The sequence below is a fragment of the Bacillus sp. z60-11 genome (assembly GCF_046464135.1).
Taxonomy (GTDB): Bacteria; Bacillota; Bacilli; order Bacillales; family Bacillaceae; genus Bacillus; species Bacillus sonorensis_A.
Map to the genome: position 1 here is coordinate 288,358 of NZ_JBIYSN010000004.1, position 57,290 is coordinate 345,647.

Consider the following 57,290-nt stretch of genomic DNA (forward strand, 5'->3'; position numbering starts at 1 on the left):
GTCTGTTTCTCGTGAAGGACGCCGCTGATTTGAAGCGGGTCGATCTTGACCCGGATGAGACGCCGTATGTCGGCCACCGCGGCTACGGTGACTATCATACGGGATATACGCTGGAATGTTCGCGGATGGCGAGCTCGATCAGCATGTACAGCGCGCTGATGGCGTTTGGAATTGAAGGCTATCAAAAACTGATCGGCCAGTTTCTTGAGGTCAACCTCCATTTTCGCGAACAGCTCGCACGCCGCATTCCGGAGGCGGAGATCATGAATCCGGACAACTGCGGCATGTCGACACTGTTCCGGATTTATCCGGAAGGCGCCCCGAGACGTGCCGAAGAGATTGCTGGAGAGTGCACCGTAGAAGAGCTGAAAAGAAACAATGCACTGAATGAAAAACTATTTGAAAAGCTCGGAGCAAAGCGGGAGAAAATGTTTTTTGGCGACACGAAAAAACATTTGCTGGTGGGAACCCGGGAAGGGCTTGAGGTTCCCCTTTCAGTCAGCAAGTTTTTCGTCATTTCTCCTTATACAAAACTTGAGCATGTTCCGGAAATTATTGATTACTTAAAAGAAAATGTTGCGGAAGTCTGCCGGGAGTATGGCTCCCTCGCGGCGTATTAACAAAAGGGGATATAACGATGAAAAAACTAATGGAACACATTTCAGCCAAAATCATGATCGGCGTCGCGCTGGTGCTGATTATTACGATTGCAAGTTTTTCCGCAGTTTTTACGGTCATTAGCAACGATTTGTCAGAACAGCTAAAAGAGCAGTTTCAAAACCGTCTGTATACCGATATTCACCTTGCCGAAAACCAAATCAGCCGTATCGATGGAAATGTGCTTGATATCGATTCAACTGACAGCCCGCTTTACAAGGAGACGAAACATGCGGTGAATCAGCTGAAAAAGAAAAACAAGCTGGAAAATCTTTATATCCTCTCCAATCAAGGAGGCAAGGAGCGGATTGTCGTTTTATCAGATACAGCAGATGATTTCGGGACCTCATACGCCTTTTCAGATGAAATGAAGGACGCTTTGGCAAACAATAAAGAGACGATCAGCGATGTTTATGAGGATCAATACGGCATTCATCAGTCGATTTTTCTGCCGCTGACAGACAGCTCAGGGGAACAGACGGGGATTTTGGGCATTGATTTGGACGCCTCGGTCATTCCGGCTACAGCAGCAAAAGCTAAATGGTACACGCTCGGAATCGCGGCATTTGTCATGCTGATCGGCATGCTCATGGCTTATTTCCTCGGCACTTATATCGCAAAACCGATCAGGCAGCTGATGAAGGCTTCAGAAAAGATCGCCGACGGTGATCTATCAGCGCAAATCTCTGTCAAAAGCCGTGATGAAGCAGGCAAATTGGCTGAATCATTTCAGCGGATGAATGAAAATCTGAAACAATTGATCGGCCAGATTTCCGCCTCATCGCAAGAAGTGTCCAACACCAGCCTTCAGCTGAAAAACGTATCGTCCGAATCAAGCGAAAGCGCCCAGCAGGTGGCTGAGTCGATGAACAGCATGAGCGAAGGGATCAACGAGGTCGTCTCATCTGTGACAGATTGCCATACATCGGCCGCTGAAATCGACCGGCAGATCGCAAACGTCACGGAAAAGGTCAACGAGATGAAGGAGGTTGCAGAAGGCGTCAGCAAGGATTCCAAGACGGGGCAGGAGCTTGTGGAAGAAACATTGCATCAGACCCAAACGATTAAAAACGTGATGGAAGAGTCCAAAAATGCGGCGAAGGATATGCAGAGTCATACAGAGGAAATCGAAAAAGTGATCGGAATGATTTCTTCAATTGCCGAACAGACGAATTTGCTGGCGCTGAACGCTTCAATCGAAGCTGCCCGCGTCGGTGAGGAAGGTCAAGGTTTTGCCGTTGTCGCCGGGGAAGTCAGAAAGCTGTCCGAACGCTCGGCGGAAGCCGCTTTATCCGTTTCCCAGCTTGTTGCGGGCACCCAGGAAAGCAGCCGTCTTGTAATGGAACGCATTCAAGAGGGCGGTGAAGCGGTCGATAGAGGGCAGATTTTAATGAATGGCACATATGAGAATTTTTCCGGCATTTTTAAAGGGATATCGCAATTTGCTGAACGAACGGATCAATTGCTGAAATCCTTATTAAAAGTGGAAGAATCTTATCAAAGCATTTCTTCCGCCATGGAGCAGATATCAGCCGTAACGGAAGAGCAGGCGGCAGGCTCGGAAGAAGTGGCGGCCGCAGCTGAACAACAGAGCGCCGGCATGCAGGAAATCGCCTCGGCGATTCAGCAGCTGTCATCTTTGTCCGAAGAATTGCGTCAAGAGGCGTCCAAGTTTAAATTAGAGGAATAAAAAAAGACAGCCTGATCAACGGAGGTCAGGCTGTTCTAACCTTGGTATTCGACTATATAAAGACGAAAGGAAAACACAAAACCGCAAGATATCAGTGATTTCACTGTATTATGCAAGGGGTTTTCGAAGGGTTTTTAGAATTAAATCGATTTTTTGGTGCCAAATTTGGTATCACCGACATTCCTTAGTTCAATAGAAAATCCCCCTTATTTGTTTTAAAAGGAAATGTTCGTTTTAAAACAAATGGGGGGTTATTATGGCTTTATTTATTTCATTATTTGCTGCTTTTATGATTATAGGAACACTAATAGGTGTATTAATGCTAATCCCAAGTAAAACAAGAAAAGCTGGACTTCGACTGGCTCTTTTTTGTATTATTACTTTACTTTCAATAGCACTAATTAATAAATTTTTTCTAAAGTACGAAAATGAACCAGTTGCCACCATTACTCCAGAAGAATATAAAAAAATAAAAGAAGGCATGACTTATGATGAAGTCAAAAAAATTGTTGGGGGCAAAGCAAAATCTGAAGAAAAAATTGGTGACTCATCAACAGATTATGATTTCGACGGAGAGGATGGCTTAGAAAGTCATGCAGCTGTATTCCTTCATTTTGTTGCTGATAAATTAAGTGTCAAAAGTGAATATGGGTTAATTACTAAAAGTGATCAATCAGAATTAAATGCCTCATCTTCTGAGAATGAGACAAGCGATATCAGAAATAAAATTGAAGGTTTGGTCAATGAACATTTAAAGAACGTTTCTATTGAAGACGTTGAAGTCAATCAAGACTTGGGAAATGATAAAAAAGATCAATACATTGCATTAGTTCACTAATCATTTCCGTAAAGTGGTAAACTCTATGCTGATTGTAACCATTAGTATTAGAGGAGAATGCCATGAAAACCTTGGATGTTCAGGCGTTGCACCATGCAATTGACAAAACGCTGGAACAATTAAAACAACAATCAGATGAAATTGCCAATGTCAAAAAAAGTGTGGATGGAATCACGTCCCTTGACGATGCTTTAAAAGGAAAAGGCGGCGATGCCATTCGTAACTTTTATGAAGAATGTCACACCCCTTTCTTGAAGTTCTATGAATCTTTTATTGACGAATACCAGTCAGCACTGAAAAAAATCAAAAATGCATCGGAATCCCTTGAACCGAATCACAACGGATATATTTCGCAAGCCTTTCTTGAACACGAATTGGAACAAGGCTTGAACGCGGCCGATCGAACAACGAAACACTTGGTATCCAAAGCAAATGCCACGATGGCAAAAGTCAGCCATATTGTCGATCTGCCGGATTTAAACGACAACGATTTTCATGAACAAAATCGAAAAGCAATGAAAGAAATCAATCAGACGATTGAAAAGCTGCACACCTTTGACAGGGAGCAGACAAACGCCCTCAAAACCGCTGAAAACGACCTTGAAACGATGCAAAAATACATCTCAAGGCTCGAGAAAATGTATACCGGGCCTAAAATTGAAATCACCGGCTATCAAAAAGGATCGATTTTAAAACCGGATGAGATGGATACCCTGAGTGGAAATCAAGAAACAGCGATGGGTGTTATGTTGAAAAAAGTCGGAGACAAAGAAGACACTGAAATGAATACTCTCGCCGACCCTGACCGAACAAAAAAATTGGCGACACAAAAAGTTTCTAAGAAAGTGTATAGTGAAGAGGAGTTAGAAAAGCTAGAAAAGAAATATACTGTTTATAATGACACAGTGTACCGAGCTTATATAGATGGTGATATAATCGTCAAGATAGAACCCGCATACACCCTTCCTGAAAATGTTGAAAAAAGCGAATGGGAAAAATATCTAGAGACTGGTTTGGAATTTGCAGGAGTTTATGATGCAGTAAGAGCCGGATTTGGGTACGACATTGCAACAGGTGAAATCGTTTCAGTCAAAGATCGTTTTTTAGCTGGATTTTATGTCACACCTTTTGGAAAAGCATTTAAATACGGAAAACGCGGTTACAAATTATTCAAAGGTGAGGAATCAGCAAAGAAAATTGCAAAGGTTGAGAAAGGTGCGAAAGCAGCTAAGGATGTTGGAAAAGTTGAGAAGAAAACTTCTAAAACTACGAATGATGTTCTTAAAAACCCTATCGAGAGCAAGTTTAAAGGGACTGGAGACCTTGATAAACTTTATAAGAGTGTGTCTTTAGGAAAAGGAACTACAGGCAGAACAAAACCAAATAATTTAAATGAACAATTAGCTATGAAGGAAGTGCTCTCAAACCCTAATACCGGCAAACTTATACCGTTAAGAAAAGGGATGACAGACTCTCGTTGGCCTAAAGATGAAGGCTGGGTTAAAATGTCTAAGAATGTGAATGGCGTCGAAGTTCATTATTTAAAAAACACTAAAACAGGCCAGTTCGATGATTTTAAATTCAAATAAATGAAGGTGACAATAAATGAAAGTTAAATGCAAGATGAATACAGGCTTAGAATTATCAGAAAAAACTTACGAAATTGGTTACAGCCCTGAAACCATCTTCGATTTAAAAAAAGACGAACAATATAGCGTTTATGGTATTTGTGAATGGAATTCTTCTTTACACTTTTTAATCAAAGGTGAAGAAGACAACTTTCCATCTTGGTATCCCTCGGAATTATTTGAAGTTACGGAGAAACAGTTGCCACTAGAATGGTATTTTAATTTCGATAGGGATAATGATATTTCCGCAGTGTGGGGTTATAAAGAGTTGGTGATGGATGAAAGCCATTTCGATGGTTTAATGGAGCGAGAAAACGATGCGTTAAAAGTATTTTTAGAACGAAAAAAAGAAATAGACGAAGATTTTTGCTAATTAATTAAGTTAAAAGACGCTAAACAGGCGTCTTTCTTTTTTACTCCGACACCACGGCAACCCAGCAAAAACGGAGCTCATATAGTACCTTCAGAACTTTTAAAATCATAAATGAGGGGGATATCAATGGGATATGATCCTTTAATTTCAAATTTGTGCTTCGGAGCCCGCGATAGTTGCAACAACTTTTTCCTTTGTTTACAGGTAGTTGATTTTCTTTTATAATTTTGATTAACATGAATGTCAATGAAAAGAGGTTTTTTTTTGTCACCACGTACAAAGGAACAGAATGAAGAAATTCGAAGACAGCGGAAACAGGACATTTTACGGGCAGCCATCTTGGTTTACGCCGAAAAAGGATACTCAGCTACCGAAATGGGTGATATTGCGGCACAGGCTGGCCTGGCGCGTGGATTGGTGTATCACTATTTTAAGAACAAGCAAGCCTTGTTCCGTGAATTGTATGAGGATATAATGGCCAAGACCCAGCAGACAACGGTGTCACACTTTCAGCAGGATCGGCCACCGTTGGAATTGTTAAGTGAGTATGCACGATTAGTATGCAGGCAGGTTTTGAATGAACCAGCCGTTTCGCAATTTTATATGAGGATTAGTCTGGACATCCATTTATTTTATACTGAAGAACAGCTTTCTTCTTTTGAATGGGTAAGGGCTTTTATTGAACCCATTATTTCTGTAATCAAACAAGGTATTCAACAGGGGACGGTTCGTCAAGGGAATCCGAGCCTTATGGCTATGCAATTCTGGGGGGCTATATCACAAGGTATGAACTACTTGGGACAACTTCAGAAAGAAGGAACAACCGAGCAACCCGTAAAGGATCGGTTAATGACTGTGGTAGAGGAAGTTACAGAAACAGCTCTAGCGACCGTGAAGCCGGAATAAATTTTTTTGATTTTATATTGACATTCAAAAATCAAAAAAGAGGTGTGGATTATTACATTCGTAACGATGACACAAGCGGAGTTTGATGCATTAAGTGACGAGAGGCTCGGGTGGGTATGTGTTGAGTCTACTCTTTTAAGTATTCGTGGGAAGGATGCTGCGGCAAAATCAGCAGCGATTACTAGTTTGAATAGGAGTCAGCAGGCACTGTCCATGTTTAGGGTTTTTTATGATCATGCAAAGGACTCCGCGAACGAGTTTTACTCTTGGGTGTCTTATTTGTTGCAGACACCGGGATACTGGACAAGTGTGACTGGGGCCCTGAACTATTTCAATGATCAAAATCTGCTGAAACTGCTCGAAGATACAAAGCAGACCATTGAGATTAATGGGCATAATGCTCACGCAGAAGGTGACGCCTTCAAAGAACGACAGAGAGATCAGGAACTGTTACATATCATCAATCGATTATACGAACGATTTCAAGAGATCGTTGCCGACAGTCTGATAAAAATTGGTGATTTCATCCGGTCCCATCCACAGGACTTTGTTATTTTGGCAAAATAATTCGAATCAAATGGAACTGGATTTGATTGAACGTACAAAATAACAGACAGCCTGATCTGATCAGATCAGGCTGCCATGTTTATACCGGATTTAAAATTCGATTTAAAAATTGTTTGGTCCGTTCTTCTTTCGGTGCCGAAAAGATTTGTTCCGGCGGTCCCTGCTCGACGATGACGCCGCCGTCGATAAAGACGACTTCATCTGCGACATCCTGGGCGAATTTGATTTCGTGAGTGACAACGACCATTGTCCAGCCTTCATTTGCCAGGTCTTTCATGACCTTCAGCACTTCGCCGACCAGCTCCGGGTCAAGGGCCGATGTGGGCTCATCAAAAAGCATCAGCTCAGGCTTGATGGCCAGCGCCCGGGCGATACCGACGCGCTGCTGCTGTCCGCCTGACAGCTGAAACGGATAGAGATCCATTTTGTCCTCTAGGCCGACTTTTTTCAAAAGCTGTACCGCTTCTTTTTTGACTTCCTCTTTAGCGCGTTTTTGCACCTTTACGGGGCCTTCCATCACATTTTCAAGCACGGTGCGGTGCGGAAACAGGTGATAGGCCTGAAACACCATTCCCGATTTTCTGCGGAGGCGAAGCAAATCGCCAGGCTTATGCTTCTTTGAAAAGTCGATGGTAAAGTCTTCAAAGGAAAGGATGCCGCGGTTTGGAATTTCAAGCGCATTCAGGCAGCGAAGCAGCGTTGTTTTTCCGGACCCGGAAGGCCCTAAAATGGCGATCACTTTTCCTTTTTCGATATTCAAGTCGATCCTTTTTAACACTTCATTTTCGCCGAAGGATTTATTCAGCCCTTTAATCGCAAGCATTGTCTATTCCCTCCTTATTTCGCCACATACCGGTCTAAACGCCGTTCAATCTGCTGCTGAGCAATCGCAAGAACAAAACAGATAATCCAATAAATGAATGCGGCTTCGATATAAATGATTAAAATCTGGTCAAGGTGTGTCGCTCCGATTTCCTGGGCTTTGCGGAATAATTCGGCGACCAAAATCTGCGACGCGAGAGATGTGTCCTTAATTAAGCTGATAAATGTATTGGATAATGGCGGAATCGACACCCGCACGGCCTGCGGCAGAATGATTCTGGAAAGCGCCGTTTTTTGCGTCATTCCGATCGAGTAGGCGGCTTCCCATTGCCCTTTTGGGACGGAAAGGATGGAAGCGCGGATAATTTCCGACGCATAGGCGCCGACATTCAATGAAAAGGCGATAACAGCGCTCGGAAACGGAGCAATCGTCACATTGAAAGCCGGAAATAAGTAAAAGATGATAAACAGCTGAACGAGCAGCGGTGTTCCCCGGATCGCTGAGACGTATATGCCGAAAACCGCCTTTAAGATACGCGATTTTGACATTCTCGCCAGAGCCGTGATCAGCGCGATGATCATGCCGAAAAGAAAAGAGAGAATGGCAAGGGGAATCGAATAATAGATTCCCCTTAGAAAAATCGGCCAAAATGACTCGCGCACAAGATCCCACGGGATGGCTGCGCCGATGGCCAAAGCCTGTATATTATTGAGAAACATCTTCGCCAAACCATTTCTTCGCGATTTTACCCAGTGTGCCATCCTCTTTCATATCGTTCAGCGCGGAGTTGACTTTCTCCGCCAGTTCGCCGCTTCCTTTGCGGAAAGCGAAATACGTCTTTTGCGGATCACCGGTTTCAAAAGCGATTTTCAAGTTTTTGTTTCCTGACGACTTCAAGTAGTTCAGTACGGCAAGTTTATCATTGTAAGTCAGGTCGACGCGGCCCTGCTGGATAAGCTGGAAGGATTGCGCCATTCCTTCAACACCTTCGATATTCGCCCCGGCCTTTTTCGCCAGATCGTTGTAGTTGCTTGTTAACGACTGTGCCGCCGTTTTTCCTTTTACATCTTGTTCAGATTTGATTTCGTTATTGTCCGCTTTCGTGACAACAACCGCTTGGGATGTTGTATATGAATCGGAAAAATCGTATTGGTCTTCACGCCCTTTTTTGCCGACCTGGTTGGCCACCACGTCAAACCGCTTTGAATTGAGGCCGGCGAACATGCTGTCCCATTGCGTTTCTTTAAAATCGACTTTCAGATTGAGACGCTTGGCGACTTCTTTTATAACCTCGACGTCATAACCCGTTAATTTGTCCGTTTTTTTATCATGGAAGGTAAAAGGCTCATATGTTCCTTCTGTACCAACGGTCAATACACCTTTATCTTTGATCGAGGACCAAAGGTTTTGATTTTCGCCTGTCTTCTGATCCTCGGACTTGTCGCCCGACTGCCCGCAAGCGGCTGCCACGGCGATCAACAGCGTCATGAGTGCAGCGAATATTGCTTTTTTCATTGTTAATCCCCACTTTTCTGATTGGATTTAATTGATTTGATTTTACTTAAGGACCTTCCAAAAGTAAAGCATAAAGCTTTTTTATTATGAGTCAAGCGATTCGTTTTTAGTGATCAAGCTTGGGAATGGCTGATATTCCATTTTTTTAAGCGGTATTGAAGGCTTTGTCTGCTGATCCCCAATGTCCGTGCCGCCTGTGACACATTGTAGTTGCATTTTTTGAGCGTTTTCTGAATATAATATTTTTCGGTGTTCTCGATTTGTTCCTTTAAAGGAGCTGACGAGGCGGAAGGCGGCTGCGGGAAAACGTCGAATCCAGATGTGTGGGGGAGCTGCTCTTTTGCCGCCGTTTTTGTCCTGTATTGCAGGGGAAGATGCGTGAGGTCGATGTTTTCCTCATAAGCCATCAAGTTCATCGCACCTTCTATCAAATGTTCAAGCTCCCTGACGTTCCCCGGCCAATCGTAGGAAAGTAAAAACTGGCGCACTTCATCTTCAAGCCCTTTGACTTCCATTTGAAATAAGGCGTTGTATTTATCAATAAAATGCTTTGCAAGCGGCAGGATATCGTCCTTCCGATCTTTGAGCGGAGGGATGAACAGCGTGACGACGCTCAGCCTGTAGTAAAGGTCTTTTCTCAGGCGCTTTTCGCTGACGGCGTCGATCGGATCTTCGTTCATCGTCGCGATAATTCTGACATCGATCGGCGTGTCTTTTGCAGCACCGATTCGTCTGATGGTTTTCTCCTGGATGGCCCGCAAAAGCTTCGCCTGCAAATTCAAGTCCAATGAATTGATTTCATCAAGAAGGAGTGTCCCGCCATCGGCTTGTTCAAATAGGCCGGGGCGGTCGACAGCTCCCGTAAACGCGCCTTTTGCCGTTCCAAATAAAAGACCTTCGACAAGACTTTCGGGAAGGGCCGCGCAGTTTTGCGAGATAAACGGACCTGTCGAACGCTGGCTGCCGTTATGGATGCTTTGAGCAAACAGCTCTTTTCCGGTTCCGGTATCCCCTACAATGAGAATGGAAGAGGAGGTTCGTGTCGCCCGTTTCGCGTGTTCGGCAACTTCCAGGATCTCCGGGCTGACGCCGATCAGGCTGTCAAACGTATATTTTGTATTTTCGGTTTTATTCATGTTTTCCCTGATCAAGCGTTCAAGCTTTGTCACATCTTTAGCAATCTCGACGGCTCCTATGATATGACCGTTTTCCATAACCGGAAACGTATGATTGACGGTTGTAATCTCCTGTCCTTTGTTATTGAAGTATGTCTGCTTGACGTTTTTGATCGTTTTTCCGTATTGAAGCGCCTGTACGAGTGTGCTGTCATGATGGCTGGCAAACGTAAATACATCCAGCAGGTTTTTGCCGAGCACATCTTGAGCATCCATGCCTTCGATTTGCGTCATTTTAGTGTTGTACACGACCGAAGTGCCGTTTTCATCGACAACATGCAGGCCGATATCAATTTCATCACTAATTTTTTTGAAAATGTGCTCCATGAATTGGCTGTCTGTCAGCAAGTCAATTTCCCCCTTTGTCTGTCTCTTATTAATTGTAAGCGAAAACTAGAGAGGTGCAAAATGGTTTTGCATCATCTTTTGCACTTTGGGAGAAAAGGTGCATAAAAATTTGCGGATGAAAAACAGAAAATTCGTGCGGACTGCGGTTTTTTATGTTGGCATGAAATTTGCATGTTAGAAAGGGTGTAAGAAAAAAACGACATCTGGCATGTATGTCCTAACAAACAAGAAGGAGGAATCAGAATGGCGGTTTTATCAAAGTCCGAAGAAATTATGAAGAAAACGGCACATTACGGCGCAAACAACTATCATCCGCTGCCGATCGTGATTTCCGAAGCGGAAGGTGCATGGGTGAAAGATCCTGAAGGAAACCGGTACATGGATATGCTTAGCGCCTATTCCGCTGTCAACCAGGGGCACAGGCATCCGAAAATTATTCAGGCGCTGAAAAATCAAGCCGATAAGATTACGTTGACATCAAGGGCTTTTCACAATGATCAACTCGGTCCTTTCTATGAAAAAGTGGCATCATTGACGAAAAAAGACATGGTTCTGCCGATGAATACAGGCGCAGAAGCGGTTGAGTCAGCGGTCAAAGCGGCGCGGCGCTGGGCTTATGATGTAAAAAAAGGCGTGGCCGACAATCAAGCGGAAATCATCGCGTGTGCAGGCAATTTTCACGGCCGTACGATGCTGGCTGTATCCCTTTCATCTGAAGCGGAATATAAGCGCGGCTTCGGCCCGATGCTTCCCGGTATTAAGCTGATTCCTTACGGAGATGCAGAAGCGTTGAAAAACGCGATTACAGCGAATACAGCCGCTTTCTTATTCGAGCCGATTCAAGGCGAGGCGGGCATCGTCATTCCGCCGGAAGGCTTTTTACAACAGGCGGCGGAGATCTGTAAAGAAAACAATGTGCTGTTTATCGCTGATGAAATCCAGTCCGGACTTGGGCGCACAGGTAAGATGTTCGCCTGCGATTGGGAAGGCATTGTTCCGGACATGTACATTTTAGGAAAAGCGCTCGGCGGCGGAGTGTTTCCGATCTCATGTATCGCGGCGAACCGCGATGTACTCGGCGTCTTTAACCCTGGCTCCCACGGCTCGACCTTCGGCGGAAACCCGCTGGCATGCGCCGTCTCCATCGCCGCGCTTGACGTCCTGGAAGATGAACGTCTTGCTGAACGCTCTTTAGAGCTTGGCGAATATTTTAAAGAAAAGCTGCTGCAAATCGATAATCCAAGCATTAAAGAAGTGCGCGGCAGAGGACTTTTCATCGGAGTGGAGCTGACGGAAGCTGCGCGCCCATATTGCGAACGCTTAAAAGAAGAAGGGCTGCTGTGCAAAGAAACACATGAGACCGTCATTCGGTTTGCGCCTCCATTGGTCATCTCCAAAGAGGACCTCGATTGGGCCATTGAAAAGATTACCCGTGTTTTGTCGAAATAATCAAAACGGCTGAACAATAAGGGATTGTTCAGCCTGTTTTTAGCCATGGGGTGCGAAGTTTGTCGTAAATTGAAATATAAGGAAATTATTCAGAAGATTTAAAAAATAGTCATTTCATCACAAGGGGATTGTAGGATAACAGGGGGGAAATCACACGGAAGGGGTGTAGGCGGTTTGAATCATGAAAACAGAGAACAATATACACTGAAAAGGACGATGAAGTCACGGCACCTGTTTATGATCTCGCTTGGAGGCGTGATCGGGACGGGGTTTTTCCTGGGAACGGGCTATACCATCAATGAAGCGGGGCCGATCGGAGCAATCCTTTCCTACCTGGCCGGCGGAATGATCATGTATTTCACAATGCTCTGCCTTGGTGAACTGGCAGTGGCCATGCCGGTCTCAGGCTCGTTTCAAACATATGCGACGAAGTTTATCGGACCCGCCACAGGATTTGCCGTTGGCTGGATCTACTGGCTCGGCTGGTCGGTCACCTGCGCATTGGAGTTTCTTTCGGCGGGACAGCTCATGAAAAGGTGGTTTCCTGATGTCGACGTCTGGGTCTGGTGTTTGATTTTCGGAGCGCTGCTTTTTTCGCTCAATGCGCTCTCTGCAAAGGCTTTTGGAGAATCCGAATTTTGGCTGTCCGGGATCAAGATCATCGTTATCCTTCTTTTCATCATTCTCGGCGGCGGCGCCATGTTTGGCCTGATCGACATGGAAGGCGGACAGCCTGCGCCGTTTTTCTCCAATTTGATTGGGGATGGCATATTTCCGAACGGTTTCGGCGCCCTATTTATCACGATGATTACGGTCAACTTTGCTTTCCAGGGTACAGAGCTGATCGGAATCGCGGCGGGTGAAAGCGAAGACCCGGAAAAGACGGTGCCCCGCTCGATCAAACAGACGGTATGGCGGACACTGGTCTTTTTCGGTTTGTCTGTCTTTGTGCTAGCGGGTTTGATACCGTGGGAAAAAGCCGGTGTTGTTGAAAGTCCTTTTGTCGTTGTGTTTGAACAGATTGGCATTCCGTATGCAGCCGATTTGATGAACTTTGTCATTTTGATCGCTTTATTATCAGTGGCGAATTCGGGTTTGTACGCTTCGACACGGATGCTGTACTCCTTGGCGAACGAAGGAATGGCGGCTTCAGCTTTAAGGAAGGTCAATAAACGGGGCATTCCGATGAACGCGCTGTTGATCACCCTCGGCTTCGCCGGGCTGTCGCTTATTTCAAGTGTCGTCGCCGCTGAAACGCTGTATATTTGGCTGCTGTCGCTCGCCGGATTAAGCGCGCAAGTCGGCTGGATCACGATTACCATTTCACAGCTGCTGTTTCGAAGACAATATATAAAAGAAGGCGGAAGGGTGGAGGATTTGAAATTTAAAACGCCTTTCTATCCCTTTTTGCCGTTGGCCGGCTTTATTTTAAACAGCGCGGTACTTGTGAGCCTGGCCTTTGATTCAGAGCAGCGAATGGCCTTGTATTGCGGTGCATTGTTTATGGCGGCCTGCTATGTTGTGTATCATTTCTTTGTGAAAAAACGACAGACAAAACAACAGCCGTTAGAAAGAACGGCGCAGCAAAATCGAATGAATGATGAGGTGGTTGTTGATGAATAAACATGTTTCTCTGATTGGAATGCCGATGGATTTGGGACAGGCAAGGCGCGGCGTCGATATGGGGCCGAGCGCGATCCGCTACGCCCATCTCGTTGAGCGCGTGTCTGATTTAGGGTATGATATCAAGGATCTCGGCGATGTGCCGATCAACCGCGATCAGCCTAAGGGTGACAAAGGGCTGAAAAATTTAATTTCTGTGTTGGAAGGCAATCAGCAATTGGCCGGCATCGTCGACAATGTCGTCGAACAGGGCCGCTTTCCCCTCGTTCTCGGCGGAGACCACAGCATCGCCATCGGAACGCTCGCCGGCGTCGCCAAGCATTATAAACAGCTCGGTGTGATCTGGTATGACGCACACGGAGATTTAAACACGCTGGAAACGTCGCCGTCAGGCAATATCCACGGGATGCCGCTGGCGGTGAGCCTTGGTGTGGGAGATGAAAAGCTTGTCAATCTGCACGGGTATGCGCCGAAAATCAAGCCGGAACATGTCGTCATCATCGGCGCACGCTCACTTGATGAAGGAGAGCGGAAATATATCCGGGAAACGGGGATGAAAGTCTACACGATGCATGAAATTGACCGCATGGGGATGACGAAGGTCATTGAAGAAACGATCGAGTACCTGACGGCAAACTGTGACGGCATCCATTTAAGCCTTGACTTGGACGGCCTTGACCCAAGCGATGCTCCGGGAGTGGGCACACCTGTTGTCGGAGGCATCAGCTACAGGGAAAGCCATTTGGCGATGGAAATGCTTCATGATGCGGACATCATCACGTCGGCTGAGTTTGTCGAAGTCAATCCGATCTTGGATTATAAAAATCAAACCGGTGAAGCGGCCGTCGAATTGATCGAATCGCTGCTGGGAAAAAAGCTGTTGTAAAAAATGCAAAAGGGAGGGCATCTATTCGGATGCGCTTCTTTTTTTAACTGCTTAACCCGCCCCGTAATATCAAAACAAAGCCAAAAATTCCTTTACAGGCTTCGGCAGAAAGCTGTCGGCCCGCCAGACAACGGACGGCGTCAAAATAAACGGGTTGTCTTTAATCTCCAGCGTCTGAACGTGTTTGGCAAAATGCTCGGGAAGCATGGATAAAGGCAAAATCGTCGCTCCGAATCCCGACGTGACAAGGCTGAGCAGTGTCGTTGAATCATGGCATTCGCAGACGACAGTCGGCTCTACACCGGATCTTTGAAAGGTTTGTACGACCTCATCATAAATCCCTTTGCCGTGCGTCGGTCTGAGTAAAATGAGCGGCAGGCCGGAAATGTCGTTCAGCTCGGCTTCCCTCGTTAGTCCGTACGATTGATTGACGGGGAGAACCAGCTTGCAGGGAATATCGGGGAGGCTTTTTGTTTCGATATTTTTGCTGTGAAAAGGCGTTGTCGTAATCGCCGCATCAATCTGCCGGCTTTCCAGCAGTTCTCTCAGGCGCATCGGTTCGCCCTCCCAAATGTTAAACATTAAATGCGGATACATCTCTCTGATCTCTGAGACTTTGGACAAAAGGAGTGCCGCACAGTAAATTGTTGAGCCGACGGAAAGCGTTCCATTGACTTCTTCGTGCAACTCCCGCACCTCCAGGATGGAATCCTCAAGTTTATGCAAAATCTCCTTCGCCCGCTTTAGAAACACCTCTCCTTCATACGTCAGCGTCAAGCTCTTCTTTTTGTTGCGGTCAAACAACACAACCCCCAACTCCTCTTCCATTTGCTTGAGCTGTCTGCTTAAAGGCGGCTGTGCAATATGAAGCTTCTTTGCAGCCGTTGTGATTTTTCCTTCCTTGGCAATCGTGACAAAGTATTTTAATTGACGGATATCCATGACGGTCCTCCCCTTTATATACCTTAAAAGTATTATATGTAGATTTTATAGATATTTTCAATATGGAAAATAGAGGCGTATCATTTTAAATGAAGGCACCACAGAGGAAGAAAGGAGGATGCATATGAAGATCATCGTCGGTATCACGGGCGCGACCGGCGCCATTTTTGGCGTGCGGATGCTGGAGTGGCTGAAAAAAGCCGACATCGAGACACATCTTGTCATCTCACCATGGGCAGGGGCCACAATCCAGCATGAAACAGGATACACCATAAAAGATTTGGAAATGCTTGCGTCTTTTACATACTCGCATAAAGACCAGGCAGCCCGTATTTCAAGCGGTTCCTTTCAAACAGACGGTATGATAGTAGCGCCGTGCAGCATGAAAACATTGGCGGCGATCCGCACCGGTCTGGCGGATAATCTTCTGACCCGTTCGGCGGACGTGATGCTGAAGGAACGGAAAAAGCTCATCCTTTTAACGAGGGAAACCCCGCTGAATCAAATTCACCTTGAAAACATGCTTGAACTATCGCGAATCGGCGCGGTCATTCTTCCGCCCATGCCGGCTTTTTATAACCATCCCCAAAACTTGACCGAAATGGTCGACCATATCGTATTCCGGACGCTGGACCAATTTGGCATCCATCTGTCCGATGCGAAGCGCTGGGAAGGGATGAAACAGGCAAAATAAAAGGAGGACATCAAAATGGCATTTCAAGACTTTAGGGACTTTTTAAACACATTGAAAAAAGAAGGGCAGCTTCTTGAAGTTCAGGAAGAGGTGAAGCCGGAACCCGATTTGGGAGCCGCTGCACGCGCCGCCAACAACCTCGGAGACAAATCACCCGCTCTTTTATTCAACAACATTTACGGCTATAACAACGCGCAAATCGCGCTGAATGTCATCGGCTCCTGGCCGAACCACGCGTTAATGCTCGGCCTTCCGAAAGACACACCTGTCAAAGAACAATTTTTCGAATTTGCCCGCCGCTATGACCAGTTTCCTGTGAAGGTTCAACGCGAAGAAACGGCGCCGTTTCATGAGAATGAAATCACGGAGGATATCAACCTGTTTGAGATCCTGCCGCTTTTCCGCATCAATCAGGGCGACGGCGGTTTTTATTTGGACAAAGCTTGCGTCATTTCCAGAGATGTCGAGGATCCGGAACACTTCGGCAAGCAAAATGTCGGCATGTACAGACTGCAAGTAAAAGGAAAAGACCGTCTCGGCATTCAGCCCGTCCCGCAGCATGACATTGCGATCCACCTGCGTCAGGCGGAAGAACGCGGCGAAAACCTGCCGGTCACGATCGCGCTCGGCTGTGAACCAGTCATTGCGACGGCGGCGTCCACACCGCTCTTATACGATCAATCAGAATACGAAATGGCAGGAGCCTTGCAAGGTGAACCTTATAAAATCGTTCAATCAAAACTGTCCGACCTCGATATTCCATGGGGAGCGGAAGTGGTTCTCGAAGGTGAAATCCTGGCGGGTGAACGCGAGTATGAAGGTCCGTTCGGCGAGTTTACGGGACACTATTCCGGCGGCCGCAGCATGCCGATCATCAAAATCAAACGCGTCTGCCATCGCAACAACCCGATTTTTGAACACCTTTATTTAGGCATGCCTTGGACAGAAGTCGACTACATGGTCGGCATTAATACATGTGTGCCGCTTTACCAGCAGCTAAAAGAGGCATATCCGAATGAAATTGTCGCGGTAAACGCGATGTATACGCACGGCTTGATCGCCATTGTATCAACGAAAAGCCGCTACGGCGGTTTCGCTAAAGCGGTCGGCATGCGCGCGCTGACGACCCCCCACGGCCTTGGCTACTGCAAAATGGTGATCGTTGTTGACGAAGACGTCGATCCGTTTAACCTCCCGCAAGTGATGTGGGCAATATCAACGAAAATGCATCCAAAACACGATGCAGTCATCATCCCGGATTTATCTGTTCTGGCGCTTGATCCAGGTTCTGAACCAGCGGGTATCACCCACAAAATGATCTTGGACGCCACAACACCTGTTGCACCGGAAACAAGAGGGCATTATTCGCAGCCGCTCGATTCCCCTGTTAACACGCAGGAATGGGAAAAGAAATTAATGGATTTATTAAATCGATAAGATAGGAGAGTGTTTCTATATGCATACATGTCCGCGCTGCAATTTAAAAAAAGCGGAAACCGTCAGCAAGTCTCCCGTCGAAGGAGCATGGGAAGTTTATCAATGCCAGCATTGTTTTTTCACATGGAGATCGTCAGAACCCGAAATGATCACCAATCCTGAAAAATACAATCCGGCCTTTAAAATCGACCCTTCTGAAGTCGAAACAGCCGTACACGTGCCGGCGATTCCAGACCGGAAAATCTAAAGGGGGACACCCGCGGCATGGCTCAAATATCACAGGAACTCTTTCAGCTCTTAAACGGAGAGAAACTCGCCGGAAAGCGGCACGAGGCGATGATGCTTCAGACTGTCACAGAAGACGGCTGGCCGCATACGGCAATGATCAGCGCCGGGGAAATCCTCGCCCTGAACGATACCGAAATCCGCCTTGCCCTCTGGCAAGGGACAACCACAACGGCCAACATCATCCGCACGGGCCGGGCGCTCTTCGTCGCATGCTGGCAAGGAAAAGCCCATTATATGCGGCTGTCTTTAACAAAACTGCCCGAATTAAAAGACGCCAAGCACCCGAGAACACGCTTTGCCGGCACCGTCGAAGCGGCCCGGGAAGACATTGCTAAATATGCTGATATCATCTCCGGCGTCCAGATAAAGCTTAAGGATGAAGAGGCGGTTTTACGGCGATGGGAAGAGACAATAGAGGAATTAAGGAAATGAAGAAAAGGACCATGGTTCGCCATGGTCCTTTCAATTATTTTTGCAGCATTTTATTCGTCACTTTGTAAGCCAAGATACAGGAAATGGTGATGAATGCGATTGCGATCAAAACGATCACGAGCTTTTCAGTAACGGTGTACAACGGCATGGGAAGGACAGCCGCACAGACGGCAAACAGGCTGCCGAAATAAATAAACAGGATCAGCGGCTTTTTGTACTTTTTCCAAATGACTTGGTTGATCCCATTTCTTTCGGGATCTGCCGGATGTTTGCGATCCTCATCTTTCATCAGCTTATTTAGCAGCACATAAATGAGAAATGCGAATAAAGTGGCCGAGAAAATATTAAAGCAGAGCATAAACAGCTTTTCCCCCAAGCCCATCTCCGGATTCACAGCCATGCTGAGGACGGAGCCGCATACGAAAAACAAGTAGACGATCAAGATGGCTTTGTTTCTTGGTTTTTGTAAAAACTTGGACATTTAGATTTCTCCAATCGTGAATGATTTAAACGCTGAAAATGACATGCAGCAGAAAAGAAAACATACAAAAGATGATGATGCTTAAAATGCCTCTGCCCGCAAGATAAAGGGCGAAATCCAGTTTTCTCAGGAACCAGTTGTATCTTAATAGGCGTTTGTAAACAAAGTAACCGGTGCCGACAAGAAGGATGACGAATGAATTGTGATTTTATGGGAATCAGGTTTTAAAAAGATCATTTTTTCATATTCAATGATCATGTGACTCGCTATGATTAAAAAACACAAACTATAAGCGAAATGAGCGGTCAACATACCGGCGATGAAATATTCGGTATATTCAACAAAAGTTTCAGGTGACATCATAACTCCTTTATGAATTGCGGACTCCGGATTTTTTTAACAAAATTTTTTTCTGATAAAATAAAGAATGAATGGCGGAATGAAAAAAACAACAGAAATTGCTGCAATGGCAGCGGGTATTTCCGAAAATGCTTCTTTCGTTATTAAAAGCCATAACGTCATGATTGTTAAGAAGATCCCGAAAGACGGAAAGAGTATAATAGCCACTAACATACTTTTATTTGCAATATCTTTTACCACCTAAAAGCCCTCCTGTTCATTCTTCCGCAGGAATTCTGTCCACACAAGACTCGTCCAGCATTTGATTGGCCGCTTGATAAGCCGCAAAAAAGCTGCCCGAGATTACCGCAACCAAAATCGCGAACACGCCGGATTTCCATGCAAAAGAGAGTCCGGTCATGGAAAATACGGATGTTCCCGCAATCAGGATGTCGGCGAAATAGTAAGAGAGCGTGAACGGCTTTCTGTATTTCTTCCAAAAGATTTTCGCGACGATGTTGCATCTAGGCTCGCGTTGATTTTTCTTATGTAACAACACATAAAGGATAAATGCGACAAAAGATACTGAAACGAACATAAAGCCGGTGACAGCAATCTTTTCTTTCCAGTTCATTGAAGGTCTGACAAGGCCGGTCAAAAGAATGATTGTTGCATGAAGAGAATAGATTGAGAGAATGATTTTATTTCTGCCTTGCAAAAATGACCGCTCCTTTTTTCGTCAAAAGCCTGATGTGCCGTCTGATGTCTTGATTCGCTTTGATAAAGAAGTATTTGTGGATGAATTTGACCCCCATCATCGAAAATAAACAAGCCATAAGCAGATAGACGGTACTCATCAACAAATAGACGGCAGACTCGGAAACACGCCAAACGGCATGACTGATCATAAAACCGGATGCCGGAACGGACGCCAGGAACATCCCCGTCCAAGCTGCCGCCTGTCTGTTGCATCGTTTACGATCAGAGAATACAACCAAGTAGTAGCGGATGACAAGGAAGATGACGGCGGCATATATGAACAGAGACAAAATGACCAGCGGCAAATGAAAACCGATGGCAGCAAACATCATCTTTTGCGAGACGATTAACTGGCAATATGATATGCCGCTGAAAGAAACGCCCATAAAGAGAACATACCGAAGGTGATGATGATATCCGGTCATGCTTTTGGCATTCATGATGATCAGCCATATATTGATCAGGATGACGACAGGTATGGCGGCGAGAGTGAAAAACTGGACTTCGTCCGCCAGTAAAGGGAATATGCATAACACATCCAGCATCAACACGATAAAACAGGCCATTCCCCATTTTGTTTCCAGGCTGATGGAAGCCGTCAAATGAGATTGAATATGATAAGGTAAATCTTTGTATGTAGGCGTTTCTTTTAATCTAGGTAAAGCTGTTGTTCCTCCGCTGTTATGTTTCATCGTTTTATCCCTCTGAACGATTCCGCGTGCATTTTTTCAGCCAGACTTTTTTTCTGTAAATATATAGTAGGAGTGGAAGAGCGAAAAAAAATATGCTGACAACGGTAATAACCAAGGGAATTTCTGAAGGAGCTTGTTCTCCTAACGCCCATATTGTCATGATGACAAAAAAGATACCAACTACAGGGAATAAAATCATGAAGATGATCATCGCTTCATTTATTTTTTTGTACAGAACATTTTTTTCGTGTTTCATCAAAAAGCTCCTTTTTCTTGGTCAAACGATACTTATCTCTGAAAAAGCAAAGGAAAACAATTGTGGCTAGCTTCGATCTGTTTTTTTTCGTAAATCAATCATGTTTGTGTTCCGGCGATTGCTCCGTTTCAAGACTTTCGGTCGAGGGCTGTATGTTCCCTTTTTGAAACGTCTATCGATCAAGTCTTGGTTGGCTTTGATAAAAAAGAATTTATGAATGAATTTAACTCCCATAAAAGAAAAAAAGAAAGTAAATGCCAAAAAGGTATAACTCATAAAATAGGTAGCTCCGCCTTCAAAAAAATGCAGGAAGAAAAACGCCGCAATGTAAGCGACTATTCCAAATAAACACAAGCAGTTTACCAAAGTCGTACTGTCTGTCTTTTTTTTATCGTTTGGGAAAACGATAAGGTAATGTAGAACCATACTTAAAATCACAATCATATAAACGAATGAAGACGTGATGATAAATATCAGGTCATAACCGAGCAAAACGTAAACGAGTTCTTGTGATAATACAAAATAACAAAAAGAACATACAGCGCCAGCTGCCCCTATATATATGGTGAAATGCAAATCATTCCGATCGCTCTGTTTTAAAAACAGGACAATGACTGTCCATATGTTAATACCGATCATAAAAGGTAATGATATAGCCGTGAAAAATGTTTCCCCAATCGCTATGATCAGCACGCCGCACATTAAATCAGTAAATAAAATCATCCACAGCATGTTTAACTTAGCATCTTTATCACAGCTTTCAGATGCTAAATGGGTTATGATGCGGGAAGGTAAATTCCTGTATTTCGGATTTCCCTTTAATTTCAGCAAGGTGTTCACCTGCCTTTTATCAATTGATGTGAAAGAACAGAGAATACCATTTCGGCTGATGAAAGCTATAAAATAACGTCAGGTAATTTCTGCTCTGAATTTGAAAATTAGCATAAGAGAAAGCATCCCGAGTGAGATGCTTCGTGTATTCAATCATTAATCGCTTCAGCCAGAACTTGCTGAAACTCGATTTCTTCTTCGTCTTGGTAGCCTTCGAAAATTACTTTCTCAATGTCTGAATGGTTAAAAGCAAAGGTGTAGTCGGGATTAATGTAGCCTTCAGGGTAGAAAACGCCGATATAGTCAAACATTTTTGGATCCTCGCTGACAACGATCTGTTTTCTTCCGTAGATCATTAATTTTTTTGATCCACCTTTAAGTAAGACGATTGAGCCGGAGGGCAGTAAGTTATTTTCGGCCATGGCTGTATTTCCCCTTTCTTAAATGTTTGTCGATGATGTCTTGGTTGGCTCTAATAAAAAAGTATTGATGAAAGAATTTGACTCCAAAATAAATAAAAAAACAAGCAAGGAACAAGTAAATATAACTCATAAACAGGGTAACGATAGAATCAGAAAAGCGAAAGATGAACTGGGCGATAATATAACCTAATCCTGGTCCTATGGTTAGCAAGTAGGTTCCCCAAGCTGGACTGCCTGTCCGTTTTTTTTGGAAATTTGGAAAAACAATAAGGTAGTATCGAATAAATCCTAGAATGATCATGATACAGGCTAATAAAGAAATCATGAAAAATAAAAGGTTAAAGCCTAATGCTGAAAAGGCATATTTCTGTGAAAGTACAAAATAACAAAATGATAGTACGGCACCAGTTCCACCTTTATACAGAGTGAAGTGCAAATTATTACGATAACTTGGCTTCAAAAACATGACAATGACTGTCCATATGTTAATACCTAGCATAAAAGGCAGTGCTATCATCATGAACATTTTTTCACCATTTGCTATTAATGGTCCACCGCATATGATATCTAAAAACAAAATAACGAATCCAAGCATCGTCAGTTTATCGTCTTTTGAGCTGGAAGCCGTAAGATGGGTTTGAATGTCAGAAGGTAATTTACCGTATTTAGTATTCTCCTTTAATTTGAGCAAGGTTTCTTCACCAGCCTTTTTCTTATTTAAACCACCCTGCTACTGTTTTTAAACCAGATTCTACAGAATCTTTTGCCATATCGGTTATGCTTTTTTTGTCCTTACCCCATTTAACTCCGCCTAGAAGTTCAGATATACCGATTGTAGCCATAAGTGATACACCAGCAGCCGCTATAACAGGGGCTCCACCCGCAATTAATAACGCACTGGCTACAGCACCTACCCCTAGTGTCGCGGCACCTATTCCCACGTCAACAGTAGCATCGCCAACCGTTTTTTCAATAGGAGCATCATCATTGATATTATGAATAAGGTCTTCGCCAGTTGTAATGGCAACGCCTGCCCAGCCGAGCTTGCTTTTCATAGCGCTTTTGAAAGCAGATGAGGGACGAGTTAATTTTGCAATTTCAGGGTTGTTACCAGCCTTCACCTGGGATTTTATCCATGATTCATCATAACTTTTCCCTTTTAGTCCTATGGCTTCTCCGTTTTTCACTTTATAACGTCTTAATTCTGTTCCATCTTTTTTGAATTTTACTTTTCTCTCAATCTTTACTCCATCTTTCTTAACATGCTTCACACTCTTCCCAAAATCCGTCGCAGCAGTAGTCGTCCCATACAAACTTCCTGCACTAGCTACAGGATACGTCAAATCGACTTCAAACGGAAATTCTTCTTTTGCCGCGTCATCAATTTTGCCTTCTTCGTCTTTTTCTCTAAAGCGCCCAAGCATCTTTTCCATCGGTGTTTCGCCGGTGTCTTGCACTCCGCCTTGCAAGCCGCCGGAAGCCTGATTGATTGTTGAGTCGTTTGGCGCTTCGAGGATCGATCCGCTTTTATATTGAGAGATTTCAATCTTCGGCCCCGTATACATCTTCTCCAGCTGCTCGATGTACTGCTTCATCGTGTCCAGGTCTTCACGCGCGTTTTTCAGCGCGTTTGTCTGTTCGCGGTCGAAGGTGTGGAGCTTTTCGATCGTCTCGCTGATTTGTCGTTGGGCTTTTTTGGCGTTTTCGTTGACGGCGGAGTCGTCGAGATCGGGCAGGTCGACGATGTTTTTGACGGTTAGCATTGTCATATTGGCTTTTGCCGTGAGTCTGGCTGTCAGCGATTCGGCTTGGCTGACACCGTCATGGAGTTCGTGTTCGAGAAAGCTTTGCGAGATAAAGCCGTTTTCGGTTGGCTCCAAGGATTGGAGGGCGCTTTTCGTCTTTTCTAAAATTCCTTTATAGTCGGAGATAAAAGATTCATAAAAAAGAAGAAAAGTGGTGTGACACTCTTCATAGAAGGAACGGATCGCTTCGCCTCCCGCGCCTTTTAAGGCGTCGTCAAGGGATGTGATGCCTTTGACGCTTTGTTTGACTTTGGCAATGTCGCTTTCCTGGTTTTTTAATTCAGTCAGCGTCTTGTCAAGGCCGTTTTGAAATGCCTGAACATCTAGTGTTTTCAATCCGTATCCCTTCCTTCTACTTCGTTTTAATGGATGATGCCAGCTTTTTGTCTGTATCTTTCATCGTCTCTACCGCTGATTCGGTTTGGATGATTTGTTTGGAGAGAGCCGAAGCGTAGGCTTTTGTCAGCTTTTTTAAATCTTTGTTCATGCCTTCGATTTTTTTGACGACATCGAGATGGTTTTTGCCGCCGATGTCTGTCGGTACGCTCGACTTGATTCCCTGTGCGGAATGCTTCAGCTGTGAGAGTGTGTGCTTGACTTCACCGGAATTGACTTTGATTTCTTGGCTCATGCTTCCAACTCCTTTTAATGTCGCGATTGTTTTCCTTCTTTTTCCAGCTTCTCAATTTTCTTTTTTAATGAGCTGATATCTTGACCGAGTGAATGTATTTCATCGTTTAAAGAGTTGATGCGCTCGTTTAATTTTTTAAACACCTCATTCAATTGCTTGCCGTAAATATCATTGTAGGCTGATTTCATATCGCTTCTGACGCTTTTAAAAGAATCGGCAAGGCTGCCCTGCCATGTCGTCGAAGACAGACCGGGCTTTTTGATGCTGCTTTTCGAATCGGAGAATTCTTCTTTTATATTTGTTAATTCAGATTTGCAATGTTTCAGCTCTTTCAGCTGTTCTTTTTTGATGACAAGTGTACCCTGCATACCATACAGGACTGTTTTTTCCCAGATGATCATGGTCTGCCACCTCCCGGCGATTTGATTCAAATGGCCTGTTGGAAATCGTCCGATAAAGGACCTTATTAATGTTACAACATGGTATAAATGAGTTGAATAGGAAAAATGTACCGCGAACAAGGGATGAAACCCGCTGGAAATATGGGTCTATTCCTTATCCTGACTGCGATTTTGGACTTTTTCCCATTTTTGAATAAGGTTAAAAGACTTAGTTCCTGAGACCTTGTTTTTTATCATATTTATTTTCCGTTTCGCAAATTTTAAGGTTATTTTAAGAAAAAGGTGATCTTTCAAGAGGCTCAACAAGGTTTTTCGCGGAAAATGTCAAATAGATTAGATATTTCGTATGAACAAGGGGGGATATTTGTCTGTTTGTGATGAAAAAAGGGGACAGGCGGGATTCTGTCAAAAGTCTCAGTTGGATTCCTAACCAATTCGCTGTCATATACATGCTCAACGGATTTGAAACTGTCTAGTTCTCTGGACAACAGGGGGATGAAGATGAAAAAGCTGCTGGTTGTTTATGCGGTCATGCTTTGTTTGTTTTTTCTTTACGTATACGATTATTCCAAGAGCGACCAAGCCGGTTCCACCGCGCGGGAAAGCGGTCCTTTAACAGGAAGTCTCTCGGAAAAGTATGTGATGGTGACGTTTCAGTCAGGCATTGAATATTGGAAAAGCGGTTTGAAAGGCTTTGAGGATGCTGCACAGCTTTTCAACGTCTCTGTCGAATACCGGGGGGCGGCCCGTTACGATGTTCATGAGCAGACAACTGTGCTCGAACAGGTGATCGCGAAGAAGCCGGCGGGGATCGCCGTTTCCGCGATCGATCCCGAGGCTTTGAACCCCGTTATTAATAAAGCCTGTGAGCAGGGCATTCCGATCGTTTTGTTTGATTCGGACGCTCCTTTCAGCAAAGCGCCGACATATATCGGCACGAATAACAGGGAAGCGGGCGCTGCCGCGGCTGAACAAATGGCCGGGCTCTTGAACGAAAAAGGCGAAACCGCCGTCATCACCCAGCCGCGCCAATATAATCAGCAGGAGAGGACGAAAGGTTTTAACAAAACGATCGAACAACGATATCCGCACATGAAAGTGTCCGCCGTTTTGGACGGAAAAGGGGATGAATTGACTTCGAAAAAAGAGGCGGAAAAGATTTTGCAAAAAAAACCGAACATCAAAGGGATTTTCACGACCGAAGCGAATGGAGCGAGCGGGGTGGCGCAGGCCGTAAAAGCGGCGGGCCTCGAAGGAAAAGTCCAGGTCATCGGCTTTGATAAAGATAAAAAAACGCTGGACGGCATTAAAGACGGAACGATTGCCGCCACCCTCGGGCAGGATACATGGCAGATGGGCTACTGGTCGCTTCATATGCTGTTTTTCTTAAGCCGCCATTTAAAAAGGGCGGATTCACTCCCGGCATCGATCGACACCGGGATCACCATCATCACGAAAAAAAATGTGGAAGATTACTATGCGAATGATTAAAAACGCGATCAACAATATGCCGATCCGCTATAAACTGATCAGTCTTCTCTTGTTAATCAGCATGCTGCCGACGATCGGCCTCGGCATTTTGTCGGCCTGGGCGGTGGAAAGTATTTTTGAAAAGCAGATGATCGATCATACATTGCAGCTGATCGGTGAAGTGAATAAAACGACTGAAGTGTATGTCAGCCACATGCAGAATCTTACATATTTAATTTCGACGAACGAAGAAATGGAAGCGTTTTTTGACCATCAAAAAGGCGACGGGGAAGCGGATTATAAACGGCGAAAGTTTTTGCAGGGGCTGACCTCCTTATATTCTGAAGCCGCGGGAATTCTCGTCGTCAATGACGAGGGTGAGATGATCACAAATGAGATGTATAAACGGACAGAGACGGATTTGACAAAGGAGTCCTGGTATCAGGCGGCTGTGAAAAATGAAGGCATTTTTAAGATGATTGGAAAGCCTGTGAACCGGAATGTCAGAAGCCATGTCAACTACAGAGAAGATGAAGTCGTCTCAGCCGTCAGAGCTGTAATTGATCCTGAGACGCAGCATGTCAAAGGCGTCGTGTTAATCGACTTGAAGCTGCGCGTTCTGGCGGAAGCGACGAAAAACATCCGTTTGGGGAAAACGGGCTATTTGCTGATCATGGATGAAAACGGCGGTAACATTTATTCGCCTGAGGCTTCAAAGCTGTTTTTGCCGAAACAATGGTTTCAGCACCAAAGCTCAGGTCATTTTTCAAAGCGGATCAAAGGGGAGGATTACCAGCTTATTTATGAAACATCCGCTTTTACCAATTGGACGACAGTCGGGGTCTTCAAAAAGAGCGAACCGGTATTTGAAGTGAAGGAAATCCACTTGTATGTGCTCTTGTTCTTGTTGGCTGCCGGATTTTTGGGACTGACGGCTTCCTATTATTTATCCTATTCGATGTCCCGGCCGATTTTAAAGCTGACTTCTTTTATGCAGAAAGCCGAAGGCGGAGACTTTTCGACGCTTTATCAAGAGAACCGGCAGGATGAAATCGGCCTTTTAGGTAAGAGCTTCAACCGTTTGATGCTCAGGATCAAAGAGCTGATGTTTGTGACGGAAAAGCAGGAGCGGCAAAAAAGGGAAGCGGAGCTCAGGGTTTTACAGGCGCAAATCAATCCGCATTTTCTGTACAATACGTTGGATACGATCAATTGGATGGCGAGGAAAAAAGGGGCGGAGGAGGTTACCGATTTGGTGCAGGCCCTATCAAAGCTGTTTCGCATATCGCTGAGCAAGGGCCGGGACATCATTCCTTTAGCGGATGAATTCGAACACGTCGAAAACTATTTAAAAATTCAAAAAGCGAGATACCGCGATAAACTGAATTATTCGATTGAAAGACTTGAGTTTGCAGGCGATCGGCTGATTTTGAAGCTGGTGCTTCAGCCCATCGTTGAAAACGCGATTTACCATGGGATCAAAGAAAAGCGCGGACCTGGGCATATCCGGATCATTGGAAAGGAAGAAGACGGCCGTCTGACGATAAAGGTCGAAGATGACGGAGCCGGAATGGATGAACACACATTAAACAAAATCAATGAACAATTTAAAAAGCGGGAAAATGCGACCGGCTACGGCATGATCAATGTCCATGAACGGATCGCCCTCACCTTTGGAGAGCCTTTCGGTTTAACGGTTGAAAGCCGGAAAGGGGCGGGCACCTCTGTTTTGATTCGGCTGCCGATTTTGATTAAAGGAGGGAAAGGACTTGAGTGAACAATGGCGGGTGCTGATTGCCGATGATGAACCGTGGATTCGGGAGGGTATACGGGATGCTGTGCAATGGGAGCGATATGATATGAATGTGTCGGCCGAAGCGGAAAACGGGGAGGAGGCGTTTGAGCTTGCCCTGCAGTACAAAATTGATCTATTGATTGTCGATTTGAACATGCCGATCATAAACGGATTGACGCTGATGAAAAAGCTGCGCCGGGAGCTGCCGCTGTGCCGGTTTGTCATTGTAACGGGCTATGACCAATTCGCATATGCCCAGGAAGCGATCAGGCTGAATGTCGATGATTATCTGTTAAAGCCTGTCGATCCCGGGCATTTGGAAAAGGTGTTGGAAACGATCATGAGCTCGCTTGCAGCAGAAAAAAAGAGACGGCATGAGCAAAAGCTCGCTGAGGAGCATATTCAAAAAAACCTTGATCTGCTTAAGGAGCATTTTTTCAACGACTGGGTTCAGGATCAAGTCGAAGAAGAAGAGATATCCCGGCAGCTCGAATGTCTCAAGCTTCCAGCCCGTTTACCGGAGATGCTCGGTGTTGTCGGCACCGGACATTTACAGATCACTCCAGCAGCTCTTGTGAAAGAAAAAGTCGAGCAATTTTTTAAAGAAGAAGCGGTGAAGGCCGTTTTTTCCAGTGATGACCGCCTTGTCGCCATTTGTGTTTGGCGCCTGATCACAGAAGAAGAACGGCGGACGCTTGAAGCGTTCATTCAATCTGAGCTTGAGGTCAGTGCAGCCGCCTGTTTTATCAGTCTTGCACAAGCCTGGCATTCGCTGCCGCAAGCCTACAAGGCTTGCAGACAAAAGGTTTCCCAATCTTTCAATCTCTCCCCGGTCGTGGCGCGGGCGAAAGAATATATGCAGAAGCACTTCGCGGAAAGGGAGTTTTCTTTAATGGAGACAGCTAAAGCCTTGCAAGTTTCCTCCGTTTACCTGAGCCGGACGATGAAGCGGGAGCTGGGCATGACATTTGTCCAGCTTTTGACGGAGATGCGCATGCAAAAAGCGGCTTACCTTTTGCGGACAACCTCTCTGGCGATCCATGACATTGCCGAACAGACAGGCTATGATACACAGCACTATTTCAGCACCGTGTTTAAAAAAACAATGGGACAGTCGCCGAATCAGTACCGGCGGATGTCGGGAATGGAACAAACAAGGGGGAATTTGTAATGTAAGCGCTTTAAAAAAGTCTGTTTTTTATAAAAATAGTTAATTAATTCAAAAGACGAAGGGCAGAAAGTCATGATACAGTTGGCTTGATTCATGATGGGAGAAATCAAAAAGGGGGATTTCAGACATGAAAAAGTGGCTTGTGATCATGGCGGTGATCTTTTGTTTTATGTTGTCGGCCTGCTCCGGCAATCAGGCAAGCGGAGGAGGAGAGAAGGGCTTTGTCGGAATTTCGATGCCGACAAAGTCATCGGAACGCTGGGTTTATGATGGGAAGTACATGGTGAAGGAATTTGAAAAGCTCGGGTATAAAACAGATCTGCAATACGCTGAAGACGTTGTTGAGAACCAGGTATCGCAAATTGAAAACATGATTACAAAAGGCGTCAATGTCCTTGTGATCGCTTCAATTGACGGCGAAGCGCTGACAGACGTCCTTGAAAAAGCGAATAAACAGGATATCAAAGTCATTTCTTATGACAGGCTTCTGATGAACAGCAAGTATGTCGACTACTATGCGACATTCGATAATCGCAAGGTCGGCGAGCTTCAAGGGAAATATATTGAAGAAAAGCTCGGCTTAAAGGACGGAAAAGGGCCGTTTAACATTGAACTGTTCGCCGGCTCGCCGGACGACAACAACGCGCATTTCTTCTTTGAAGGCGCGATGTCCGTCTTGAAGCCTTATATCGATTCAGGGAAGCTGAAGGTATTGAGCGGCCAAACCTCATTTGAGCAAGGAGCAACACTGCGCTGGGACGGAGCGACCGCGCAAGCGCGCATGGACAATCTGCTGAGCGCCCATTACACAAAAGCGAAGCTGGATGCGGTGCTTTCACCTTATGACGGGATCAGCATCGGAATCATTTCTTCATTAAAAGGAGCCGGCTACGGAACCGATGAAAAACCGCTGCCGATCATCACTGGACAGGATGCCGAGCTTGCTTCCGTCAAATCGATTATCAAAGGACAGCAGACATCGACCATCTTTAAGGATACGAGAGAGCTGGCGAAAAAAGCCGTTGAGATGGCGACATCGGTCTTAAAAGGTGAAAAAGCGGAAGTCAATGACACCAAGACTTATGACAACGGAGAAAAAGTCGTCCCATCTTACTTGCTTGACCCTGTCGTCGTCGATAAAGAGAACTACAAAGAGGTGCTGGTTGAAAGCGGTTACTATAAAGAATCGGAATTAGGGAAGTGATGTCATGTCCGATTGCATATTGGAGATGAGAGGGATCACAAAGGAATTTCCCGGCGTCAAAGCGCTGAACAACGTCCATCTCCGCGTCAAAGCGGGGGAAATCCATGCGCTTTGCGGAGAGAACGGTGCGGGCAAATCGACGCTGATGAAGGTGTTGAGCGGCGTCTACCCGCATGGCACGTATGCGGGGGATATTTTGTACCAAGGGAACGTCTGTCGGTTTAAAAATATTAAACAAAGCGAGGAAGCGGGGATCGTCATTATCCATCAGGAGCTGGCGCTCGTCCCCCAGCTTTCCATTGCCGAGAATCTCTTTTTGGGAAATGAACAGGCGCAAAAAGGCGTCATCGATTGGCGAAAGACAAAGCTTGAAACACTTGAACTGATGAAAAAGGTCGGTTTGGCAGAGCCGGCCGATACACTCGTTTCACAAATAGGGGTCGGAAAACAGCAGCTCGTCGAAATTGCCAAAGCGCTGGCGAAAAAGGTGCGGCTGCTCATATTGGATGAGCCGACGGCCGCGTTAAATGAGGATGACAGCGAAAATCTGCTCAACCTTTTATTGGAGCTGAAAAAACAAGGGATTACTTCAATTATGATTTCTCATAAGTTAAATGAAATTACAAAGATCGCGGATTCAATCACTGTGCTGCGCGACGGGCAGACGATCGAAACGCTTGATGTCCAAGGCGGAGAACTGACCGAAAACAGAATCATCAAAGGCATGGTCGGCCGCGAGCTGCAGAACCGCTATCCTGAAAGACACGCTGAGATCGGCGAAGTCATATTTGAAGTGAAAGAATGGAATGTTCACCATCCCCTGAGGCCTGACCGGAAAGTGGTCAGCGATGCCAATCTGTCTGTCAGAAAAGGGGAGATCGCAGGAATCGCGGGATTGATGGGGTCAGGCAGAACAGAGCTTGCGATGAGCATTTTCGGCAAGTCGTACGGAAAAAACATATCCGGCACACTTATTAAAGATGGACGACAACTAAACATCCGCCATGCCGGGGATGCGATTCAAAACGGCATCGTCTATGTCACAGAGGACCGGAAAGGCAACGGCTTGATTTTGATGGACAACATTAAAGGAAACATCACGCTGTCCAAGTTGAACAAGGTGGCGAGCGGATTGGTGATGGATGAACGGCGCGAGAAACATGAAGCAGAACGCTTCCGCCGGAAATTAAACATCAAGACGCCGGACATTTATCAGACAACCGGCAATTTAAGCGGGGGGAACCAGCAAAAGGTGATGCTGAGCAAGTGGATTTTTGCAGAGCCCGATATTTTAATCCTTGATGAACCGACGCGCGGCATTGATGTCGGCGCCAAATACGAAATCTACGGGATCATCAATCAGCTCGCTGAGGAAGGAAAAGCGGTGATCATCATATCATCGGAGCTTCCTGAACTGCTGGGAATGTGTGACAGAATTTATACGATGTGCGAAGGCGAACTGACCGCCGAGTTTTCAAAGGAAGACGCCAGTCAGGAGACGCTGATGAAATATATGACAAACCGGATCAAGAAAGGGGGAGAAGCGTATGCAGACACCGGTGCAAACGGATAAAGGCCAGACGGAGAAAGGGTATGCGCAGATCTTTCGCGACATGTACAAGCAGAACATCCGCAAATACAGCATGGTCATTGCGCTCGTGTTTATCATGCTGCTTTTTCAAATCCTGACGGACGGGATTTTGCTCAGGCCGTTAAACATTACAAATCTGATCTTGCAAAACAGCTATATCCTCATTTTGGCGATTGGCATGATGCTCGTCATCGTAACAGGACATATTGATTTATCCGTCGGATCGGTGGCCGCCTTTGTCGGAGCGGTATCGGCGATGATGATCGTCGAAAACGATATGCCGATGTTTGCAGCGGTTGTGCTGTCGCTCTTGTTGGGAGCGGCGATCGGCGCCTGGCAGGGGTTTTGGGTCGCGTATGTAAAGATTCCGGCTTTCATCGTTACATTGGCGGGAATGCTGCTTTTCAGAGGATTGACGATGATCGTGCTTGAAGGAAAGTCGATCGCCCCGTTTCCTGTATCCTTTCAAAGAATGGCTTCAGGATTTATCCCGGACTGGCTGAACGGAGGCATGCTCCACATGACGACGATAGTCGCCGGAGCCGGTATTTCGATTCTTTATCTAATCTATCAGGTGCAGCAAAGAAACATGCAGAAGAAATTCCAATTTGATGTGCAGGGAAAAGGAATGTTTGCGGTCAAAATATTTTTTATCATCGCAATTATTAACCTTTTTACCTATATTCTCGCCACTTATGAAGGGATACCGATCATTTTGATCACCATGTTTATCTTAATTGCCGCCTACACGTTTTTGATGAAAAGAACCGTCATCGGCCGCAGAATCTATGCGATCGGCGGAAACGAAAAAGCGGCTGAGCTTTCAGGGATCAAAACAAAGCGGCTGACCTTCATGGTGTTCGTCAATATGGGTGTCCTCGCCGCGCTTTCCGGGCTGATATTTGCCGCCCGATTGAACGCTGCCACGCCGAAAGCGGGCAACCTGTTTGAGCTTGACGCGATCGCGGCGTGCTTCATTGGCGGTGCATCGGCCTACGGCGGAATCGGCACGATCGGCGGGGCGATTATCGGCGGCCTCGTCATGGGAGTCATGAACAACGGCATGTCCCTTCTCGGCCTCGGCATTGACTGGCAGCAGGCCATTAAAGGGCTTGTCCTGCTGATTGCCGTCGCGTTCGACATTTATAATAAAAACAAAGCATCATAATCTTAACGGATCGTTTCGAAGCTTTTTCCATTCGGGAAAAAGCTTTTCTTTTTGGAAAAAGATCGTTTAGAACTATTTTTTAGTCATACTTTCCGCTTTATAATATCAATCATGGCAAAAAATCTTTTCGGCAAACCTTGGCTGAAAGTGTGAAGAGGTGACTATTCATTGGATGTTGGCCAAATGATCAAGCAGGCCCACAGCGGCATTTCCCAGCAACTGCAAAACGTTGAAGAGAAAATCTCCAAGCTGGAACGAGCGCAGCAGAACATTGAGAAAGAACAACGGATCAGCGCTTCGGACATCAATCAAATCCTGAAGCCGGAGCTTGGCGCACATTGGACAGGCCGTCGTGCAGAAGCATTTTTTGATGAGCGGGACAGCGCCCACACCGCGATGTACCATGTCGTCCATGACGATTATGAGAATTATATTGATTCGATTCAATTGCAGATTAGTCGGTTAAAGGCGGAAAAAGCGGGGTTGCTGGTCGAACAAGCGGCTGTCGTAGGCACACAGGAGCTGCTCGAAAAAGGAGGGGCAACCGTCCACCTGATCGAACATAAAGTGGAGCAATTTAAAAAGTGGATATTTTAATAATGAAAGCCTGTTTTTGACTGAACAAAAACAGGCTTTTTTTCAGCTTTGCTGGACGGAATGAGCATCGGCATCCAGCGGATGATTGCTTTTTTTCGGTTCAGGCAGCAGGATGTTCAATATGCTGGCGCCCGCCAAAATGATAATCGAAAGGTAGAAAGCCACGTTGTAGCTACCTGTCTGGCTGTACCAAACACCGGGCAAATAAGATCCAAGCGCAGAACCGATCTGGTGGCTGAGAAACAGCCAGCCGAGAATGAATCCGACCGAATACTGCTTAAAATACTGGGTTGCGAGCATTTGTGTCGGCGCGACGGTCGCAAAGTCAACCAAACCGAACAAGATCGCGAAGCCGAGCAGAAGCAGCGGCTGATGGCTTGACAATAGGATGACAAGGGACAATGCGCGCACGGCATATAAAAAACATAAAATTTTTCTGCTGCTCCAGCGGTCGGCGACAACCCCCGAGATCAAAATGCCGATGATGTTAAATCCGGCGAGCAGGCTGACGGCGGCGCTGGTGACATGGGTTGAAAATCCGTGGTCATGTGAATAAGGAATCAGGTGGGTATCCATTAAACCGGTCGTCGTAAACCCGCAGATCAGAAACGGCAAGATGAGAAACCAAAATTTTCTGCTGAGAAATACGGCTCGGTACGGAATTTTGCCGGGCTGATCAGGTGCATCATCCTTTTTTTCTTCCGCAGGAAATCCGCCGATCGGCTCCGCGTTTTTTTCTGTAGGATGGTTTCTTAAAAACAATAAGACGATCGGAAACACGATTAAAATTAAAAATATCCCTAGGACAATAACGGTGATTTTCCAATTGAACCAGTGAATCAGCATGAGCGATCCTGGCACCAGCAGCATCTGGCCCGCGCCGAACCCGGCCTCCATGATGCCGAAAGCGAGTCCGCGCCTTTCATTAAACCAATTGGTGACGATGACGGTTGAGGCGACATTCGACGCCCCGCCGACTCCGAGGGAAGCGATGACCCCGTACAGAATAAACAGCTGCCACGGCGAAGTCACAAGGTATGTAAAGAAGATGCTTAAGCCGACAAGGAGCGTGCTCAAAGACAGAATGATTCTGGGGCCGAACCGGTCGACTAGCTTGCCGATCACCGGCTGGGAAATCCCGTAGACAATAAAGCTTAATGTGGAAATCAGTGAAGTCGTTCCTCTGTCCAGAGAAAAATCTCTTTCCCACGGTTCAATAAAGGCGCCGAAAGAAAGACGAACCCCTTGGACGGCCAAAAGCGTCAAAAATGTCACAAAAACGATAATCCAAGCGTAGTGTAGTTTCCGTTTCATAAATCCTCCCATTTATTAGGCCAGCTCTCGATCCCAGCGTTCTTCCTGGAGCTTTTGCCCCCATAATACAGCTTCATCTTTGATTTCCGTCAGTCTGAAGCCGAATTTCTCATATAAAGGTCTGGCTTCGGCCATTGTGCTGACCGTCCAAAGATAGATCCGCGCAAATTTTTTTCGCTCGCAATAATCGGTCAGCTCCTGCAGCAGACGCGTGCCGACGCCTTGCTGGCGAAACACGGAGTCGACAAGAAACCATCTGAGCTGCACCGTGTTGCCGGGATGCTTGACAAGCCCGACAGATCCTGCGAATCTTCCGGCGCTTTCTGCAATCCAAATCTTTTCAATCTCAGCGTCAAATGTTTCATGAAGGTAGTCTAAAAATGTCTCGTCCCAGCCGTGTGTCTCGGCATAAAACGCCCGCTGCTTTTCAATCATCAGCTCGATGTCGTCCGACAGATAGTAGTCTCTGATCGAAATCGCCGCTTTTTCCGGAGACAGGTGATCCGACAATATGGATTCGACCGTCTGCATCGCATCGGCCAGCTTGTTTTGATAATGGCCGTCCACATGTTTCAGCATATATTCAATCTGCTGATTCGCTTTCGCCTCCAGCTTTTTGTAAATCGTCTCGCCGAACTCTGTTAAATAAATATAATGGTTGCGGCTGTCTTCCTCGCTTTTCTGTTTGTACACCATATTTTCTTTTTCGAAGCGTTTGAGGATTCTGCTCACATAGCCGCGGTCCAGGCTGAGCGTATCCTGAAGCAGCTTTGCCGTGCAATGAGTGGTGTTTTTGATTTCAAACAGGATCCGGGTTTCCGTTAAGGAAAACGGACTGTCATAAATGTGCTCATCAAGAAAACCGAGCACGTTCGTGTAAAATCGATTGAACTTTCTGAATTTTAAAGTGATAGAATGATTGATTTCCGTCATCTAAGAACCTCTCTCCCTGTAAATCGTTGCTTTAATCAATTTATAATAAAATAGTTGCTTAAGTCAAGTGTATGAAAAGAAAGTGAAAATGTTAATGATTGATTATATTTTACAAATAAAGAAAAACAAATTCAATCATCCCGGAAAATTCATCCAGTAAGCAGGAAAGGCGAATGAAGGGGGAGTATATAATCTAAAAATAGCAATCTCTTCAAAGTGTTTCACTTCGTGCGCCCTTGTCTGTTTCCGCGTCATTTAAAAACGAGGAAGAAAGGATGAAACATGAGATGGTTCAATCATTTCCCCCGATCAGCCCGAAAGTTCCCCGATTATTGCACGGAGCCGATTACAATCCCGATCAGTGGATCCGATATCCGGACGTTTTAAAAGAGGATATTCGCTTAATGAAGCTGGCCCGCTGCAATGTGATGTCAGTCGGCATTTTTTCCTGGGTTTCCCTTGAGCCTGAAGAAGGCCGGTTTACATTTGACTGGCTGGATCAAGTGCTGGATGTTTTCAAAGACAATGGCATTTATGCATTTTTGGCTACGCCGACAGGCGCCAGGCCGGCCTGGATGTCAAAGAAGTATCCGGAAGTGCTGAGAACGGAGAAAAACAGAGTCCGCAACCTTCACGGAAAACGGCACAATCATTGCTATACGTCTCCTGTCTACCGGCGAAAAACGGCGATCATCAATGGCAAGCTTTCCGAACGGTACGCAGATCATCCTGCTGTGATCGGCTGGCACATCTCCAATGAGTACGGAGGAGAGTGCCATTGCGAGTTATGTCAGGAAAGTTTCAGAGAATGGCTTTTGGCGAAATACAAAACGCTTGATCAGCTGAATCACGCATGGTGGACGGCGTTTTGGAGCCATACTTACACAGACTGGGGGCAGATTGAATCACCGGCTCCGCACGGCGAGGATGCCGTACATGGCCTGAACCTGGATTGGAAGCGCTTTGTGACAGACCGGACGGTTGATTTTTGCCGGCATGAAATCGCCCATGTCCGCTCCTTTAACCCTGATCTGCCTGTCACGACGAATTTTATGGGGACGTATGCAGGCTTGAATTATTGGAAATTCGCCGACTTGCTCGATGTCATCTCATGGGATTCCTATCCGGCGTGGCACAACAATTGGCAGGAAGACGCGAAGCTTGGCGCCGATATCGGCTTTGTGCATGATATCAACAGGTCTTTAAAGGGCGGTCGGCCGTTCATGCTGATGGAAAGCACGCCGAGTATGACGAACTGGCAGGATGTCAGCAAATTGAAGCGTCCCGGAATGCATGAGTTGTCGTCATTGCAGGCGGTCGCGCACGGATCGGACACCGTTCAATACTTTCAATGGAGGAAAAGCCGCGGATCAAGCGAAAAGCTCCATGGCGCCGTCGTCGATCATGAAGGAACTGAGCATACGCGCGTTTTTCAGGATGTGAAAAAACTCGGCGACAAGCTCGCCAAACTCGATGAAATCTCAGGAACGACAGTGGAACCGGAGACCGCAATCATTTTCGATTGGGAAAACCGCTGGGCATTGGAGGATGCACAAGGGCCGCGCAATATCGGTCTTCATTATGAACGGACGGTTAAAGCATTTTATGAACCGTTTTGGCAGAAGGGTGTTCCGGTCGATGTGATTCATATGGAGGCGGACTTATCCCGCTATAAGCTGGTGATCGCGCCGATGCTTTACATGCTGAAAGAAGGCGTGGCTGAAAAAATCGAACGGTTTGTGGAAAACGGCGGTACGATTGTCGTGACATATTGGTCAGGCATTGTAGATGAGCATGATCTCGCGTTTCTCGGGGGTTTTCCGGGGGGCTTGAGAAAAACGCTCGGCATCAGGTCTGAAGAAATCGATGCGCTTTACGATGGACAGACGAATCAAATGGTTATGGCGGAAGACAACCGGCTCGGTCTTAGCGGGTGTTATGAAGCCGCTGAGCTTTGCGATTTGATCCATTTGGAAGGAGCTGAAGCGCTCGCTCATTATGCAGAGGATTTTTATGCGGACCGTCCGGCGCTGACCGTCAACTTGTTCGGAGCGGGAAAAGCTTATTATATCGCTTCACGGAATGAAACAGCTTTCCAAGAGGCTTTTTTGTCAAAGCTGATCGAAGATACAAAAGTTGCCAAAGTGCTCGATACAGAGCTGCCAAAAGGCGTGACAGCCCAGCTGCGCACAGACGGCGGGCATGACTACATTTTCCTTCTGAATTTCACGGCACAGCAGCAAAGTGTCGCTCTCCCGGAAGAAACATTTACAGATGTATTGAAAGGAACGAGAAAGAAAGGAGTCCTCAAACTGCCTTCATACGGCACCGCTATTTTAAAACGAAGCCGGCAGGATTGACGCCGGCTTCTTCATGCTCATTTCTGCACCCGGCTCCGCGTTGTGCAGTATGCGGCAAGCAGCAAGAAGACGATGGCCAGCGCGAAAGCCGGCACGCCTTGATGAAAGACATACAAGAACAGCAAATTTGATAACACGGCCAATAGAATAAAAAGAACAGCGCAGAAAGGTAAACGCAAAGTCATCCCCCCATTTCCCCCTCATGTTAACATGTGAGGGGAAATGGGGGGAAGGGTTCTAAGCAGGAACCTCCCACACGCGGGACTTAGTCTTTATTTGGCGCGGTTTTTCAGGTTGCGCGGATCGACCTGATTTTCTTTGTGGGGGACCGCGTCTAATGGTGCAGCGATTTTTTCCCAAGAGACGATTTTGAAGTTTTGATTGACAGCTTCTCCATTTTCGATATTTTCTCCGTCCTGTGCGATAAAGATGCCATAAGGGTATTTTTTGCCGAGGCCGAAGCCGAGGACATCGATTCCATCTGTATCGCTTGTCCCGTCAATTTTTTTGCCGTCGCCAATCGAAAAGGCCCCGACATACTTGTTATGCCCCGCACGGTCATAGATGGCGTACCGGTTATCACCCTGGCTTGAAGCGATCAAATAGCCTTTTCCGTCCGCGCCGTAATAAATGGTCAGCCCTTCAATATCAGCGGTTAAATGGTTTCCGTCGGCGCGATCGACCACTTTCCCGTTTTCACCGCCGTTCGGTTCGGCGCTGAATTTCCATATAGCTACATTTTCCTCGGCGATGTACATGGTGCCGTATTCATCATCGGCCACAAGTCCTTCCGATTGCGAATTCATTTGAAAGGCGCGTACCTTTTTGCCCTCGACTTGACCTTTGCCGTTGTCAATCAGCTCGTACTGTTCAAATTCACCGGTTTTCCCCGTCACCATCGCGTAAAATTTCCCGGTTTTTTGGCTGTGGTATAAGCTGAACCCATAGACTTCATCAATGGATGTTTGAATCGGTTTTTTCGGATTGACGATTGATTTCAGCTCGCCTTGCTTTCCGTTAAACGAGTAAATTTCAACCGTGTTTTTGCCGTCCGACCTGTTGGAAGCGCCGACAATATCCACTTTTTTGCCCCCGAGCGGAAAATTGTAGCGAAGATCGACATTATTCAATTTTCCAAACGCAAAGGATGAAATCTGTTTTCCATCCAGGTCGTAAACAATTAATCCAGACTTTTTATTCGTTGTGATGAGTTTGCTGTTTTCAGGGTGTTTCGCATCAACCCAGATGGCGGGATCGTCTGCGGCGTCATCGGCGGTTTCCACCGGCTCCGTCTCGCAATCGGCCGTCACTGTAAACTCATGATGCCAGGCTGCCTCTGCCTTTTGCAGGCTGAGGTATGAAGGGGTCAATAAAGCTGCTGTGAGCGCTGATGCTGTAAGTGTCTTGTAAAAATTCATACTATTACCTCCTTTTTGATATGTTCGATAATAGCAAATTTATACAAATAGCAGATTGAGAAATTGTGAATTTTTCATTAAGTGCTAAAAAACGAATCGATGGGATCAAGCAGAACCGTCTATGAAATTTGCAGCAATGGCGCGTTTCAAAAAATGATTCAGAAAGCCCGGCCTTTTTTCAAGAGGCCGGGCCGTACATGTTCAGTGTGTCTTCTCGGATGTGACAGGGATGTATATATCAAATTCAGGTTCATTTAAATCTTGATTCATCGGGTAAAATTCCATGTGTGTGAAAGCTTCTGTGTTTACTTCATAGCCCTGATCTCTCACCCATTGATAGGCTTTTTGATAGGTTGCTTCTGGAAGCTCGTGTCGGGGATGCCAAGTATGTGCGTATGTCTGAGGAGGGACTTGAAAGCTGATCATTCCTTCCGGAAGGGTGTCAGCCCGCCCATCCGTTTCCATTAAGATATAGAAAGTGAATCCTTCTCCGCCTTGATGGTTTGAAATGGCCCACATCCCCCTGTCCTCCCGAATGCCGCTTATTTCTCCGTAACGGTTCCTCAAGCGCCGGATGATGCCGTGCAGCTTTTTCGCGCGGGCTTCTTTAAATGTAACGGTTTGTGTAAAGCCGACACCGGTAAATCCGCATTTTTCTATTTTTTTGATGTCCAAGCCAGATCCTCCCATTCTTTAAAATATCATTCAATTATTCTCTAAACAAAAAGCGAATCCTTCAAATAGACAATAAAAAGCAGCCTGCCGCAATGACAGGCTGCTAGATTGTTTATTTTACACCCTTCATAAACTGCTGAATTTTCGGTGAAAGCATAAAGAGAAGGACGCCTAATAGAATCGCTATGCCGCCTATGATGCCGAAGTAGGCGATTTCCGTATCTTCGCTGTAAAATCTGACGACCTGAGCGTTGATGGCCTGTGCGGAGGCGTTTGACAGGAACCATAAGCTCATCGTCTGCGCCGAGAAAGCCGCCGGTGCAAGCTTTGTCGTTGCTGACAGACCGACTGGCGAGAGACACAATTCTCCAATCACGACAATCAGAAAGCTGAGCACAAGCCACATAGGATTTGCCAGTGTTTCAGTGCCGTTGATGTAGGCAGGGAAAATCATGACGATGAATGACAAGCCCGCGAACACGAGGCCGAGAGCGAATTTCGTCGGTGTTGCCGGCTGCCGTTTTCCAAGCCGCATCCAGATCCAGGCGAAAACAGGCGCCAGTGCGACGATGAACAATGGATTCAACGACTGGAACCAGGATGAATGCAATTGAATCCCTAAAAATTCTAAATGAGTGCGTTTATCCGCGTAAGTAGCCAAAATATTTGAACCCTGTTCCTGAATCGCCCAGAACATCATGGACGCGATAAAGAGCGGAATATAGGCGACTAGACGTGAACGTTCATCAATTGTCGTTTTGGAGCTCTTATACATCACAATGAAATAAATGAGCGGTATCAAAATACCCAAAACGCTGACGATCATAGTAAATAATTTGATTGTCATAACGCCGGTCATGATTAAATAGCCAAAGACCACAGCGATAATCAGTGCGCCTATTCCGATGCCCCCGAACACTTTTTTCCTTTCGGCAGGTGTCAGCGGATTCGGTACTGTTCGTCCCGCAGGTCCGAGGCTTTTCTTTCTCGTCGCGATGTAAGTGACGAGTCCGAGAAACATTCCGATGGCAGCAAGGCTGAATCCAAGGTGGTAGTTATAGGTTTGGCCGACGGTTCCGACAATGATCGGTGCGAGGAATCCGCCAAGGTTGATGCCCATGTAGAAAATACTGAAACCGGAATCGCGACGTGTATCCTCAGGGCTGTACAGGTCGCCGACAACGCTTGAAACGTTTGGCTTCAAAAGGCCCGTTCCGATAATGATCAGGAACATGCTGATGAAGAAAGCTGTAACACTTCCCGGGAAAGACAAAAGAATGTGACCAAACATGATCAATACACCGCCATAAAATACGGTGTTTGCCGTTCCAAGGAGCCTGTCCGCTATCCAGCCGCCGATAATTCCCGACATATAGACGAGGGAGCCGTATACGGCCATGATTGAGTTGGCTGTCGTCTCACTAAAGCCGAGACCGCCTTTCGTCACTTCGGTATACAAGTAATAGATAAGGATGGCTCTCATTCCGTAGTATGAGAAGCGCTCCCAAAATTCGGTGAAAAATAGAGTGAAGAGACCGCGGGGATGTCCAAAAAACCCCTTTTGCGGAATGTTTTGAAAAATTTCTTTTTGATGATTTGACATTCGCAATACTCCTTCTTTTCTGAGCTTATAAAAATCATATTCTTATATAATGTTCGTGTCAATACACCTTCGAATGATTTGTCATTCAGTAGATGGCGAGACATGCTTTAGAAGCGCTTTATACCAAGTCTTAAAAAAGTTTTCCAAGAAAGTCTATATTAAAAGATTTTTTAATAAAATTTTATCTATTTTTGTACAAGCAAATTTGCTCAATTTGCATATACATGTTAAGAAAAGGTTTTCAGGAAGGAGGTAAAAGCAGCGTGCTGCAGCAGCAACCCGAAGAGATGTGGATGACTGTTGTCGATGTGACCAAATTTGGAGCGGTCGGCGACGGTCAAACGGATTGTACAGAGGAAATCAATGAATGCTTAAGGTGGACAAAGTCTATGGGCTACAGCACTGTCTGGATCCCAAATGGCACGTATTTGATCGACGGGACACTCAATGGGGATCAGGCGTTTCCGTTTCGGAATGCAGGAATCAATGTTCCAAGCGATATCACGATTCTAATGGATGCTGAAGCCGTTATCAAAGTCAAACCTAACCGTTCATGGGGGTACTCTGCTTTTTATATAGGCGGAAGATCCAATATTAAAATTTCCGGGGGCAACATCATAGGGGACAGAGATGAACACACGTATACCCCGTCACCGAGGCCGACCCATGAATGGGGCTTTGGCATTTGTATCGAAGGGTCTAAAAATGTGCTGGTCGAACATGTAAGAATCGCCGATTTCACAGGCGACGGCTTGATTATCAGCTCCGGCGGCCAGAACTATCAACCTTCCGAGCATATCAAGGTCATCGATTGTGACATCAGGCGTTCGCGAAGAAATAACATCTCGATCACAGGCTGTGATTTTGTCCTTGTCGAGAGATGCAGGATCGAGGATGCCGGAACAGGCAATGGGACAGCTCCGCGCTTTGGCATCGATATCGAAGGGTACAGTGAAGGAGACATCGTGTATGAAGAACCCGTCAATGTGACGATACGAAACAATTCTTTTAAAGGCAATGTCAAAAGCGCGGTCTCCAATTACAATGGAACATCCGTTTTAATCGAAGGCAACTTTGCCGACGGAACGATATCTTATGGCTATGGGACCCGGACGACGATCGCAAACAATGTGATCAAGAAAAATGCTGAAAACAGAGAGCAGACAACAGGAATTGCCGGTTTGGGGACCGGGGTTTTGGAAGAAAGAAGTGACGCGGTGATCACAGGTAACTTGATTTCCGGGTTCTCGACAGGTATGGACCTTCGCGGAAAAAGCATTCTCGTCACAGGAAACAAGATTCAAGGCTTTGAAAACACCGGAATCCTTGCTTATCAAGCCTCGGATACTTTTATTGAAGGTAATGATATTGAAAACGGCATCGGGGAAACAAAGAACGGCACTGCTTTTGGCATCACACAGTCAGACAATATCATCTTTTCCAACAATAAGATCCATCATGTCATGCTGGCGGTGAGAAGCACAGGCACTGATGTCGAGATCAAAGACAACGTCATCAGGCAGTTTTCCAGAGGCATCTGGGTGTCACAGGGAAACGCGGTCATCGAAAATAATTCTATTTCCCCGGCGGGGTTTCAAATCGCCCCCGAATCATATGCCATTTCCGTTACAAACACGGCCTCTGTCACCATTCGGCATAACACCATCTCCCGTTTTAAAAACTTCCCGATCTACTGTACGACAAATCAGAAAACGAAAATCATCAGCAATATCATTGAAGATTCACCGCTCATCGTGACGGTGTTCCTTTCCGCAGGCTCCCATGAAATAACAGGCAACTCGATTACGCTCGCCAGACCGTCGGGACCGGCGATGGTCCTCTATCTCAGCCAGTCGCAAGGCTCCTCTATCATAGATAACACCATCCAGAGTCAAACGGCCGGCAGGATCACAGCCATCCAAACCGATACTTCAAGAAATTCGCTGATCGCTGGGAACACGATCATCAATGGGATGATCCATTCCCATCCGACCGATACGGTCAGCGGCAATATCGAGGTATGACAACATAAGCTCCCTGTTGTCGGGGAGCTTATTTTTTAGGTTGTTTTTTTCTCTTGCTCATCGCATTATCGATCGCCTCCGCTAAAACAACCAATATATAAAAGAGGATGACGACCCATTCGCCCACTTCCAATATGGCAAACGTCAGATTATTGTGCAGGGCTTCAGGCAGATTCATTCCCTGCCATATGTCAAGCAAGACGGAAAAAGTCATCAGACAAAAGAACAGCAAAATCGTTATACCGATGAGTTTCACTTTCGACCACGCTCCGTTCTCCGTTATGTTTTCTGTTTTCATAAAGCGTTATTCGCAGGGAATAGTATAAATGTACTTTTGTCAAGGAAACATATGAAAAACAAAAAAGGGGATTCTGACAGCCATGCCATTCTTTTTTAAAGGTCGTCCCAAAACAGAAAAAAAACGAGAATCTCTGATGAGCGATGATAAAACGCCGGAAAGCAGCCATGTCCATGGCTTAGTTCGGTTTTCACTTGCCGAAAATCTCGATGTTATCAAAGAAATCACCGGAAACAGCGCGGATGTCGTCACCCGCAAGGTGAAAACAGGCGTCGATGGAGAAATAGAAGTAGCCGTGGTGTATATCGGCGGCATTACCGATGAGAAAGCGATACACGATTTTTTGCTTGAATCGATCCTGAATGCCGCGGAGCTGAAGGAGAAGGAGAGCGGCTTTGAGGTTCTTGAGGTGATTGCCGGGGACGCCGTCGCACTTGGCGGGGTGAAGCGGGAGAAACAGCTCGATCACATTCTGAATTCGCTGATGGCCGGAAGCACGGTCATTTTTGCTGAAGGGACGCAGAGCGCGGTCGTCACCAGCACAAAAGGCGGGGAAAAGCGCTCCATCAAAGAACCGGAAAACCAGCAGGCGTTTCGCGGGCCGCGCGAAGGTTTTATTGAATCGCTTGATACGAATATCGCAATGGTTCGGAAAATCATCAAAAACCCCAATCTTTGGGTCGAAAAAGTGAACATGGGCAGCGTCACCAAAACGGATGTCGCAATCATGTACATCAATGGAATCTGCAATAAAAAAACGGTCAAAGAAGTGAAAAAGAGACTCGCGGGAATCGAGATGGACAGCATTCTCGAATCAGGCTATATCGAACAGTTTATAGAGGATGTCTCCTTCACGACTTTTCCGACGGTTTATCACACTGAAAGACCGGATATGGTGGCGGGAAACCTGCTTGAAGGAAGAATCGCGATTCTTGTTGACGGAACACCGTTTGTCCTGCTTGTTCCGGCTGTTTTTATTCAATTTTTTCAATCTGTTGAAGACTATTACTCCCGATTTGATATTGCGACATTTATCCGTTTTTTGCGCGTTCTCATCTTTTTTATATCATTGATCGCTCCCGCCGTATATGTCGGTGCGACGACGTTTCACCAGGAAATGATTCCGACACAGCTTCTCGTCGTCATTGCCGCACAGCGTGAAAATGTTCCTTTTCCGGCTGTGGTGGAAGCTTTGATCATGGAAGTATCATTTGAAATTTTGCGTGAAGCGGGCATCCGCCTTCCGAAAGCGATCGGCTCTGCGGTCTCGATTGTGGGCGCCATCGTCATTGGCCAGGCGTCGGTTCAAGCGGGGATCGTGTCTCCGGCGATGGTTATCATCGTCGCCATCACCGCAATATCAAGTTTTGCGACACCATCCTTTGCGATGGCCATCTCCGCCAGGCTGATTCGTTTTTTCTTCATATTGGCCGCGTCGACGACAGGCTTTTTCGGGATTATTTTAGGGCTGATCGTCATGTTTGTCCATTTATGCAGCATTCGCTCCTTCGGTGTTCCATATATGACGCCTTTTGCGCCGTTTGTCTCCAAAAATTGGGGAGATTCTATTGTCCGCGCCCCTTGGTGGACGCATGAGGAAAGGCCTGATTTGATCGGCAATGATAATAAGCTCCGCCAAGGAAAAGATCAGAAGCCCAATGCACCGGATTCAAGCGAAATGAAGATAAAGCAAAAAGAAGGTGACCAAAATGAAACGTAGGCTGGCCATCTTGTTCATGCTTGCTGCCGTTTCCCTTTTTTTGACGGGCTGCTGGGATAAACGGGAATTGACCGACTTGTCGCTCGTTTCAGCTATCGGTATTGACAAGGGTGAAAAATCGAAATATGTGATGAGCTTTCAGATCGTCAATCCCAATAGCGCCGCCGGCGGACTGCAGGGTGGACAAGGGGGAGACAGGCCGCCCGTATCAAACTATTCGGTCGCCGGGAACAACCTGACGGAAATGAGCCGCCATGCTTCGACGAAAATTTCCAGGGAGCTCTATTATTCCCATACAAACCTTGTTGTCGTCGATGAAGCACTTGCTAAAGATGAAGGGATCATTAAAATACTTGACGTTCTTGACCGTGACACCGATTTTCGCGCAACAGCGACGATTATCATTTCACACGGAAAAAAAGCGAGAGATTTAATCAAGGCGCTGACACCGATCGATAAAATTCCCTCAAACAAAGTGAACAAAACATTGCAATTCACGGAACAGGATCTTGGAGAGCATATGAAGACAAGCGTTCAAGATGTGATCAAATGTTTAACCTCTCAAGCGAGGCATCCGGTCATTCCGTCATTCAAACTGGTGGGCAGCACACAGAAAGCCGAAAAGATGGAAAATGTTCAGTCCACCGCCCCGTCAGCAACGGTTGAAGCCGACGGCTTAGCGGTGATCAAAGAGGGAAAGCTCGTTGATTACCTTAATGGTAAAACCGCAAGAGGCGTTCTGTGGATTCGGAACAAAATAAAACGGACCTATATTACGCTTTCATTAGACAATGAAGAGCAGTCTGTCACTTACGATGTCATTCGCCAGAAGACCAATGTCTCGGCAAGGCTGAAAAACAACCGGCCGGCCATTTCCGTTCATGTAGAAGTGGAGGGGGATATTGGCGAAGTCGGCGTTCCCATCAGCCTGGAAGATCCGAATGTCCTTGATCGAATTGAGAAGCGGACAGCCAAAAAAATAAAAAAGGAACTGCAGCACACGATCGATATCGTCAAACAGCATAAAACTGATGTTCTTCAATTCGGTGATGTCGTCTATCGATCATATCCGGCGCTTTGGAATAAAATCGAGCCCGAGTGGAGCAACCGCTATTTTCCTGATTTGGATGTCGATATTACGGTAAATGCTTATGTGCGCAGAACGGGATTAAGAAGCGACCCGAACATATTGAATTATAGGGAAGGCCGTTCATGACGAAAAAAGGAGGGGATTTTAGATGGAAAAAGCAAAAATCAGTGCGAGCCAGCTGTTTGTGCTGATTATTCTGTTTGAACTCAGCAGTTCCCTGCTGATATTCCCCGGCCAGTCTGCAGAGCAGGACGCATGGCTGGCGATTCTGTTTGGAACAGTCGGCGGCCTTGCTCTGTTTTTAATGCATCATTATTTTTATCAGGTCAATCCGGATATGACTCCTTATGATACAGTGATGCAGATGTTTGGAAAGCCGATCGGCTGGACCATTTCATTTCTTTACATTATTTACTACAGCTACATTGCAGCGCGCGTGTTGCGCGATTTTGGCGAAATGCTGCTTACTTCAGCCTATCCGAACACGCCGATCGTTTTTGCAAACGGACTCTTGATTGCGGTTTGCATTTATACCGTCAGAAAGGGGATCGAAGTATTAGCGAGAGCCGGTGAACTGCTGTTTGGCATCATGTTTGTGATCGCGGTCGCAGGCTTTCTTCTGATCGTTTTTTCCGGTTTGATCGATCCGCGCCAGCTGCTGCCCATCCTTGGAGACGGTATCAAACCAATGTTGAATGCCGCGCTGACGGAAACCTTGTATTTTCCGTTTGGAGAGATCATCGTTTTTACGCTCATCATGCCGTACATCAGCGAGCCGAAAAAAGTCAAAAAAGCCGGTTTGTGGGCGATCGCGATCAGCGGAGCTGTTTTGTCCCTCAATGTGGCCATGAACATCAGCGTGCTCGGCGTCGATCTGAATATGCGCTCCCGCTTTCCGCTGCTCAGCACGATCCAAACGATTCAAGTGGCTGAGTTTTTGGATCGGCTTGATGTCATTTTTATGCTTGTTCTCGTCATTGGCGGCTTCTTTAAAATGAGCGTTTTCATGTATGCCGTCACTGAAGGAATCTCCATCTTATTCAAAGTGAAGCATTCGTCAAAAGTCGTTCACGCCGTCGGGATTGTGATATTAATTTTGTCGGTCTCCATAGCCAGCAACATTTCTGAGCATGTCAAAGAAGGAATTCAATTTGTGCCATTATACATACACTTGCCGATGCAAGTGATATTTCCGGCTTTCATGTGCCTTTTTGTGTATTTTAAAACAAGAAAGCGAAAAAAAGTGTAAAGTTGATGTTGACCTCAACCTTAGGTCACCCCTTAAGATTACATACCGAGGTGAAGTTTACATGCTTTATACGGTAAAAGAGGTTGCAAGATTGGCCAATATCACGATCAAAACGCTGTATCATTATCATAAAATAGGTCTTTTGTGTCCGACTAAGGTGACGGAAGCCGGCTACCGCCTGTATGGAATCAAAGAGCTCGAACGGCTGCAGCAGATCCTGTTTTATCGCGAGCTGGAATTTCCCCTCAAAAAAATTCAACAAATCTTAGACGGTGAAGCTGATCGATTGACACTTTTACGGGAGCAAAAAAAGCTTTTCCTCTCCAAAATGAAGAGGATGGAACAGCTTTTGGAGACGCTTGAGCAATCGATCAGGCACGCCGGGAAAGGAGAAATGATGGATCAGGAAGCGATGTTTAAAGGTTTTTCCAGCAGTGAAGAATGGGAGGAAGCGCTCGATGAGCAGAGGCAGTATTTGCAAGAGATGTATGATGTGGATATTCTGAAAGGTGAGCCGATCATAGCGGAAGAGATGAACGAAAAAGCCGAGGAAGCCAGCCGTTTCATGAGCGGGATGGCTGAGGCGCTAAAGAACGGTTTAAAACACGACCATGAACAAGTGCAGGCTTCGATTAAACAGCACATCGGTTTTTTAGGTATCACGGCGCAAGACTTTCAGGCGCAGACCCGTTTCTTTATAGAAGACGATTTTCACCGCGGTGTGCTTGAAAGCCAGCAGACAGGACTGTCCTATTATATGATGGCGGCGGCAGAAGCGTTTGCCGTCTAAAAAAAGCGGTGTCCCGTATGAGGCGGGGTTCTCATCTGATCTTGATGTTGCAAACAGATTCTTAAATTCCTGCTGAGGGGCATATTTCATTCCCTCTCAGGGTAGATACCCACTATTCTTGTTGCTACAATGAAACTAAATCATAATGTATAATCAATATACAATCAGTATACACTTCTATTCTCAAACACAGATCGAGCAGACATGAATATAATTTATTCTGAAGAGTATATTGTAAATACAAAAAGATCGAAGATGCTCGCTACATCTCCGATCGGCAATAGAATAGCTCCTGTAAGGGAGTCGGCTTTTGTCCAATCAAGGGTAGGAACGCCTAGATGTCGGAGTCTGGGGCGTTCTTACTTTTTTTTTCGAGAAACGATGGGCAAGCGACAGAATCCCTACAATCAAGATTCATCATTAACTGAATTGCGCTTTCCACATCCATGTTCTCACCTCCCTCTTGCTAAACTGGAGGTGAGCCGAACACCCCTGCAAGAAGCCGATCTATTTCTATATTTAACTTTAAAGGAAGCTGCAAATAAATAAAAGACCCTCTCTTTTTTCATGTAGTGTCCCTGAATCCTCCTTTTGGTAGCTGTGTGTTAGTGTCAGTATCATTACAATCAATGTCCCGAACAACGGAATTAATTGAAATGCAGTCCCTTCCTCTCAAAATAAATTTCGTGATCTCACCTCCTTTTTTTCAAAACAAAGTTTTTTGAAATTAAGTGTAAAAATTTTTTACTTCTATCGAGTCTCATTAAGATATATGAGCAGAGTGTGACATTTTAAAATAAAGACCGCCATCCTTTTTTAAGGTGGGGGCCTATCAGTTAAGGTTCATTTATTAAGATTTCATCGCATTCTATGCATTTTACCGCGATTTCCTTTTTAGAAGTGTTTAAACTTTCCAGGCTTTTTCTCTTCTTGCTGCTTTCCAGCCTCGTCGTGAAATCCTTTTTGCGCAATGCCGTGCTGGTGTTTTCATGTAAGATCACTCCTGAATTTAAAAACCCGAACAAAACAGCTGCCAGGCCCAATTAAGATAAAACCAGAATGAAAAATGTTGGCCGTTTTTCAGATCCTCGCTTAAGAAGCGGAAAGGCGGCAGTTGTTTTTTTGAATGCTATTTCCGGGCCGTTTTCATTAATCGTCGTCATCAAGATCCAAGAAGCGGCGTTCTCAAGGCATGAGAACGCCGCCGTTTCAACGAGGTGTGTAAAACGGGTATGTGCGGTCAAAGCCTGCGAAGCTTTTAGCCGGCCGTTTGTCTATGCTTGATCGTAAAGCTGCCTCTTGAAAGCCTGATGTTGACGTCAGATACTTTTGCGATTTGTTCGTCATGGGTCACCATGATGACGCATTTGTTTTCTTGATGGGCCAGGTTTTGAAAGAGGCGAACGATGTCTTTCGATGTATCTTCATCCAGGTTGCCCGTCGGTTCATCGGCGACGATCAGATCGGCGTCACAGCAGAATGCACGGACGATGGAAACCCGTTGCTGCTGTCCGCCGCTCAGCGTCAGCACCTTTTGCCGCGCTTTCTCTTCGCTGATGCCGACTTTCTCCAGCATCTCCAAAGCGTACTGCTCCGTGTTTTTGATTTTTGAGCGCGTAATCTCCATGGCTGACGTAATATTTTGCAGGGCCGTCATGTATGGCAAAAGATTATAGGACTGAAAAACGATTGATACATATTGATTGCGAAAATTGGTTAGTCCGATCTTGGAAATCGTTTTTCCTTTATAAAGAATCTCGCCTTCTTTTGGAACATCAAGCCCTCCGGCAAGAGATAAAAAGGTGGTTTTGCCGGAACCGGAAGTTCCGACAATCGTGTAAAACCGGCCTTGCTTAAATTCGATATTGACGTCTTCGAACAGAGATTGTTCTTGATCTTTGTACCAGTAGCAAACATCTTTAAATTCTAAAATATTGCTCATGTTTTTCCCTTCTTTCTATTCTTGTTTTGTTAAAATCGTTTTCGGATGGAATCGTAAAACAGAGATCGACGGCAGCAATGTTGCAAGTACAGCGATTAACAGGCCGATGCCGCCCAGCGCCATCATATCGCTGAGTGATACGTGAATATTCAGCTGGTCAATCGCTTCGACTTGTGCGGAGCTTTGTCCAAAGAATCCGCCGTCAGGCATACCGCCGCCTGCCATTTCGCCCGCGGACTGGCTGTCTGATTGCTCAAGCTGCTGGGACAAGAGCTGATTGCCGATTTGACCTGCAATAAAATTGCCGGTTAATGCGGAAATGCCGATGGCCAGGACTGCGATCATCAAAATTTCGGTCAAAAATTGCCCGATCAGTTTCCAGCGCTTCTCACCGATCGCCATCAAGACGCCCATTTCGTATTTTCTTTCCCTGATCGACATCATCACGATCAGCCCGAGGATCACCGCTCCGGCAATCGTGACGAGATAGACGACATTTTTGGAGAAGGAGGCCACATTTTCGATCGGACCGACCATCTGCTGGTACAATTGATCATTTGCATCCAATGTGAATGTATCTAAATCGATGCCGGTTTTCTTGGCCGCCGCGATGAACGCGTCGATGTTGGAAGCATCGTCCATGTTGTATACGGCTTCGTCAATCGTGTTTTTATAATCGTCTCCTTTTAAGGTTGACGCAACTGTAGACGGTGTATAGATTTTGTTGTACGGGTTTAAAAAGGCGAAGTTTTGCGCCTGGTTATCTCCTGAAGACGTCGTTTTGTAAATACCTACAACCTTCAATGTGATTGTTGTGTCTTCATCTGTGCTTGCTTTGACTTTGATCGTGTCACCGACTTCCAAATCATTTTCATCTGCGAGCGTTTCTTCAATCACGGCAACCTTTTGCTTCACATCATCTTCTGTCAAAGCGCGTCCCTTCGTGATTTTTGAAGTGCCGTCGGAGAATTCGTCAACCAGTGCCGTGCTTGTGACACCTTCGATCGATACGTCCGCCTGCATCATCTGACGTCCGCCTTGTTCATTGCCGCCAGGTCCGGCAGACTGCTGGCTGTCAGTATTAGATGAATCGGAATCCTCATCACCGCTTTCAATCGGATCGAAATTGTCCGCTAAAGCAGATGTTGAGGAGATAAAATTATAGCTTTTGACATGGTCAAGCTTTGCCAGTGTTTCAGCTGATTTGACGGAAACAGGTGTGGATGCAAACCTTTTACGGGTTCCTGATTCCTGCTGTTCCTTCATCATTTTTTCTCTGTCCACTTGGTAAGTGACACTGCCTCCCAGCTGTTCTCTCGCCAATTCACTCGACTTTGTAGCGGCTGACTGGATCGAAAGTCCCGTCAGCACCAAAACGCAAATCATCGTAAAGACAAACAGTTGCAAAAGGGTTTTCCCTTTCTTCGATTTCATGCTCCAAAAGGCGCGCTTGAAAAAATTCATAGCATTTTATTCCCCCATTTATATGATTGTGGTGATTGTCCATTCGGGGCAGCAGGACTTTTTCCTTACTGCCTGATTTCATATTAGACGCAACTTATGAAAAAATTATGACCAAACTGTTGCCAGTCCTTTAAATGTTCAGGAGAGAATTGAGAATTCAGAGAACGATGTGTAAAATGAATCTAATGTTTGACTAGCGGAGGCCGTTGACAATGAAAATATTAATGATAGAAGATAATTTGAGCGTATGCACGATGACGGAAATGTTTTTTGCGAAAGAAGGCTTTGAGACGGAATTTGTCCATGACGGACTTGAAGGATATAACCGCTTTAAATCGGGCAATTGGGATTTATTGATCATTGATATCATGCTGCCGTCAATGGATGGGGTTACGATTTGCAAAAAGGTCAGGGAAGAAAGCACCGTACCGATCATCATGCTGACGGCTAAGGATACGGAGTCCGATCAGGTGCTCGGTTTTGAACTCGGTGCTGACGATTATGTGACAAAGCCGTTCAGCCCTTTGGCGCTTGTGGCGAGAATCAAAGCGGTGAGCCGCAGGTATCAAAACACCGGGCAGCAGGCTCCCGCTGATGATGATATCCTTGAAACCGAGCATTTTAGAATCAATAAAAAGACGAGAGAGGTATTTTTAAACGGAGAGCAAATTAAAAACTTGACCCCGAAAGAGTTTGACTTATTGTATTATCTGGTGCAGAGTCCGAAACAGGTGTTTTCAAGAGAGCAGCTGCTTGAGCAGGTGTGGGGCTACCAGTTCTACGGAGATGAGCGGACGGTTGACGTTCATATTAAAAGGTTGAGGAAAAAGCTTGGCAGCGATTCACGCCCATTTCTGTATACCGTATGGGGAGTGGGGTACAAGTTCGATGAAGATTAAATATCTCTATCAGCTGCTGGCCAGCCATATCAGTATTTTAATATTGGCGTTTCTCATCACAGGAGCGGTATTTTCACACTTTGTCAAAAACTTTGCATACGAAAGCAAGGTTGACGAACTGACGTCCTACGGCTACCGGATCATGGGCGAAATGGAGATGCGGCCGAAAGGGGCGCCGGCCATTATGAAACCTTTTGAAGAAATTTTAAGAAGCAGGAAGATCAGTTTCTTCCTTTTTAATGAAAAAAAAGAAGTTCTGATGACTCCCCAAGACTTGCGGCCGCGAAAATTGCTGCTGAGCGATGAAGAGTGGAAAGAGCTTCAAGACGGGAAGGCCGTTGTCGTCAAAACCGATATGAACCGTTTTAATGAGGAAGTATCGGTCGTGGCGCTGCCCAACATCGTCAACAATGAATTTCAGGGGGGCATTCTTCTGACGGCACCGATCAGCGGGACGGAGGAAATGATCGGCGAAATGAACCGCTTTATGCTTTATACGGCAGCCGGTGTGATCTTAATTGCCTTTCTTTTGAGCTGGCTGACGTCCAAGTTCCATGTCAGCCGCATACAAAAGCTTCGCGATGCGACGAAAAAAGTCGCCGCAGGGGATTATAACATTCATATCGAAAATCGCAATTTGGATGAAATCGGCAGTCTGGGCACCGACTTTAATACGATGGCTCGGAAGCTCAAAAGCTCAAGCGAAGAAATCGACCGGCTGGAAAAACGGAGAAGGCAGTTTATCACAGATGTGTCCCATGAATTAAAGACACCTTTGACGACGATCAGCGGTTTGGTGGAAGGGATGAACAGCCAGACCATACCGGAAGATCAGCAGGAAAAATGTTTGAAGCTGATTACGGAGGAGACGAAAAGGCTGATTCGCCTCGTCAACGAAAATCTGGATTATGAGAAAATCCGCTCCAACCAAATAACATTGGAAAAACTGCATTATCCGCTGATCGAAGTGTTTGAAATCATTAAAGAACAGCTGGCGATCCAGGCGGAAGAAAAACATAATCAGCTGATCCTTGATGTGGAGGATCATGTGATGGTGAATGCCGATTATGACAGGCTCATTCAAATCCTTGTCAACCTGACGAAAAACAGCATTCAATTCACCTCAAACGGAACCGTTTGGCTGAGGGGAAGGGAAGACTACAAAGAAACCGTCATTGAAGTGGAGGATAACGGAATCGGCATCGATCAGAACGATATTGAGAACATTTGGGATCGTTTTTATAAAGCCGATTTATCGCGGACGAACACCCCTTACGGAGAGTATGGACTGGGGCTGTCCATCGTCAGACAGCTTGTCGCGCTTCACAACGGGACCGTCGAAATTGAGAGCGAGAACAACAAAGGAACGAAATTTGTGATCCGTCTCCCTTTGACATCGAGGGATGATGGTTAAGCAGCTTTGACAACGTCAGGCTGCTTTTTTTGCTGAATAAAAAGAACCCCTAAACTGGAACGTTTAAGGGTTGGCAAGCTAAGCTTTGATTTTGAACTTCTGAATGAGATCCTGCAATTCTTCGGCGTTTTGCGCAAGGATCTGGGATGAAGCTGCGATTTCTTCCATTGAAGCGAGCTGCTCCTGTGTTGCCGCACTGACTGTTTGCGTGCTTTCCGCGGCTGTTTCCGCCACTTCTTTCACACCGTTAATCGCGGTTTCGATTTCCTCTGTGCCGGCCGTCAGGTTTTTCACCAGGTCTGTCACACCGTTAATCTGCGCGGCCACTCCTTTAATCGCATTCTCGATTTTATGGAACGCGCCGCCGGCTTCATTGACGACGACAAGTCCTTCTTTGACTTCGCCGGTTGCCGAAACAACCGTATTCATCGTTTGTTTTGTATCATTTTGAATAATCGTGATCAATTTTGTAATCTGTTCTGCGGAGTGTGCGGATTGTTCCGCCAGCTTTCTGACCTCATCAGCGACAACGGCAAACCCTTTACCTTGTTCCCCCGCTCTGGCCGCTTCGATGGCCGCGTTTAATGCGAGCAGATTCGTCTGTTCTGCGATGCTCGTAATGACTTCAGTAATATTCCCGATTTCATTTGAACGGTCTGACAAATGCTTAAATGCTTCTGAGAGTGAGGCAACCGTTTCATTAATGGACTGCATCTGTGAGCTGACTTTTTGCATGACCGCCGTTCCTTCGAGCGACATTTGCGCGGTTTGATCAGCGGTTGCCGCCGCTGTTTCTGCATTGGAAGAAATTCTTCCGGCAAACTCCGTCATTCCTTTAATGATGGTTCTGCTGTTTTCGACACTTTCCGCCTGTTTGTCAGAGCCTGCTGCAAGCTCTTGAATGGTCGAAGAAATATATTCGCTTGCTTTCGTGCTTTCCTCAGCACTCGCGCTTAACTCTTGGGAAGAGGAGGCCACTTGATGAGACGTTTCACCAACCGTTTCAATGATCGAGCGGACGCCCGCCACCATATTGTTGAATGAAGATGTCAATAAGCCCAGTTCATCTTTTGATTGATACGTTCCTTCAACTGTAAAATCACCTTGCTCTGTTTTGGCAAACAATTTTTGAATGTCTCTTATCGGCTTGGCGATCAGCCTTGTGATTAAAAGGCCGATTGTGACAGATAAAATAAGAGCAGCAGCAATCACAGCGATGAGAAGCATGGTAAGCGAACTGGCTTCTTTAGCATCTTGCTGATAAATCGTTTTTGCGTTCTCAGCATTCAGCGTTTGAATCTCTTCAAGCTGTTTAGCGACAGCCTCTCTCTGAGGCTCCATATCTTTCAGGTAGACGTCATACGCCTCCTTGTTTTTGTTATCTATCGCAAGGCTCTGCATCTGCTTGCTGATGTTTTGCAAATCCGTATATTCGCTTTTAAAGCTCTCATACTTTTCCGATAGATTGTCCATTAAATTCAGTTGATTGATTTTTTCCATGATGGACGTGTTTTCTTCGTTTTTTTCATTGATGTTTTTTTGCAAGGTTTCATTTCGGTTTTTGTCTTTCGTAACCATCAATTCAAAGTTGTACGTATCAAGTTCAAGGTTGTTGGCTCTTAATTTTGCAAATAACTGATTGGGGATTAATTGCTCTTGATAAATCAACTCCGAGCCATTTGAAATTTTGTTCAATCCTCTGATGCCCTGGATGCCGACGATGGCTAAAGCAAGCGCGGAGATGATGATGATAATAAATAGCTTGCTTCTAATCTTGATGTTTTTTAGCAGGTTCATATTTTTTCTCCCGTCGTTTATTTACTATAGATATCGGTCTGTGAAGAGCGGTTGTGAAGAGAACTCATATGAAATTTCCGATATGCAAATAAAGGAACGGGAATATGTTCTCACAACAAAAAAACCCCATAAAAAAAGGGGTTTTTTACACGAGCACTTTCGCGAAGAATTCTTGATATAAGGCGCGGACCGCTTGCTTTTCCTGCGCTTCTTTGACACCGAACATCATGCTGACTTCTGATGAGCCCTGATTGATCATTTCAATATTGACATGTGCGTCAGACAGAGCTTTTGAAGCTCTCGCCGTCGTTCCGACATTATGGCGCATCGCCTCACCGACCACCATGATCAAAGCGATATTGTGTTCGATCGTCACTTCATCGGCGTCCAGTTCTTTCTTGATCCGTCTGGTGACC

At 45.8% G+C, this 57,290-nt stretch carries 57 protein-coding genes (2 of these 57 only partly in view); 30 read left to right on the plus strand and 27 right to left on the minus strand.

Annotated features, from left to right (window positions below):
- From ACINLD_RS13655 to ACINLD_RS13685, 7 genes are all read left to right on the plus strand, one after another.
- Positions 1-620, plus strand: the 3' end of a protein-coding gene (locus ACINLD_RS13655) for a pyridoxal phosphate-dependent decarboxylase family protein (protein ID WP_077735732.1). It extends 1,042 nt beyond the left edge of the window; the window shows 620 of its 1,662 coding nt (coding positions 1,043-1,662); its start codon lies beyond the left edge, outside the window; its stop codon occupies positions 618-620.
- A gap of 17 nt (positions 621-637) precedes the next feature.
- Positions 638-2,347 carry a methyl-accepting chemotaxis protein gene (locus ACINLD_RS13660; RefSeq protein WP_026585861.1) on the plus strand — a complete coding sequence of 570 codons (1,710 nt, stop codon included), beginning with the start codon at positions 638-640 and terminating at the stop codon, positions 2,345-2,347.
- 256 nt (positions 2,348-2,603) lie between these two features.
- Entirely contained in the window at positions 2,604-3,185 is a 582-nt protein-coding gene (locus tag ACINLD_RS13665; protein WP_236251170.1) for a hypothetical protein, read from the plus strand.
- A 62-nt stretch (positions 3,186-3,247) separates the two neighbouring features.
- Positions 3,248-4,774: a T7SS effector LXG polymorphic toxin gene (locus tag ACINLD_RS13670; RefSeq protein ID WP_409444843.1), complete on the plus strand. Its 1,527-nt coding sequence runs from the start codon at positions 3,248-3,250 to the stop codon at positions 4,772-4,774.
- 16 nt (positions 4,775-4,790) lie between these two features.
- On the plus strand, positions 4,791-5,186 hold the full coding sequence (locus ACINLD_RS13675; protein ID WP_026585862.1) for a hypothetical protein: 396 nt from the start codon (positions 4,791-4,793) through the stop codon (positions 5,184-5,186).
- Between the two features lie 264 nt (positions 5,187-5,450).
- Positions 5,451-6,092, plus strand: coding sequence for a TetR/AcrR family transcriptional regulator (locus tag ACINLD_RS13680; RefSeq protein ID WP_410207036.1), 642 nt, complete (start codon positions 5,451-5,453; stop codon positions 6,090-6,092).
- A 213-nt stretch (positions 6,093-6,305) separates the two neighbouring features.
- Positions 6,306-6,659 (plus strand): hypothetical protein, encoded by a 354-nt coding sequence (locus ACINLD_RS13685; protein WP_409444844.1) that lies wholly within the window; start codon positions 6,306-6,308, stop codon positions 6,657-6,659.
- Positions 6,660-6,738: 79 nt separating this feature from the next.
- On the opposite strand, the gene ACINLD_RS13690 is transcribed toward ACINLD_RS13685, so the two are convergent.
- From ACINLD_RS13690 to ACINLD_RS13705, 4 genes are all read right to left on the minus strand, one after another.
- On the minus strand, positions 6,739-7,482 hold the full coding sequence (locus tag ACINLD_RS13690) for an amino acid ABC transporter ATP-binding protein (protein ID WP_026585865.1): 744 nt from the start codon (positions 7,480-7,482) through the stop codon (positions 6,739-6,741).
- A gap of 14 nt (positions 7,483-7,496) precedes the next feature.
- Positions 7,497-8,201 (minus strand): amino acid ABC transporter permease, encoded by a 705-nt coding sequence (locus tag ACINLD_RS13695; protein ID WP_026585866.1) that lies wholly within the window; start codon positions 8,199-8,201, stop codon positions 7,497-7,499.
- The gene (gene tcyA, locus ACINLD_RS13700) at positions 8,188-8,997 is read right to left on the minus strand and encodes a cystine ABC transporter substrate-binding lipoprotein TcyA (RefSeq protein ID WP_026585867.1); all 810 of its coding nucleotides are present in this window, start codon (positions 8,995-8,997) and stop codon (positions 8,188-8,190) included. Before tcyA ends, ACINLD_RS13695 begins: the two co-directional genes overlap by 14 nt.
- A gap of 113 nt (positions 8,998-9,110) precedes the next feature.
- Positions 9,111-10,520 (minus strand): sigma-54 interaction domain-containing protein, encoded by a 1,410-nt coding sequence (locus tag ACINLD_RS13705; RefSeq protein WP_026585868.1) that lies wholly within the window; start codon positions 10,518-10,520, stop codon positions 9,111-9,113.
- Between the two features lie 243 nt (positions 10,521-10,763).
- On the opposite strand from ACINLD_RS13705, the gene ACINLD_RS13710 reads away from it, so the two are divergent.
- From ACINLD_RS13710 to rocF, 3 genes are all read left to right on the plus strand, one after another.
- Positions 10,764-11,969, plus strand: a complete 1,206-nt coding sequence (locus ACINLD_RS13710) for an ornithine--oxo-acid transaminase (protein ID WP_409444845.1) — start codon at positions 10,764-10,766, stop codon at positions 11,967-11,969.
- Positions 11,970-12,185: 216 nt separating this feature from the next.
- On the plus strand, positions 12,186-13,592 hold the full coding sequence (locus tag ACINLD_RS13715; protein WP_236251294.1) for an amino acid permease: 1,407 nt from the start codon (positions 12,186-12,188) through the stop codon (positions 13,590-13,592).
- Entirely contained in the window at positions 13,585-14,478 is an 894-nt protein-coding gene (rocF, locus tag ACINLD_RS13720) for an arginase (RefSeq protein ID WP_026585871.1), read from the plus strand. Before ACINLD_RS13715 ends, rocF begins: the two co-directional genes overlap by 8 nt.
- Before the next feature lie 69 nt (positions 14,479-14,547).
- On the opposite strand, the gene ACINLD_RS13725 is transcribed toward rocF, so the two are convergent.
- A complete protein-coding gene (locus ACINLD_RS13725; RefSeq protein ID WP_026585872.1) occupies positions 14,548-15,420 on the minus strand; it encodes a LysR family transcriptional regulator in 873 nt (290 codons plus the stop codon).
- A 124-nt stretch (positions 15,421-15,544) separates the two neighbouring features.
- Here ACINLD_RS13725 and ACINLD_RS13730 point away from each other — a divergent pair, with 124 nt between their 5' ends.
- Genes ACINLD_RS13730 through ACINLD_RS13745 form a run of 4 tightly spaced genes read left to right on the plus strand, consistent with a single transcriptional unit; the run spans position 15,545 to position 18,271 of the window.
- Complete coding sequence (locus ACINLD_RS13730; RefSeq protein WP_026585873.1) at positions 15,545-16,114, plus strand: non-oxidative hydroxyarylic acid decarboxylases subunit B; 570 nt, start codon at positions 15,545-15,547, stop codon at positions 16,112-16,114.
- Positions 16,115-16,129: 15 nt separating this feature from the next.
- Complete coding sequence (locus tag ACINLD_RS13735) at positions 16,130-17,551, plus strand: non-oxidative hydroxyarylic acid decarboxylases subunit C (protein ID WP_026585874.1); 1,422 nt, start codon at positions 16,130-16,132, stop codon at positions 17,549-17,551.
- 19 nt (positions 17,552-17,570) lie between these two features.
- On the plus strand, positions 17,571-17,798 hold the full coding sequence (locus tag ACINLD_RS13740; protein ID WP_409444846.1) for a non-oxidative hydroxyarylic acid decarboxylases subunit D: 228 nt from the start codon (positions 17,571-17,573) through the stop codon (positions 17,796-17,798).
- A 17-nt stretch (positions 17,799-17,815) separates the two neighbouring features.
- Positions 17,816-18,271: a hypothetical protein gene (locus ACINLD_RS13745; RefSeq protein WP_026585876.1), complete on the plus strand. Its 456-nt coding sequence runs from the start codon at positions 17,816-17,818 to the stop codon at positions 18,269-18,271.
- A gap of 34 nt (positions 18,272-18,305) precedes the next feature.
- Here ACINLD_RS13745 and ACINLD_RS13750 read toward each other — a convergent pair whose 3' ends face one another.
- From ACINLD_RS13750 to ACINLD_RS13800, 11 genes are all read right to left on the minus strand, one after another.
- Positions 18,306-18,752: a hypothetical protein gene (locus ACINLD_RS13750; RefSeq protein WP_409444847.1), complete on the minus strand. Its 447-nt coding sequence runs from the start codon at positions 18,750-18,752 to the stop codon at positions 18,306-18,308.
- A 396-nt stretch (positions 18,753-19,148) separates the two neighbouring features.
- Positions 19,149-19,352, minus strand: coding sequence for a hypothetical protein (locus ACINLD_RS13755; RefSeq protein WP_051290332.1), 204 nt, complete (start codon positions 19,350-19,352; stop codon positions 19,149-19,151).
- Between the two features lie 16 nt (positions 19,353-19,368).
- Entirely contained in the window at positions 19,369-19,809 is a 441-nt protein-coding gene (locus ACINLD_RS13760) for a hypothetical protein (protein WP_026585878.1), read from the minus strand.
- Complete coding sequence (locus ACINLD_RS13765; protein WP_051290333.1) at positions 19,793-20,542, minus strand: hypothetical protein; 750 nt, start codon at positions 20,540-20,542, stop codon at positions 19,793-19,795. The genes ACINLD_RS13760 and ACINLD_RS13765 overlap by 17 nt, the downstream gene beginning before the upstream one ends.
- 4 nt (positions 20,543-20,546) lie before the next feature.
- Positions 20,547-20,798: a hypothetical protein gene (locus ACINLD_RS13770; RefSeq protein ID WP_026585879.1), complete on the minus strand. Its 252-nt coding sequence runs from the start codon at positions 20,796-20,798 to the stop codon at positions 20,547-20,549.
- Positions 20,799-20,864: 66 nt separating this feature from the next.
- Positions 20,865-21,629 (minus strand): hypothetical protein, encoded by a 765-nt coding sequence (locus ACINLD_RS13775; RefSeq protein ID WP_277692417.1) that lies wholly within the window; start codon positions 21,627-21,629, stop codon positions 20,865-20,867.
- A 149-nt stretch (positions 21,630-21,778) separates the two neighbouring features.
- Entirely contained in the window at positions 21,779-22,051 is a 273-nt protein-coding gene (locus tag ACINLD_RS13780) for a DUF4176 domain-containing protein (RefSeq protein WP_409444848.1), read from the minus strand.
- On the minus strand, positions 22,038-22,742 hold the full coding sequence (locus tag ACINLD_RS13785; RefSeq protein WP_026585882.1) for a hypothetical protein: 705 nt from the start codon (positions 22,740-22,742) through the stop codon (positions 22,038-22,040). The genes ACINLD_RS13780 and ACINLD_RS13785 overlap by 14 nt, the downstream gene beginning before the upstream one ends.
- A 22-nt stretch (positions 22,743-22,764) precedes the next feature.
- Complete coding sequence (locus tag ACINLD_RS13790; protein ID WP_236251167.1) at positions 22,765-24,192, minus strand: ribonuclease YeeF family protein; 1,428 nt, start codon at positions 24,190-24,192, stop codon at positions 22,765-22,767.
- 16 nt (positions 24,193-24,208) lie between these two features.
- Positions 24,209-24,487: a YwqI/YxiC family protein gene (locus ACINLD_RS13795; RefSeq protein WP_026585883.1), complete on the minus strand. Its 279-nt coding sequence runs from the start codon at positions 24,485-24,487 to the stop codon at positions 24,209-24,211.
- 14 nt (positions 24,488-24,501) lie between these two features.
- On the minus strand, positions 24,502-24,888 hold the full coding sequence (locus ACINLD_RS13800) for a DUF5082 family protein (protein ID WP_409444850.1): 387 nt from the start codon (positions 24,886-24,888) through the stop codon (positions 24,502-24,504).
- 501 nt (positions 24,889-25,389) lie between these two features.
- Between ACINLD_RS13800 and ACINLD_RS13805 the strand changes: the two genes are divergently transcribed.
- From ACINLD_RS13805 to ACINLD_RS13835, 7 genes are all read left to right on the plus strand, one after another.
- Positions 25,390-26,379, plus strand: coding sequence for a substrate-binding domain-containing protein (locus tag ACINLD_RS13805; RefSeq protein ID WP_026586036.1), 990 nt, complete (start codon positions 25,390-25,392; stop codon positions 26,377-26,379).
- Positions 26,372-28,135 (plus strand): sensor histidine kinase, encoded by a 1,764-nt coding sequence (locus ACINLD_RS13810; protein ID WP_306292007.1) that lies wholly within the window; start codon positions 26,372-26,374, stop codon positions 28,133-28,135. Before ACINLD_RS13805 ends, ACINLD_RS13810 begins: the two co-directional genes overlap by 8 nt.
- The gene (locus ACINLD_RS13815; protein WP_026585886.1) at positions 28,128-29,324 is read left to right on the plus strand and encodes a response regulator; all 1,197 of its coding nucleotides are present in this window, start codon (positions 28,128-28,130) and stop codon (positions 29,322-29,324) included. The genes ACINLD_RS13810 and ACINLD_RS13815 overlap by 8 nt, the downstream gene beginning before the upstream one ends.
- Before the next feature lie 127 nt (positions 29,325-29,451).
- Positions 29,452-30,528, plus strand: coding sequence for a multiple monosaccharide ABC transporter substrate-binding protein (gene chvE, locus ACINLD_RS13820; protein ID WP_410207037.1), 1,077 nt, complete (start codon positions 29,452-29,454; stop codon positions 30,526-30,528).
- Positions 30,529-30,532: 4 nt separating this feature from the next.
- Positions 30,533-32,101, plus strand: a complete 1,569-nt coding sequence (gene mmsA / locus ACINLD_RS13825; protein ID WP_077735724.1) for a multiple monosaccharide ABC transporter ATP-binding protein — start codon at positions 30,533-30,535, stop codon at positions 32,099-32,101.
- On the plus strand, positions 32,076-33,287 hold the full coding sequence (mmsB, locus tag ACINLD_RS13830) for a multiple monosaccharide ABC transporter permease (protein WP_026585889.1): 1,212 nt from the start codon (positions 32,076-32,078) through the stop codon (positions 33,285-33,287). The genes mmsA and mmsB overlap by 26 nt, the downstream gene beginning before the upstream one ends.
- Positions 33,288-33,455: 168 nt before the next feature.
- Positions 33,456-33,884, plus strand: a complete 429-nt coding sequence (locus ACINLD_RS13835; protein WP_051290334.1) for a DUF5082 family protein — start codon at positions 33,456-33,458, stop codon at positions 33,882-33,884.
- Positions 33,885-33,926: 42 nt separating this feature from the next.
- Here ACINLD_RS13835 and ACINLD_RS13840 read toward each other — a convergent pair whose 3' ends face one another.
- Together ACINLD_RS13840 and ACINLD_RS13845 are read right to left on the minus strand one after the other, a co-directional pair.
- Complete coding sequence (locus ACINLD_RS13840) at positions 33,927-35,198, minus strand: MFS transporter (protein WP_026585890.1); 1,272 nt, start codon at positions 35,196-35,198, stop codon at positions 33,927-33,929.
- Between the two features lie 15 nt (positions 35,199-35,213).
- Positions 35,214-36,131 carry a helix-turn-helix domain-containing GNAT family N-acetyltransferase gene (locus ACINLD_RS13845; RefSeq protein ID WP_026585891.1) on the minus strand — a complete coding sequence of 306 codons (918 nt, stop codon included), beginning with the start codon at positions 36,129-36,131 and terminating at the stop codon, positions 35,214-35,216.
- 287 nt (positions 36,132-36,418) lie between these two features.
- Here ACINLD_RS13845 and ACINLD_RS13850 point away from each other — a divergent pair, with 287 nt between their 5' ends.
- Positions 36,419-38,491: a beta-galactosidase gene (locus ACINLD_RS13850; protein WP_026585892.1), complete on the plus strand. Its 2,073-nt coding sequence runs from the start codon at positions 36,419-36,421 to the stop codon at positions 38,489-38,491.
- 17 nt (positions 38,492-38,508) lie between these two features.
- On the opposite strand, the gene ACINLD_RS13855 is transcribed toward ACINLD_RS13850, so the two are convergent.
- The 4 genes from ACINLD_RS13855 to ACINLD_RS13870 all read right to left on the minus strand — a co-directional run bounded on the left by ACINLD_RS13855 (position 38,509) and on the right by ACINLD_RS13870 (position 42,187).
- The gene (locus ACINLD_RS13855) at positions 38,509-38,676 is read right to left on the minus strand and encodes a hypothetical protein (protein ID WP_179115664.1); all 168 of its coding nucleotides are present in this window, start codon (positions 38,674-38,676) and stop codon (positions 38,509-38,511) included.
- Positions 38,677-38,763: 87 nt separating this feature from the next.
- Positions 38,764-39,909 carry a phytase gene (locus ACINLD_RS13860; RefSeq protein ID WP_026585893.1) on the minus strand — a complete coding sequence of 382 codons (1,146 nt, stop codon included), beginning with the start codon at positions 39,907-39,909 and terminating at the stop codon, positions 38,764-38,766.
- Between the two features lie 201 nt (positions 39,910-40,110).
- Positions 40,111-40,584: a GyrI-like domain-containing protein gene (locus tag ACINLD_RS13865; protein ID WP_026585894.1), complete on the minus strand. Its 474-nt coding sequence runs from the start codon at positions 40,582-40,584 to the stop codon at positions 40,111-40,113.
- Between the two features lie 112 nt (positions 40,585-40,696).
- Positions 40,697-42,187, minus strand: a complete 1,491-nt coding sequence (locus ACINLD_RS13870) for a peptide MFS transporter (RefSeq protein ID WP_410207038.1) — start codon at positions 42,185-42,187, stop codon at positions 40,697-40,699.
- Between the two features lie 287 nt (positions 42,188-42,474).
- On the opposite strand from ACINLD_RS13870, the gene ACINLD_RS13875 reads away from it, so the two are divergent.
- Entirely contained in the window at positions 42,475-44,211 is a 1,737-nt protein-coding gene (locus ACINLD_RS13875) for a right-handed parallel beta-helix repeat-containing protein (protein WP_026585896.1), read from the plus strand.
- Between the two features lie 28 nt (positions 44,212-44,239).
- Here the strand turns inward: ACINLD_RS13875 and ACINLD_RS13880 are convergent, their stop codons facing one another.
- Complete coding sequence (locus tag ACINLD_RS13880; RefSeq protein WP_236251165.1) at positions 44,240-44,509, minus strand: hypothetical protein; 270 nt, start codon at positions 44,507-44,509, stop codon at positions 44,240-44,242.
- Positions 44,510-44,591: 82 nt separating this feature from the next.
- Here ACINLD_RS13880 and ACINLD_RS13885 point away from each other — a divergent pair, with 82 nt between their 5' ends.
- The 5 genes from ACINLD_RS13885 (at position 44,592) to ACINLD_RS13905 (ending at position 50,642) form a co-directional block, all read left to right on the plus strand.
- Positions 44,592-46,229 carry a spore germination protein gene (locus tag ACINLD_RS13885; protein ID WP_026585898.1) on the plus strand — a complete coding sequence of 546 codons (1,638 nt, stop codon included), beginning with the start codon at positions 44,592-44,594 and terminating at the stop codon, positions 46,227-46,229.
- A complete protein-coding gene (locus ACINLD_RS13890) occupies positions 46,219-47,445 on the plus strand; it encodes a Ger(x)C family spore germination protein (protein ID WP_277692427.1) in 1,227 nt (408 codons plus the stop codon). The genes ACINLD_RS13885 and ACINLD_RS13890 overlap by 11 nt, the downstream gene beginning before the upstream one ends.
- A gap of 22 nt (positions 47,446-47,467) precedes the next feature.
- Positions 47,468-48,568: a GerAB/ArcD/ProY family transporter gene (locus ACINLD_RS13895; protein WP_026585900.1), complete on the plus strand. Its 1,101-nt coding sequence runs from the start codon at positions 47,468-47,470 to the stop codon at positions 48,566-48,568.
- A 61-nt stretch (positions 48,569-48,629) separates the two neighbouring features.
- Positions 48,630-49,358: a MerR family transcriptional regulator gene (locus ACINLD_RS13900; protein ID WP_277692429.1), complete on the plus strand. Its 729-nt coding sequence runs from the start codon at positions 48,630-48,632 to the stop codon at positions 49,356-49,358.
- Positions 49,359-50,417: 1,059 nt separating this feature from the next.
- On the plus strand, positions 50,418-50,642 hold the full coding sequence (locus tag ACINLD_RS13905) for a hypothetical protein (RefSeq protein ID WP_277692430.1): 225 nt from the start codon (positions 50,418-50,420) through the stop codon (positions 50,640-50,642).
- Here ACINLD_RS13905 and ACINLD_RS13910 read toward each other — a convergent pair.
- The gene (locus tag ACINLD_RS13910) at positions 50,617-51,300 is read right to left on the minus strand and encodes an ABC transporter ATP-binding protein (protein ID WP_026585904.1); all 684 of its coding nucleotides are present in this window, start codon (positions 51,298-51,300) and stop codon (positions 50,617-50,619) included. The genes ACINLD_RS13905 and ACINLD_RS13910 overlap by 26 nt on opposite strands.
- 15 nt (positions 51,301-51,315) lie before the next feature.
- Entirely contained in the window at positions 51,316-52,764 is a 1,449-nt protein-coding gene (locus ACINLD_RS13915; RefSeq protein ID WP_277692431.1) for an ABC transporter permease, read from the minus strand.
- Between the two features lie 212 nt (positions 52,765-52,976).
- Between ACINLD_RS13915 and ACINLD_RS13920 the strand changes: the two genes are divergently transcribed.
- Positions 52,977-53,663, plus strand: coding sequence for a response regulator transcription factor (locus tag ACINLD_RS13920; protein ID WP_277692432.1), 687 nt, complete (start codon positions 52,977-52,979; stop codon positions 53,661-53,663).
- Positions 53,653-55,077: a sensor histidine kinase gene (locus ACINLD_RS13925; RefSeq protein ID WP_026585907.1), complete on the plus strand. Its 1,425-nt coding sequence runs from the start codon at positions 53,653-53,655 to the stop codon at positions 55,075-55,077. The genes ACINLD_RS13920 and ACINLD_RS13925 overlap by 11 nt, the downstream gene beginning before the upstream one ends.
- 78 nt (positions 55,078-55,155) lie before the next feature.
- Here ACINLD_RS13925 and ACINLD_RS13930 read toward each other — a convergent pair whose 3' ends face one another.
- Together ACINLD_RS13930 and ACINLD_RS13935 are read right to left on the minus strand one after the other, a co-directional pair.
- Positions 55,156-56,874 (minus strand): methyl-accepting chemotaxis protein, encoded by a 1,719-nt coding sequence (locus ACINLD_RS13930; protein ID WP_026585908.1) that lies wholly within the window; start codon positions 56,872-56,874, stop codon positions 55,156-55,158.
- 145 nt (positions 56,875-57,019) lie between these two features.
- On the minus strand, positions 57,020-57,290 hold the 3' portion of the coding sequence (locus ACINLD_RS13935; protein ID WP_026585909.1) for an aspartate kinase. The gene runs 1,091 nt beyond the window's last position; only the last 271 of its 1,362 coding nucleotides appear in the window; the start codon falls outside the window, past its right edge; the stop codon is at positions 57,020-57,022.

What these genes read in the sequence shown, in the direction of transcription:
- ACINLD_RS13915 (WP_277692431.1), bottom strand. Translation starts at nt 52,764, where the DNA reads ATGAATTTTTTCAAGCGCGCCTTTTGGAGCATGAAATCGAAGAAAGGG.
- ACINLD_RS13890 (WP_277692427.1), top strand. Translation starts at nt 46,219, where the DNA reads ATGAAACGTAGGCTGGCCATCTTGTTCATGCTTGCTGCCGTTTCCCTT.
- ACINLD_RS13715 (WP_236251294.1), top strand. Translation starts at nt 12,186, where the DNA reads ATGAAGTCACGGCACCTGTTTATGATCTCGCTTGGAGGCGTGATCGGG.
- ACINLD_RS13660 (WP_026585861.1), top strand. Translation starts at nt 638, where the DNA reads ATGAAAAAACTAATGGAACACATTTCAGCCAAAATCATGATCGGCGTC.
- ACINLD_RS13740 (WP_409444846.1), top strand. Translation starts at nt 17,571, where the DNA reads ATGCATACATGTCCGCGCTGCAATTTAAAAAAAGCGGAAACCGTCAGC.
- ACINLD_RS13900 (WP_277692429.1), top strand. Translation starts at nt 48,630, where the DNA reads ATGCTTTATACGGTAAAAGAGGTTGCAAGATTGGCCAATATCACGATC.
- ACINLD_RS13870 (WP_410207038.1), bottom strand. Translation starts at nt 42,187, where the DNA reads ATGTCAAATCATCAAAAAGAAATTTTTCAAAACATTCCGCAAAAGGGG.
- ACINLD_RS13750 (WP_409444847.1), bottom strand. Translation starts at nt 18,752, where the DNA reads ATGTCCAAGTTTTTACAAAAACCAAGAAACAAAGCCATCTTGATCGTC.
- mmsA (WP_077735724.1), top strand. Translation starts at nt 30,533, where the DNA reads ATGTCCGATTGCATATTGGAGATGAGAGGGATCACAAAGGAATTTCCC.
- ACINLD_RS13930 (WP_026585908.1), bottom strand. Translation starts at nt 56,874, where the DNA reads ATGAACCTGCTAAAAAACATCAAGATTAGAAGCAAGCTATTTATTATC.
- ACINLD_RS13920 (WP_277692432.1), top strand. Translation starts at nt 52,977, where the DNA reads ATGAAAATATTAATGATAGAAGATAATTTGAGCGTATGCACGATGACG.
- ACINLD_RS13850 (WP_026585892.1), top strand. Translation starts at nt 36,419, where the DNA reads ATGGTTCAATCATTTCCCCCGATCAGCCCGAAAGTTCCCCGATTATTG.
- ACINLD_RS13895 (WP_026585900.1), top strand. Translation starts at nt 47,468, where the DNA reads ATGGAAAAAGCAAAAATCAGTGCGAGCCAGCTGTTTGTGCTGATTATT.
- ACINLD_RS13695 (WP_026585866.1), bottom strand. Translation starts at nt 8,201, where the DNA reads ATGTTTCTCAATAATATACAGGCTTTGGCCATCGGCGCAGCCATCCCG.
- ACINLD_RS13670 (WP_409444843.1), top strand. Translation starts at nt 3,248, where the DNA reads ATGAAAACCTTGGATGTTCAGGCGTTGCACCATGCAATTGACAAAACG.
- mmsB (WP_026585889.1), top strand. Translation starts at nt 32,076, where the DNA reads ATGCAGACACCGGTGCAAACGGATAAAGGCCAGACGGAGAAAGGGTAT.
- ACINLD_RS13855 (WP_179115664.1), bottom strand. Translation starts at nt 38,676, where the DNA reads ATGACTTTGCGTTTACCTTTCTGCGCTGTTCTTTTTATTCTATTGGCC.
- ACINLD_RS13880 (WP_236251165.1), bottom strand. Translation starts at nt 44,509, where the DNA reads ATGAAAACAGAAAACATAACGGAGAACGGAGCGTGGTCGAAAGTGAAA.
- rocF (WP_026585871.1), top strand. Translation starts at nt 13,585, where the DNA reads ATGAATAAACATGTTTCTCTGATTGGAATGCCGATGGATTTGGGACAG.
- ACINLD_RS13690 (WP_026585865.1), bottom strand. Translation starts at nt 7,482, where the DNA reads ATGCTTGCGATTAAAGGGCTGAATAAATCCTTCGGCGAAAATGAAGTG.
- ACINLD_RS13800 (WP_409444850.1), bottom strand. Translation starts at nt 24,888, where the DNA reads ATGATCATCTGGGAAAAAACAGTCCTGTATGGTATGCAGGGTACACTT.
- ACINLD_RS13675 (WP_026585862.1), top strand. Translation starts at nt 4,791, where the DNA reads ATGAAAGTTAAATGCAAGATGAATACAGGCTTAGAATTATCAGAAAAA.
- ACINLD_RS13765 (WP_051290333.1), bottom strand. Translation starts at nt 20,542, where the DNA reads ATGAAACATAACAGCGGAGGAACAACAGCTTTACCTAGATTAAAAGAA.
- ACINLD_RS13710 (WP_409444845.1), top strand. Translation starts at nt 10,764, where the DNA reads ATGGCGGTTTTATCAAAGTCCGAAGAAATTATGAAGAAAACGGCACAT.
- ACINLD_RS13845 (WP_026585891.1), bottom strand. Translation starts at nt 36,131, where the DNA reads ATGACGGAAATCAATCATTCTATCACTTTAAAATTCAGAAAGTTCAAT.
- ACINLD_RS13885 (WP_026585898.1), top strand. Translation starts at nt 44,592, where the DNA reads ATGCCATTCTTTTTTAAAGGTCGTCCCAAAACAGAAAAAAAACGAGAA.
- ACINLD_RS13905 (WP_277692430.1), top strand. Translation starts at nt 50,418, where the DNA reads ATGAAAAATGTTGGCCGTTTTTCAGATCCTCGCTTAAGAAGCGGAAAG.
- ACINLD_RS13875 (WP_026585896.1), top strand. Translation starts at nt 42,475, where the DNA reads ATGTGGATGACTGTTGTCGATGTGACCAAATTTGGAGCGGTCGGCGAC.
- ACINLD_RS13725 (WP_026585872.1), bottom strand. Translation starts at nt 15,420, where the DNA reads ATGGATATCCGTCAATTAAAATACTTTGTCACGATTGCCAAGGAAGGA.
- chvE (WP_410207037.1), top strand. Translation starts at nt 29,452, where the DNA reads ATGAAAAAGTGGCTTGTGATCATGGCGGTGATCTTTTGTTTTATGTTG.
- ACINLD_RS13910 (WP_026585904.1), bottom strand. Translation starts at nt 51,300, where the DNA reads ATGAGCAATATTTTAGAATTTAAAGATGTTTGCTACTGGTACAAAGAT.
- ACINLD_RS13685 (WP_409444844.1), top strand. Translation starts at nt 6,306, where the DNA reads ATGTTTAGGGTTTTTTATGATCATGCAAAGGACTCCGCGAACGAGTTT.
- ACINLD_RS13925 (WP_026585907.1), top strand. Translation starts at nt 53,653, where the DNA reads ATGAAGATTAAATATCTCTATCAGCTGCTGGCCAGCCATATCAGTATT.
- ACINLD_RS13810 (WP_306292007.1), top strand. Translation starts at nt 26,372, where the DNA reads ATGATTAAAAACGCGATCAACAATATGCCGATCCGCTATAAACTGATC.
- tcyA (WP_026585867.1), bottom strand. Translation starts at nt 8,997, where the DNA reads ATGAAAAAAGCAATATTCGCTGCACTCATGACGCTGTTGATCGCCGTG.
- ACINLD_RS13840 (WP_026585890.1), bottom strand. Translation starts at nt 35,198, where the DNA reads ATGAAACGGAAACTACACTACGCTTGGATTATCGTTTTTGTGACATTT.
- ACINLD_RS13770 (WP_026585879.1), bottom strand. Translation starts at nt 20,798, where the DNA reads ATGAAACACGAAAAAAATGTTCTGTACAAAAAAATAAATGAAGCGATG.
- ACINLD_RS13745 (WP_026585876.1), top strand. Translation starts at nt 17,816, where the DNA reads ATGGCTCAAATATCACAGGAACTCTTTCAGCTCTTAAACGGAGAGAAA.
- ACINLD_RS13860 (WP_026585893.1), bottom strand. Translation starts at nt 39,909, where the DNA reads ATGAATTTTTACAAGACACTTACAGCATCAGCGCTCACAGCAGCTTTA.
- ACINLD_RS13780 (WP_409444848.1), bottom strand. Translation starts at nt 22,051, where the DNA reads ATGGCCGAAAATAACTTACTGCCCTCCGGCTCAATCGTCTTACTTAAA.
- ACINLD_RS13730 (WP_026585873.1), top strand. Translation starts at nt 15,545, where the DNA reads ATGAAGATCATCGTCGGTATCACGGGCGCGACCGGCGCCATTTTTGGC.
- ACINLD_RS13665 (WP_236251170.1), top strand. Translation starts at nt 2,604, where the DNA reads ATGGCTTTATTTATTTCATTATTTGCTGCTTTTATGATTATAGGAACA.
- ACINLD_RS13795 (WP_026585883.1), bottom strand. Translation starts at nt 24,487, where the DNA reads ATGAGCCAAGAAATCAAAGTCAATTCCGGTGAAGTCAAGCACACACTC.
- ACINLD_RS13805 (WP_026586036.1), top strand. Translation starts at nt 25,390, where the DNA reads ATGAAAAAGCTGCTGGTTGTTTATGCGGTCATGCTTTGTTTGTTTTTT.
- ACINLD_RS13735 (WP_026585874.1), top strand. Translation starts at nt 16,130, where the DNA reads ATGGCATTTCAAGACTTTAGGGACTTTTTAAACACATTGAAAAAAGAA.